The organism is Thermodesulforhabdus norvegica, assembly GCF_900114975.1.
In the GTDB taxonomy this organism is placed as follows: domain Bacteria; phylum Desulfobacterota; class Syntrophobacteria; order Syntrophobacterales; family Thermodesulforhabdaceae; genus Thermodesulforhabdus; species Thermodesulforhabdus norvegica.
Window position 1 is genome coordinate 115343 of sequence record NZ_FOUU01000006.1, and the last position, 52693, is coordinate 168035.

Sequence of the window (52693 nt, forward strand, 5' to 3'; positions counted from 1 at the left end):
ACCACCTATGCACTGACACTAAACATCCCGCTGGTTATAAACAACAGCCTTTTCGGAACTTTTTTAATAAAAAACGTCCCGAAGGTTCACTTCGTTTCACACCGTTTTGTCATGTGGTACGTGCAAAAAATTGCAGATTACCTGACTTCTTCTTTATGGAGGATTTACACGGAAAGGGAAAAGAGCCTTATTCGCCGGAAAGCAGTTTCGAGAGAAGAATCGGCTGTTCCCAGAAGGCTTGTATACGTTCTCATTCAGGGCAGGTAAAAGAGTTTTTTATCCCGGCTTAATTGACTCCAGGATTTGATGAATAAAATCGACTATCTCTCGTGCAGGTGACGGAATGGGGCACATCTCTGTTCTTTCTGTTTGTTGCAAACGATCCCTTACCCATAGAAACAGGTCTTCGGCGTCGGGGGTCAGAGAGCCGATAGATCTGTCATGAAGCTCCTCGGTTATTTCCTTAAAATTAAAAATGTGGGGTCCCCAGCAAACGGGAATTCCGTAAACGGCCGGCTCCAGCACATTATGTCCCCCGAAGGGTACAAATGATCCCCCGACATACGCACATCTTCCGAGTGCATAAAACCCCATGAGCTCTCCGTAGGTGTCAACCACGTAAACAGAAAGTCCGCTGACTTTATCAGACCCTGACCGGAATCCGCAGGGCAATCCAAGGGAATAACACTTGTTAGCTACTTTTTCTTTAAGTTCCAGTTTTCTCGGAGCCAAAATGAGCAATGCGTCGGGTATTACACGCCTAATTTTACGGTGAACCTCCAGAATAATGCTTTCCTCCCCGGGGTGAACACTCCCCGCAACCCATACCGGGCGACCGGGATCGAGGCCTATTTGCCGCCTCAGTTGTTCTATTCGGTTTTCACTCCACCTTGACAGTAATGCGGCATCCCACTTTATGTTACCCACATACCTAACCTTCTCCGGTCGGGAAACCGTTTCAGCCATTTGCAGGGCATCGTACCGGGAAGCGGCAAAGATGACGTCGAAAAAATCCAGCAATCTGAACCCCAGTTTTGAAGCAATCCTGTGATATCTGTACGAAGACGGGCGCATCCTGGCATTGACCAGGACGAGGGGAATTTTCAGCTTCTTACAGAAGGCCAACATGTTTGGCCAGATATCCGTTTCGGTAAAGACTGCCGCAACCGGCTGAAAAACCTTCAGGTTCTTTATAAAATCCTTTGCAGACCACGGTGCATCCACGGGCATCGGTAGAACCGGGTTGGCGATTTTGCTTCCACCTTCCTTTACAGGCCGGGTAGCCGCCGTGAAACCCGATTTTGTACCGGTAGAGTAAACGATTCTGTAGCCCCTGCGTTGAAATTCCAGGGCCAGTGGTATTGATGAGTTCACTTCGCCCAGAGACATCGCGTGAATCCATATGAAATGTCCGGATCTGTTCGGCCATTGACGGAAAGCCTCCGGGATCATACGGAGGGGCCGGGAAAAGGCACCTTCCTGGATGGCTTTAAGTAGCCGAATATAAGGCCATGCGAATACCCAGGTGATGTTGTAAAAAAGCCACCACAGACTATTCATTTCCGGCAAAATTAACACAGATCACTGGGTTGCCGATGAGCTTTTACTGAAGTCTGATAAGCCTGAAAATTGAAGCCTGTATAGCCGTGCATAAAGCCCGCCCCGTTCGATGAGATCTGTATGGCTTCCCTCTTCCACAATGCGCCCCTCTGACACAACAAATATCCTGTCCGCCCGAAGTACTGTGGATAGCCGATGAGCGATGATGAAGGTAGTACGGCCTCGCATCAGGTTATCCAGAGCCTTCTGCACCTCCAGTTCTGCCTGACTGTCCAGAGAAGACGTAGCTTCGTCAAGAATCAATATGGGAGCATCCTTCAGTATGGCCCGGGCTATACAGATCCTTTGCTGTTGTCCTCCCGAGAGGCGCACACCCTGCTCCCCTACTACGGTATCAAGGCCTTCCGGCAGACACTCTATAAACTCGTCTGCATAAGCCAGCCTTACTGCCGTCAATATGGCCTCTTCGTCCGGGGGAGTATCCGGATGAGGCCATCCGTAAGCTATGTTATTTCTGATAGTGTCGTTAAAGAGAAAGCTCTGCTGGGTTACAAGGGCAACCTGACGTCTGAGATATTCCAGATCCATGTCCCGAACGTCTACACCATCGACCAGAACCGATCCTTCCCAAACGTCGTAAAACCTGGGAATGAGGTTGACGAGAGATGTTTTGCCTGCACCGCTTGGCCCGACCAGGGCTACAATTTCTCCCGGAGATACTCTGAAGGAAAGATCCTTCAAAACTGGCTCTTCTCCATATCCAAAGGTCACATTGCGAAATTCAACGAAACCATCGACCCGCTTCTTGATGGGTTTCAACCTCGACCTTCCCGTATTTTCTACTCCATCACTTCCCTCCAGTACTGCATATACCCTTTCGAGCGAGGCAATCCCCCGCTGTATGAAGGAATTCACCTTGCTGAGGCTCTTCACCGGCTTGTAAAGCATCAGAAGAGCCCCCGTAAAAGAAAAGAAACTCCCGGGAGTAGCACGACCCATTATGACCTCATATCCTCCGTAGGCCATTATGGAGGCAATGCCGATCGATCCTATGAATTCCATCAAAGGAGATGAAAGAGCGTCAAACCACGCCGACTTTCTGGCGTAGCGGACATAATTGTCGTTCCGACTGTCAAAACGTTTTTTTTCATGATCTTCCCGACAGAAAGCCTTGACGATACGAATACCTCGAAATGCTTCATGTACCACCGTGGTAAGTTGAGCCATGGCCTGTTGACCTTTCATAGCAAGCCTTCTCAGTATTCGTCCGAATACGAACAACGGCAAAAAAGCCACGGGAAGAACTGCAACGGCGACCAGCGCAAGCCTCCAGTTCTGATAGAAAATTACGAAAACCAGGCCTAATACCATAAACACATCGCGTACAATCCCCGTCACGGCCTTACTAACGGCATTCTGTATTTCCTGAACGTCATTGGTAATCCTGCTTATGAGCACGCCACCGGACTCACGGTCAAAGAATGAGAGCGGCATGTGAAGGATATGGTGAAAAAGGCGCCTGCGAAGCGATGCAACGGCAGACAACCCCACATGCTGAAGCAGATAATCGCTGGCCCACTGGCACAGGCCTTTCAGAAAAAACACGGCCAGCACCACGAAGGGCATAACCTTTAACATGCGGATATCTTTTCTTACAAATATATCATCCATTGCCGGTTTTATGAGATAGGCCATAAGGGCCGTAAAGGCGGAAACCCCGATCATGCATAATCCGGCAAGCATTAGGCGGAGCAGGTAGGGCTTCAATAAATCCAGAAAACGGGACAACCAGCCCGGCCGATTACATACGGTGGATCTCAATGCATAAAAGTAAGGCTTTCCGGCCATTCTCAATACTTCCCGATACTGGTGCTTAAATGTTGTGCAATTCTTTGCCAAACCCCCGCCTGCCCCAGGCTCTTCCTGATAATATCAAAACCTCTTTTTTGCAACAGCTTCAGCTCGGAAGAAGAGATCAGCAGTCTTGCAAATCGGAAAATTACCTCCGTGGTTGCACTATCCTGTAGCAGTTCGGGAACGAGATATCTTTTGATGATCAGATTTGGAAGTGAAGCAAAAGGTGCTTTTATAAAGAGCCTTCCCACCATGGCACTTAGAGGATCCACCCGGTAGAACACTACCATAGGAATACCCAGAAGCGCCATTTCCAGAGTGGCAGTTCCCGATGCCACAATTCCGACCTCGCACCCTCTTAATGCATCGTATCTACCGTTTCTGACAACCCGAACCTTTTCAAAAACCTGTGGATGACGCCTGAAGCCCTTTTCAAGAAACCCTTCAAGTACCGGAGCCGTTCCTGGAGGTAGCGGCAGTATGAACCACGCACCTGGAAACTCACTCAATATCCGTGCCATTACTCCAGCCACAACGTCGAAGTGATGTCTCCATTCTGAAGGTCTGCTCCCAGGCAGGATTGCAATTTTCAGGCTTTCAGACTCAGGACCCGGTGTTTCAAGACTACCCGTACTGGACAAAAGGTCGATTAAAGGATGACCCAGAAAGTAAGCATTTATCCCCTTACGGCGGTAATAACTTTCTTCAAAGGGGAGAAATACTATGGCTTCATCCACGTAGCGCCTGAGGGTTTTAATCCTCCATTCACGCCAGGCCCAAACCTGAGGAGGCGCCAGATAGAACACTCTGCTACCCTGTCTTTTGGCGTATTCGGCAAGGCGGAGGTTAAACTCCGGATAGTCAATCAGAATAACCGCCTCCGGTTTTTCTTTCTCGACGAATTTCTTAACGCGTGAGAGGGTATTCAAAAATTCGGGAAGAACCCTGAAGGCCTCGGAAAGACCGATAACACCCGAAGAATTCCTGCAGGTCGGGCCGGTAATTATCCCCTTTACCGTCGGGTTTTCAAACTGGCCATCAAAAAGACCGAAGTATTCTCCATCAACATAGCGGCCGAGATACCTTATTAATTCGTTACCGTACAACTCACCGGAAGGCTCACCTGCAGAAATCACTATCTTCATAATGCTAATTGGACAGGCCGAAGTTGGGTTTTTCGCAATGCAGGAGACCTCTTCCACACAGGGAAAAGCGGTTAAGCCCCTCCCGGATCCGTTCCGATATCATATCGGCAAGTTCAAGAACACGTTTTCCCGTAGCTCCGTCAACAAGAGGCTTCGACCCGGTACGGACGCAGGAGATGAAAGAGCGTAGCTCTTCTTCAAGAGCGTCACCGTCCACGACATCGAGCTCAGTGTAAGTAACGCCGTCGCCACAACCGGCAGGACGACTTATCATATATGCCCGCCTGTCCTTGAAGTCGGCGGCTATGTACCCATTTTCCTGGAAGATGCGAACTTTTCTCAAGGACTTCATGGAAACACGGCTGGCCGTTAAGTTGGCAACCAGCCCGTTCTCGAACTCCAACCTCACCGTTGCAATGTCCGGTTTCGACGTCAGCACAGGGGCTCCGGAGGCCCGAATCTCAGCAATGGGAGAGTCAACGAAGGAAAGCAAAATATCAAGATCATGTATCATGATATCCAGGATAACATCTACGTCCGTTGATCTTTCCGTATAGGGGCTGAGCCTGTGAGCTTCGATAAACAATGGAGAGGACACCAGGGGGTAAATCGCTTTGTAAGCGGGATTAAACCTCTCCAGATGACCCACCTGGATGATACAGCCCTTCCTGTCAGCAAGTTCTATCAGCCTTTCGGCCTCGGCCGGCGTCCTGGTAAAAGGTTTTTCCACGAAAACATGAATGCCCGCTTCCAGAAAATCTTTAGCTATCGAAAAATGTTCTACCGTAGGCGTGACAACACTTACGGCATCTATTTTTCCCGACAGATCCTTCAGCAATTCTCTATGATCTGTATAAAAACTCGTTGAAAGCTCTTCTGCCGCCCGTTTGGCTCTCTCTTCCACTATGTCCACTACGGCCACAAGCTGAGCTTCTGGTATCGCAGCATACTTCCTTGCATGAAAAGTACCCAGATATCCAACACCAACCACTGCAACCCTTACGGCTTCAGTGTCCGGGCAATGCCTGTTGCGCCGCATGACGCTCATTTCAACAGGTACTGCGGATACGCTTTCATCCCTAACGTCTTCCTCAGAATTCATCGATATGATGCAGATACCCGCCCGTTCCGCTTCCTCTATCATGAGGTCTCTGTCGAACATGAGAGTCTTGCCCGATTCTATTACCAGAACTCGAGCATTTACCTCTTTCATGACCCTTATGGTCTGGAGACCCACGGCAGGAACGTCAAATCTCAAATCCTGACCCGGCTTGCTGACTTTAATAACCACAGCTCCGTTACCGCAGAGCATTCCTCCACGGCGTATGGTTGCATCGGTTCCGTCTATTCCCTCCAGGGCAACCACCGCCTGATCCTTGACGACCACACACTGACCAACGTCGAGTTTTCCGTACTCCTTGGCCACACGCCATCCGAACTCTATGTCTTTGCGCTCCCTCCAGCTGGGGCGGTTTCGTGTGAGAATTCCTTCAGGTGCAAGCAACTCCGGCAGGAATTCGGTAGAGGGCTCAATCTTTATACCTTCACTTTCGAGTTCGTCGGCAAAGGCCCTAAGGAGAAAATCATCGCTTTTTCTCTTGAGCTTCAGTGCAAAGCGTACTGCACGCCAATCGGGCTTTATTTTGGAGTAAAGCCGTCTCTTGTTTATTGCTCCTGCCATGGCGGCCCGTCTTACCCGGTGACGATGAAAGCACTCGATCAGACGCCCGAGCTGCCCCAGCTTCAACATGTAGAATACGTCCACCTCATCTTTCAGAGCCGGATCTGTTTCGCCCTCAAACCCAACGGCCACAACAGACCTTCCGGCCTTCTTTGCCGCCCGTGCAAATAGAACAGGAAACTGTCCACTACCCGCAATCAAACCGATCTTTTCCACGGAATTCATAAAATCCCCTGAGATGCCTACCTGGTGATCCCCCTCTGACTTCCCGACTCAACGAAATCCACAAGCCTGGTGACTTCAGGCACTCCGCCCAGTTCCTCTTTAACCTTTTCTATAGCTTCCTTTCTGGTTAGCCCCGACCTGAAGAGAATTTTATACGCCTTTTTAAGGGCCTTTAGAGCCTCGGTAGAAAAGCCTTTTCTCTTCAGTCCGACTTTATTGGGTCCGAAAACCCTCGTCTCCCTCTCGGAAGAAACCAGCATGAAGGGCGGCACATCCATGCTAATGGCAGATTTGCCCCCTATGAAGGCGTACTCTCCAATGCGAACGAACTGATGAACCGCCACCAGTCCCCCAACAACGGCATGGTCACCAATCGTTACATGGCCGGCCAGTGTAGCACCGTTTGCCATGATGACGTGGTTTCCGATTACACAGTCGTGAGCGACATGGCACCAGGCCATAAGGTAGTTGTGATCTCCTATTTCGGTTCGCCCTCTACCCCTCACGGTGCCTCTGTGTATGGTAACCCCCTCCCGTATAACGTTGTGATTTCCTATCACCACCTCTGTCGGTTCATCACTATAACTCAAATCCTGAGGGGGATAGCCTATGGAGACGAAGGGGTATATACGATTGCAATCTCCGATGTGTGTTCTTCCCGTGATAACCACATGAGGGCCTATGCGGTTTTCTCGACCGATTACTACCTCAGGCCCGATTACCGTATAGGCTTCGACAACGGTTCCATCTCCTATCCTGGCTGAAGGACTGATAATTGCCGTTGGATGAACTGTTACCATCTGGATTCCTATTCATTAAGAGTTTCTTTCACAATGATCAGCAGTTCGGCCTCACAAACAACATGCCCATCAACAGAAGCCGTGCCTTCAAACCTGTAAACCGAACCTTTCTTTTTCTGCAACCTGACCTGGAGTTTGATTTGATCTCCGGGATAGACCGGTTTTCTAAATCTTACCTTGTCCATACCCATAAAATAGCCCCGCCCTGAGTCGGCCTTCTGGTAACGGAAGGCAAAAATTCCTCCCAATTGCGCCAGTGCTTCAACAATTAGCACCCCCGGCATAATGGGCTCGTCGGGAAAATGACCCTGAAAGAAAGGTTCGTTAATGCTCACATTTTTGATGGCGACCGCTTCATCGTCCGACACGGAAAGTACCCGATCTATCATCAAAAAGGGGTAACGATGAGGCAAAACATTGAGAATCTCCTGAATTTTCTGTTCATCCGTCATTTTTTCGATCTCCGCCGCCTTTACTTGAACCCTGCCGACTTACAAAATCTTTTACGAACTCCTTCAGCCTTTCAATGTCTTTCTTGAGCCGTTCTATGCGTTTAATGTTGGCATAGAGCCGGAATAAATCGTCCTTCTGGATGGCCGGAATACCAACAACATCAGTTCTGGGCGGCACATTGGCGGCAACACCGCTTTTTGCGCCAATTCTGACTCCATCTCCGATGGTGACATGATCGGCAATCCCAACCTGACCGGCCATAATAACATGATTGCCTATGCGGGAACTGCCGGCAATTCCAACCTGACCGGCAAGAATGCAGTGTTGACCTATTACCACGTTGTGAGCGATATGGACCAGATTGTCGATTTTGGTGCCCTTCCCTATGCGGGTTGCACCAAAAGTTGCGCGATCCACGGTACAATTTGCTCCTATCTCGACGTCGTCCTCAATTACCACACTGCCAACCTGAGGGATTTTCACATGTTGTCCTTTCTCGTCCGCCACATAACCAAATCCATCACTTCCTATCACGGTTCCGGCGTGTATTACGACGTTGTTGCCTATGACGCATCCATCGAGTATCACCACCCGGGGAAAGATAACGCATCCGCTCCCTATTGTTACATTCCTTCCCACATAAACCCCTGTCATAAGTACACTTCTTTCGCCGATTTCGGCTTCCTCCGACACATGAACGAAGGGTCCCAGATGCGCCGAAGGAGACACCCGTGCCGAGGGTGCCACAATTGCAGAGTGGTGAATTCCCGGTTCAGGCATGGGGAATTCAAAAAAAAGATTTGCAACTCTTGCAAAAGTAAGCTGCGGACTGTCCGAAACCAGAAGAGAAAAATTGCCCAGCTTCATAACCAGCGGTTCAAGCTCGGCACTGGTAATCACGGCACTTGCGCGGCAGTCCGAAAAAGCTTTAAGAAGTTTCTTTTGAGCAACAAAGGTTATATCGCCCGGCCTGGCCGAATCGAAGGCGGCAACCCCGGTGATGGTAACCGTGGGATCCCCTACTATTCTGGATCCGGTAAATTCTGCTATATCCCGTAATGAAAAAGATTTGCCCTTCATTTCGCTGCTGGCCTGGCTTTGTCGACCATTTCTATTATTTTCTTCGTGAGGTCATACTTGTCCTCACCGTAAACAAGCCCACTTCTGCGGGCTTCAAAGACAAAATCCAGCTTTTCCTTCTTCGCCAGCTCCTTCACAACCTCGAAGACTTTTTCCACCAGCGGTTTCATCAATTCCTCGCCAAGGTTTTGCATCTTCTGCTGGCTTTCCATGATAAAACGCTGGCCTTCTTCCTGTTTCTGCCTGAGTTCGTCAATCTTTTTCTTTCTGGCTTCCTCTCCCATAATAGACCGTTTTTTCTGAAAGTCTTCCCGGAGTTTGCGGAATTCTTCCTGTTTTGCCGTAATCTGTGCTTTGAGCTTTTCTTCCTCGGCTTTCAGTTTTGCCTGAACATCCTGACCCCATTTGGATTCTCTCAAAACCCTGTCCAGATCGAAAAAGCCGATCTTTACATCCGCCCGGACCTGACCGACCATCAGGCAAACGAAAAAGGCCGACAAAAAGAATCTGATCATAACAGAGCACCATCTCTCAACCATGGTATAACCCCTTTCTCCTTTAGAAAAACGCTCCCATTGAAAACTGCCATGTGCTGCGAGAATCTCCCTCGTCGGGATCGGGATTGAAGGCCCATTCAATCCGCAAAGGCCCAAAGGGCGACATCCAGCGCACACCACCTCCAATTCCCATCTTAAACTTCGACACATCAAAGGTTTCGTCCTCGTCGAAGGCGTTGCCCGCATCAAAAAAGATAACTCCCTTTAGATTTATCTCCTCAAATATCGGAAATATAACTTCCGCATTGAACAATCCGTATTTTGTCCCCCCGATGCGGTCTCCGGTTTCGGGATCTCGTGGCCCCAACTCTCCCCATTCGTAAGACCTGACGGAATTTATACCCCCCAGGAAAAAGCGATCGAATAAGGGTATGGGTTCATCGCCGATCTTGTTGATCCAGCCCACTTCACCTTTTACAAAGCCCGTAAGCTTCCAGAAGAGCGGTATGTACCACCCCGAGGCTACCTCGTACTTGGCAAAACTGCTGTCACTTCCCAGGTAACTGCTTGCAAACTCGACGCTTACCCGGTTTATCGAGCCTTTCGTCGGAAGGAAAGGATGGTCTGTAGAATCGCGTTCAACTCCGAAGGCAACAGAGCTTTTGATCTGCCTTCCCTGCTGTTCTTTGATAATGGATGCCGCATCTTCGTCTACGTCCTCAATTTCGGCGTTTTCAAAGGTATATTCCACGGAAAAACTGCTCCAGTTTCCGAAAGACCTTCCAGACCTTATTCTGAAGCCCTGAGCGTCTTTGGTGAAGTCCGAGTACTCCCTGACCCAGTTATAGGCATCTACTCCAAGAAAATAATACGAGTCAAACAAGCTGGGTTCGAGGAAACCGAGAGAGTATCGCTGGGTATCCTGACCCAGATGGGCTCTCAGGGCCAGATACTGCCCACGCCCCATGAGGTTTCTCTGCAATATTTCTCCCCCCACGAAAAGGCCCTCATCGGAAGAGTAGCCTCCTCCTGCGCTGATCGACCCCGTGAGTTTTTCCTTTACCTTAACATGGAGATCCATCACCTCAGGCGAATCGGTCTCTCTGGGCTCGATCTGAATTTCTTCGAAATAATCCAGGCGTTTTAGCTTGGTTTCCGAATTTTGAATCTTGGTGGCACTGAAGGTATCGCCTTCAGCAATCTGGAACTGCCGTCTTATGACCTTGTCTCTCGTCTTGGTGTTACCCGAAATTTCAATGCGCCCGATCTTCACCTTCGGTCCCTTGCTGACCACAAGATTTATGAAGGCTTCCACGTTATCTCTTTTCTTCGTCACCTTCGGTCTGACTTCCACATGGGCATACCCGAGATCCATACAATGCCGCGTAAGCATCTCCACGTCTTTTCTCAGTCTGTCCCGGCTGAAATAATCGCCTTCTTTTATATGCCACTCATCCTTCAACTTCTCCAGGTCCTCAACCTCATCTCCCGTAATCTCGAAGCTTTTAACCTTATACCGCTGTCCCTCCTCAATGGGAATTTCAATATAGAAACCGTCTTCCCGTTTCTCGATTCGCGGGGTTCCCACACGGGCATCCATAAAACCGTGATCGTGATAGAAAGCCGTCAGTCTGTCAACATCCGTGTCAAGCACATCATTTTTCAAAACACCCCGCTCTCGATCCCAGAAAAACAGGATACTTTTCTCTTTTGTTTGCATAACGGATCTGAGTTTGCGCTCCGTGAAAGATTTATTGCCTTCAAAGGTAATCTTCTTAATGTAAAATTTTTTCCCCTCTTTTATCCTGAAGGTAACCCTTGCCTGTCTCGGGTCTCTGGGAAAATCGACCTCATAAGTTACCTCTGCATCAAAAAAGGCTTTCTGGTGATAGAGGTCAAGTATGCTCTGCACGTCATCTGCAAGCTGTTTCCGCTTCAGCACCGAGAACTGCTTCGTCGAAACAACGGCCATAATATCTTTGTCATCTATTTCTTTGTTACCTTTAATGACAATGTCTTTAACAATAGGATTTTCTTTGACGTAGAATATCAGAACTTTGCCCCCTGGTTTGTCTTTCACATCCACCCTTATGTCTTCGAAATAGCCCATTTTGTAAACGGATCTGATGTCTTCGGCAATCTGTTTTGGGTTGAGGATATCTCCCGGTGATGTTTTTATTTCCGCAAGGATTGCATCGTCTCCAATTCGCTCGTTTCCTTCAATCCTGACTTCGGCAATTATGTTTTCTCTATGAAGGTAGGCGAATACCTTTCTGGCAATTTCACCCGTGGCTACGGCAAGTTTTTCTTTATTTTCGGCTTCGGCATAAAAGACTCCGGGTTCTTCATCGACTTTCCGAACCGGTGTTATTCTGGCATCTATACTCAACCTGCGACCAATACCCGTTACACTTCCCCAAACCACGTAATCCCACATTGCTTTCCTTCCAAGGGACCTGGCTTCCGAGTGAGACGAGATAACTCTGGTGCCCACAGCCCTAAGAACTTCCTCATAGGGCACCGTATCAAGGCCTTCATCAAGAAAGGTCTCTCTCATAACCTCCAGAAAAACCCTGGAAAAATCCGATTCCGGAATTCCCACCACGGTGAAAGGAACGAGGGCCACTCTGGGTTTTGTATCTTCCGCCTTGGCAGGCCCCGAAAGATTCACAAATAAAAGCGCAACACAAACCATGGCAATCTTAAAAGGCCTTCCCATTAAAAGACTTCCTCTTTTCACATATGACCCGATAGGGCTTCATCCCTTCGAAGATCCGACAGGCCTGCACCGATCTTTTCCACCGGCTTGAGGCTACCGTCGCTGAGCTTAAGGCATCTGTGCATCATCGAGGCGAGCTCTTCGTTGTGAGTGACCACAACCAGTGTCACACCCGTGTCTTCGTTAAGTTTAATCAGCATCTGATGGATCATCCTGCTCGTTGCACTATCGAGATTACCGGTGGGTTCGTCGGCAAAGACTATTTCGGGCTCCATAATAAGGGCCCTGGCAAGCGCCACTCTCTGCTGTTCACCCCCGGACAGCTCCCCCACCCTGTGATACATCCTCTCCGAAAGACCCACCCGCTCCAGCCATTCCGATGCTCTCCTTCTCAACATCCCCGAAGGTAACCCCGCCACTATTCCCGGCATCATCACGTTCTCCAGAGCATTAAAATCCGGTAACAGGTAATGAAACTGGAACACAAACCCGATATGTTTGTTTCGAAAACGTGCCCTTTCTTCATCTCCCAGAAGATATACATCCGTTCCCCGGAAAAATACCTTACCGGAAGTGGGGCGATCCAGTGTTGCGAGGACGTGGAGAAGCGTGGATTTGCCCACACCGGAGGCCCCCACAATACCAAGGCGTTCACCCTGACAAACCACTATGTCAAGATCCCGAAAGACTTCAACACGCCTCCATCCCTCACCGAAAACCTTCGTGAGCTTAACACCGTGTATCAGAGGCATTGCGTCTCTTTCCTTACTCATAGCGAAGCACTTCCACCGGATCCATCCTTGCCGCTCTGGATGAGGGGTATATCGTTGCAAGAAAGCTTATCAGAAGCGCCGCAAGGCATACCGAGGTCACATCCACAAACTCAACTTTAACGGGTAGAGTAGATATGTAGTAGATATCCTTCGGTAGCTCTATAAAATGATACTTCTTGAGAATTGCACACAGCGTAAGGCCGCTCAGAAGCCCAATAACGGTCCCTGAAAGCCCGATCAGTAAGCCCGTCAGCATAAAGGTGCGCTTAACCCTTCTGGAAGTGACACCCATGGCCTTTAGAATTGCAATATCCCTGTTCTTGTTCATAACCAGCATTATAAGAGACGTTACGATGTTGAAGGCTGCGACGAATACAATTAGCGTAAGAATAATAAACATGGCAATTTTCTCAAGCCTTAGAGCCGAAAAAAGGTTTCTGTTCAACTCCATCCAGTCTCTTATCACAAATCGGTTTCCCAGAATATCCCTGACCTTTTCCGCCACCCTGGCGGCATGTTCGGGATTGGAAAGTCGCAACTCTATGCCCATGACACCTTTTGTAATGCCTGAAAGCTTTTGAGCCTGCTCGAGAGCCACGTAGGCAAGGCTCTGGTCATACTGGTACATGCCAGATTGGAACAAACCCACCACCCTGAATGTCTGAGTCTGTGGAATCTGACCGAAAGGGGTCAAGCGCCCCTTCGCAACCAGAACGCTCACATGATCGTAGAGTCCGACACCAATCTGCCTGGCCATTTCAGATCCAAGGATTATCCCGGGTTCTCCGGACCTCAAACCTTCTAAAGATCCCAGAACAACATACCGCCTCATGTAATCGGACACGCCTTCTCCCCTAACCGGAATACCCCGGATTAAAGCCCCCGTAGCACTGCGGCCCGAAGTGATCATAGACTGAACATATATGTACGGTAATACCTCCGCTACTCCTTCCACAGATGATATTTTCCGGCACAGATCATCATAGTCCTCGATAATGCCTCCAATGCTTTGAACCATAACGTGGGCGGTAACCCCCAATATTCGGGATCTCAAATCTTTCTGGAATCCGTTCATTACGGCAAGAACCACAATAAGGGCCATAACCCCAACGGCAACCCCGGAAATTGAGATAACCGTTATCAGGGAGAGAAATCCCTGCCGCCGTCTCGGCCTGAAGTAACGGAGGGCGATAAACCATTCCAGGGGCAGCGAAGAGGGCTTCATCTATTATTTCTCCGGTTTCAGCAGCGGGAATAATATCACATCTCTTATTGAAGGCATGTCGGTAAACAACATCACAAGCCTGTCTATCCCGATACCCTCTCCAGCAGCAGGAGGCATGCCGTATTCTAGAGCTCTTATGTAATCCTCGTCCATTTCGTGGGCTTCCTCATCACCTGCCCGCTTTGCCTCCAGTTGCCTAAGGAATCGCTCCTTCTGGTCTCTTGGATCGTTCAGTTCGGAAAAAGCATTGGCCATTTCTCTGCCGGCAATGAATAGCTCAAAGCGATCAACCAGATCGGGCTCCTTATCGTTTCGTCGCGAAAGTGGAGAAACTTCCAGAGGGTAGTGAGTTATGAAAGTGGGCTGTATGAGTTTGGGTTCCACAAGGACATCGAAGAGCTTGGTGAGAAGCTTTCCATGGCCTTCGTACTTCTCAGGCTTGATCCCCAGATTCCGTGAAAAGGATACGGCGGCTTCAAAAGATTTAATCACCTCCTCCGGCACACCGCCGATTTCAATCAGGCTGTCGTAAAATCTGTATCTCCTCCACGGGGGCGTTAGATCTATCTCCTCGCCCTGATAGGTTATCCTGAGAACCCCACCGTTGAGTTCCCGGCACAGGAATTCGAAAAGTTCTTCCGTAAGCTTCATGAAGTCCTCATAAGTCGCATAGGCTTCGTAAAACTCCAGCATTGTAAATTCAGGATTGTGCTGCGTTGAGATTCCCTCGTTTCTAAAGTTTCTGTTGAGCTCAAAAACCTTTTCAAAGCCTCCCACAAGAAGCCTTTTGAGGTAAAGCTCCGGAGCGATGCGGAGATATAGCTCCATCCCCAGGGCGTTGTGATACGTTTTAAAGGGTCTTGCCGTAGCACCACCCGCTATAAGCTGCATCATAGGAGTTTCGACTTCCAGAAATCCACGCTCGCTGAAAAAACTTCTCACGGCCTGTATGATACGCGTTCGCTTCTTAAAGACTTCCCTAACATGAGGATTTACCATCAGATCCAGATAGCGCTGTCTATAGCGGGTTTCCACATCCCTGAGGCCGTGGTATTTTTCCGGCAACGGGCGAAGATTTTTGGTCAGCAGGGCTACATCGTTCACGAGTAAGGTGAGTTCACCCGTTTTCGTACGGAACGCCGTACCCTGAACCCAGATGATGTCTCCGATGTCAAACTTTTTCACCAGACTGAACTTTTCCGGATCCAGATTGTTCTTCTGGAAATAGAGCTGTATCTTCCCGTACTCGTCCTGAATGTGCATGAAAATGGATTTGCCAAAAGACCGTATAGCCATTATGCGGCCCGCAAGGGTGAAAGAAAGATTCTTTTCCTGTAACTGCTCGTCGGTCAGACCTTCCGCCTGCTGAAAAACATGATGGCTTCTATGGAGAACCCTGTAATTGTTTGGGTAAAGAGGAATACCGGACTTCTCGAGACTTTCCGCTTTTCGAAGGCGATCGGCCATCACCACATTAAGGTCTTCCATCCTGCTTGCCACTATCCCCCTCTCCTTTCACGGACAAACTGTTATCTTTCTCATCTTCCCTGAAAAAACCCGAAACGGTAAAAGCCAGAATCAGAAAGCCGATTATGGCAAGAGTCCATTCGTTATTCTTTATCACCCGCATTACGCCGGACACAAAGACAACCAGCCCTCCTATAAGGCACAATACTCTGGTCCCTTTGCTCATCTCTTTCTCCCTTCCCCGGCTTTGAAACAACGGGATTGACTTTAGAAGAATAGCCTTCATCAGTAAAGACCAAAGGTATGTGAAAACTCTTTGCACTTTTACCGGGTATTGCTTTATTTAGCTAAAGGTATTAACCGGCACCGAAAGGAGAAACGCAATGCCTCTTAAGATCACGTGTCTTGGTGGAGTTGGACAGGTAACCGGATCCTGCTACCTCATCGAAAAGTCCGGGAAGAAGTATCTTGTCGATTGCGGTCTTTTCCAGGGCGGCAAAAAGGTGGAAATGCTTAACACCGAGCCCTGGCCTTTCAGTCCCCCGGAAATTGAGGCACTTTTTCTAACACACGCTCACATAGACCACAGTGGAAGAATACCGAAGCTCGTAAAAGACGGCTTCAGGGGCAGAATATACGCGAGCCACCCTACCGTAGCCCTGTGCCGCATTCTCTTCCTCGATGCAGCACACATTCAGGAGATGCAGGCAGAGTGGAAAAGCCGCAAAAATGCCAGGAAGGGTCTTCCTCCCGTCGAGCCTCTTTATACGCAAAAAGATGCCGAAGAGGCCTTCAATTTGCTCGTTCCGATAGATCGCGACGAAGAAATCCGGATCTCCGAGAACATTACCGTGACCTTTAGAAACGCAGGTCACATTCTCGGGTCCTCTTTTCTTGAGCTGAAAACTAAGTCGGCTCAACATACTGACGGGGAAATGGTTATCCTGTTTTCAGGCGACATAGGAAGGCCCGGTCAGTTAATCGTAAAAGACCCTGCGACGCCTCACAAAGCCGATGTGCTCTTCATTGAGTCCACCTACGGAAACAGAGATCACAAGTCCCTTGAAGAAAGCCGCCAGGAGTTAATCGATGCCATAAGGTACAGCTATCAACACGGAGAGAAGGTTCTCATCCCGGCTTTTGCCGTGGAACGCACACAGGAAGTGCTGTACCTTCTGGGCGAATTCTTCAGAAACGGGGAAATTCCGGACATGCCGGTCTATCTGGATAGCCCCCTTGCCATCGAGGCCACAAAGATATTTCGGGAGATGAAATCTTCCTACGACGAAAAAACTATGGAGATCGTGAAGGCCGGCCATGATCCCTTTGATTTTCCCCAACTTCGCCTCACTCCGGCTGTTGACGACTCGAGGGCAATAAACATGAGTTCCGGGCCGGCCGTTGTAATAGCCGGAAACGGCATGTGTACGGCAGGTAGAATCCTCCACCACATAAAACACAACATATGGAGACCCGGATGTTCCATAGTGTTCGTGGGCTATCAGGCCGAGGGCAGTATTGGCCGCCGAATAATCGAAGGAGCCAGGAACATACGGGTTCTCGGAGAAGAGGTCGCCGTAAGGGCAAGGGTCTTTACCATTGGCGGTCTTTCCTCTCACGCAGGACAGAGCGACCTTCTGGAATGGGTTTCTGCCTTTTACAAACCCCAAATGAGGGTTTTCGTGGTGCACGGGGAGAAAACCTCGTCGACGGCTTTTGCCGAACTCCTGAGATCAAAGCTGGGTCTAAATCCCGTGGTACCTCAAAGAGGAGATGTTTTCATCCTTGAGCCAGAAACGCTTGGAGAAGCTGCGTCACTCACCTGCGAGACCTATATGCACCAGTTAAGTCGTAGATTTCTGGACATTCAGTTTGACCTTTTTAAAAGAATACCTTCCATGACCGACGACGAAAAAATACTTTTGAAAACAAAGCTGGAGAAGTTAGAAAAAACCCTGGAAGAACTGGCTGCGGCAGTTTAGAGTGGACTTCAAAATCTTTTCCCGAAAGATCGTTGTCTGCCGTTGGAGGAATAACTCACAGAAGGGTGTGTGTTTTGTGCTTGCATTTTAAGGCAACTTGATTTAGAAAAGGGATTGCGAAGTATTTCTCATGTTGCTTCCTTAACTGTAAACCGTAGAATTCCTACTCTTACGGTAGCTCCTGCTTCGATTGCTCCAACTTTCTCAATCAGAGTAACCCTTCGGGTGCTGAAACCAGAGGATAAAGCAGTCACCGTCAGTCGGGGATATACCCTATGTACATACGTGATTGGATGAGCCGGAATGTGATCTGGATTGAAAGCAATGCTTCGATCCAGAAAGCGCTTGGGCTTATGAAAAGCCACGGAATACGCCATCTTCCCGTAAGAGATAAGGAAGGCAGGTTTGTCGGATGGATTACCGATTCCGACGTTAGAGGCGTGCTGATAGCTTCTATGCTGGAGGATCTGACGGTTGCCGACGTTATGATCCACAATCCTTACACCGTATCTCCCGACGAGCATCTGGAAGACGCCGCCCGTCTCATGATATTAAAAAAAATAGGTGGCGTACCCGTGGTGGAGTATCGTGACGGAGAACCGGTGGTCGTCGGCGTTCTTACGGTGGTCGATGTTTTAAGAGCTTTCATGGAAATGTTCGGCGGACTGGCGAGAACGGAACGAATAGACGTATCGGGGACCCCGGAACTCCTCAAGAACCTGACGCCCCTTGTTGAGGCAGTACAAAAGGCCGGCGGCTCTATTCAAAGCGTCTGCGCCTTTGTTCCCGAAGCTCCTAACGAGGACCCGGTTATTTCAATTCACGTAAGGAAAGGTGCCGTGAGTAACATTCTGGAAGAGCTCGGACGACTGGGTATTAAAGTCAAAGAGTAGCGTCACGGCTTTCAACACGTAAGCAGTGTGTATCAAAAAGGGGGTGAGATCTAAGGAACGCCATCTGTTCTGGGTAATCTGAAGTTAACCAACTGAAATCATTAACGGTTAAACTTTTTCGAGGAGGGAACAAGAGATGGCAAAGATTCCTGAGAATTATCTTCCGCCTCGGGAACTGTGGCCCGAATACACGACTCCTGAAGAATTTAAAGACATGCCCGAGCGTCTTAACATAGCTCAGGAGTTTCTTGACAAGCATGTTGCCGAAGGCCGAGGAGATAACCTTGCAATATGCTTTATGGATCAGCGCATCACTTACGGCGAACTGCAGAAGATGGTAAACCGCTTCGCCAATGCTTTAAGAGAAATGGGGATTGAGCCTCAGGATCGAGTTGGTCTCAGAGTGGTAAACTCTCCCCCTGCCCTTGTGGCAATTTACGGAATCTTCAAAGTGGGCGCCATACCCGTCCCGACATCTCCGTTGTGGTCCAAGGAAGAGGTTGCCTTCGTTGTTAACAACGCCGAAATGAAAGCCTTCATAGTGAACGAGCCTCTGATGGGAGAAGTTGAAAAAGCAAAGGATGGTTTTGCTCAGGACACCAAAATAATTGTGGTGGGCGGAAATCCTGCGGATGTGGAAGCCAAAGGCTACCTCTCCTACGAGAAGATGATCGAAAAACAGTCCGACAGCTGTGAACCCGAAATGGTCAATAAAGATGACATCGGGGTTATACTTTACACATCGGGTACCACCGGGCCTCCCAAAGGATGTGTGCACTTTGTGAGAGAGATATTTATTGAGTCCCACATCGTGGGAGACTACGTGTGGAAACTTCAGCCCGGTGATGTGCTCGGCGGAGCGGCGCCTGTATCTTTTGCGGCCGGCTTCGGTACCTTTGGGCTTATCCCCTTTGCCAAGGGAGCTGCCATAAGTCTTATTCCCAAATTTTCACCTCAGGACATGCTGGAACTAATAGAAAAACACGGTATAACGGTTCTTACGGGGCTACCCACGGCATACCGAGCCCTTATGAAATTCCCGGATTTCAAAAAATACGACCTCAGCAAGGTCAGAATGTGCACCTCCGGGGGAGACGCCCTGGGAGTTGAAACCTTCAACCAGTGGCTTGAACTGACCGGAAAGCCCATCTGGGAAGGACTGGGCGGCACGGAAATGCTGCACCTGGTAACGTCCAATACAATGGGCGACAAGCCTGTCCCGGGATCCATAGGAAAGCCCCTGCCCGGCTTTGAAGTCGAGGTGATCACGCCTGAAGGCAACCCGGCAAAGCCCGGTGAAGTCGGGAGCTTCTGCGTAAAGGGCCCCACGGGAACGGTTTACTGGAAACCCTATGCCGATGACGAAAGGTTGCTCAAATCTCAGAAGAAAGGAGTCAAGGACGGCTGGAATCTCCTCGGCGATGCCGTTTACCGGAACGAAGATGGCTATCTTTTCTTCGTGGCACGGGAAGACGATATGATAAAGAGTTCGGGATACCGGATCAGCCCCGCCGAAGTTGAAGAAGTCATAGCCAAGTACGAAGCCGTTGCCGACGTGGGTGTCGTGGGCATCCCCGATCCGGAGAAAGGGCAGATAACCAAAGCCTGCATTGTGCTCAAGCCGGGCTATGAGCCCTCCGAAGAGATGAAGGAAAAGATTCTGAACTTCTGCCGTGAACACATAGCAATATATAAGCTCCCCAGGGTCATAGAATTTATGGACTCGCTACCTCGCACTCCAACAGGAAAACTTCTGAGAAGGAAACTCAGGGGTTAAGCCGTTTATAAAGTGATGACTCCACGGCGCAGGCAGGTTATCTTTAAAAGCGTCGTGGAGTCGTCCTGCTTTTATGGACTTTACGGAGAGGTTTTGTTATGTGGCGGATTACGGTAGTGTGCGAAAATTCCGTGTCGAGACCGGGGTTTCTCGGCGAACACGGCTTTGCCGCTTACGTGAAAACGCCCGACGACACAATACTGTTCGATACGGGGCAGGGATTTACTCTGGTACCGAATTCTTTGAGACTTCAGATCGATCTGCGCAGGGTAGATAAAGTCGCCCTGAGCCACGGTCATTTCGACCACACCGGGGGGCTTCTTGCTTTTCTGGGATTAAAAGGACCCTGCACCATCATTGCCCACAGTGATGTGTTGAGCGAGAGATTTCGCATGATGCCCGTGGCAGGTGAAGAGAAGCCCATGTCAATAGGCATTCCCTGGTACGAGTCCTATCTTACCAGCCGAGGCGCAAGGTTTCAGTGGGTTTCGGAGTGGTCGGAAATCAGCCCGGGGGTTTTTATAACCGGAGAGGTGCCCAGAAAGACGTCTTTCGAAACGGGCGATCCCAAATTCCTGGTCAGAGACGACGATGGATTCGTACCGGACCCCTTCCGTGATGATTATTCTCTGGTACTGGATACGCCGAAGGGTCTTGTTGTAATCCTTGGTTGTGCTCACTCCGGCATCATAAATATTCTGAACCACGTAAGGGACAAAACGGGTAAAAGAGAAATTTACGCCGTTCTGGGCGGAACCCATCTCGACTTTACTTCGCCGGAACAGTTGAATTCCACCGTTGAGGCACTGGGAGATTTTTCGATAGAGAAAATTGCCGTCAGTCATTGCACGGGCCAGAAAGCCGCCGCCAGGCTTTACGCGGAATTCGGCGATAGGTTCGATTTTGCTCCTGTGGGATACACTATTGAAGTGTCCTAGCGCTCCACATTGAGGTCAACCATGAAGCTTTTGAAACAGGTATTCCTGACGGGTTTGTTCACCCTGTTAACAGTCGGGATCTGCTTTTCCCAGGTGTACAGGATAGGTTCCATAAATCCTCTGACGGGAAAGCTTTCAACCCACGGCATCGAAATAGACCAGGGTATCCAGGTCGCCGTTGAAGAATTCAACAGAGATGAAAAGGTGAATTCGTTGGGCCTGCGTGTTGAGCTTTTCAGGCGTGACGACCGAAGTAATCCGGATGTTGCCATTAATCAGGCAGAACAGCTCATTTCCGTTGAAAAGGTCGTAGCCCTTGTCGGTGGATATGTGGACAGTCTTGTGGGGCCCATAAGCACTGTGGCTTCAAAAAGAGGGATACCCTATGTTGCCTCTGCAAGCCTTCAGAGCAATGTGGTCGAGGGTCGAGGTATATTCTTTTCCCGGATTTCCTGCATGGATGGTCTGATTATTCCCGTGAGAGACTTTCTGATTTCCGAAATAAAGCCCTCCAGGGTGGCAATAATCTACGCTGCCACACCCGGAGCTACGGAATTTTCGGAAAAACTGAAAAAGGAGCTTGAAAAAGCCGGAATATCTGTTCCAATCTTCGAAAAGGTTCGTCCGGGAAGCCCGGACTTTTCCCCCGTTATCCTGAAATGCCGGCAAAAGAAGGTTGATTTTATAGTTGCTGCAGTTTTTTTTGCCGATCACCTGGTTTTTGTAAGGCAACTGCAGAACTTTAGCGGTCCGGTAAAGGGTTATCTCGGTCCCTGGGGAGTGGCCTATCCGTCCTTCATAAAGGAAATGGGTTCGTCATCAAACGGCCTTTTTGGGTTAAGCGCATGGGCGCCTGATTTTACATACCCGGGTACCGAAGAAATGTCCGATCGTTTCGTTCGACTTTACACGGAGATGTTCAAAACCACCCCCACGACGACGGCCATGCACGGTTATGCCTCCGCAAAGGTTGTCCTGACGGCACTGGAAAAGCTTGTTAGCTCAGGAGAAAAGGTAACCGGTGAAACCCTTGCCCGGGCAATCAGAGGTATCGATATCACCCTTCCCATCGGTCCCGTAGCCTTCGACGAAAAGGGCAATCCGCTACGGTATCGCCAGATGGTGGTGCAGATCCAGAACGAAAAGATGATCGTGGTATATCCTCATGATAGGGCAACCGGCAAGATCATCTATCCTGTGGCATATTGAACTTCGCAAAAGGTAGATGGGAATTGGTTATGGAAATCCTTCTTCAGCTCCTCGTCCAGGCTTTAAGTCTTGGAAGTTTTTACACCCTGCTATCCCTGGGTTTTGCACTCATTTTCGGTGTAACCCATGTGTTTAATCTGGCTCACGGCGAGTTTATAATAATTTCCGGCTACTGCGCCTATTACCTGATCCGTCAGATGGGATTAAGCCTTCCGCAGGTCCTTCCGGCAACCATCTTTATATCCGTCCTGCTGGCCTTTTGCCTCAACGGCCTGGTAAGGCAGGAAAGAAAATCAGAAGAGCTCCAAAGCCTCATCGTCACTTTCGGTCTTTCCCTCGTTATCCAGCACCTGCTCATGGGAATTTTTTCTGCCGACTATCGTATAATTTTTCACAAGCCCCGCCTGTACACCCTTCCCCTTCTCTCGGTTACAGTCACTTCTCTTCAGCTCTATCTTATCGTTCTGTCCGTAGCAACCGTTACGGCGCTGTACCTGCTCTTCCGAAAAACCTTCCTTGGAAAAGCTCTAAGGGCCACGATTCAGGATCGTTACACTGCACAACTTGCCGGCATATCAATAAGGCAAATGAGATGGCTTGCGTTGCTTCTTGGGGGAGTGGCTATCGGGATAGCGGGCCCCCTTTTTGCCCATGTCTTCTATCTTCACCCCTCCGGAGGGATGGAGCCGACCGTTATTGCTATGATCATTACAATTTTTGCGGGTACGGGTAGAATTAGAGGGCTCATTGTGGGGGGATGGATCCTCGGTTTTCTGGAAACCACAACGGCCTTTTTATGGGGCCCCGAATGGTGCGAACTTGCGCTGGCGTGCGTTTTACTGATACTTCTTATATGGAAGCCTCATGGAGTTCTCACGCCAATCAGAATTTCCAGGTAGATTTTACGGAAGTGAGGAGGAACGGAATGCCTTCAATTGTCTTCAACGCCTTTGGGTTCCTGCAGGATGAATGCAGAAAAAGAAACATCCCCTATCAGGAAGCTCGGATTGAGGTACCTGACGGTGAAACCGTGTCAGGTTTGCTTGCAAGGCTTGGAATACCTGAGGACATCGTGGAAGGCGTTTTTATCAACGGCAGAATTATGCCTTTTTCCACGGTTCTGAAGGACAACGATCGTGTTGCACTGGTACCTCCGGGAACCCCGGGACCGCATCGTTTTCTTCTGGGCATAAGCACATGCAAGCAAAGGTCTTGAAATACCTGGGCGTTACCGCCGCTATACCGGTTCTGGCCCTGTTACTGGCACATGCCCCTCTCAGGCCCGACATACGCACCGTTGCCGGAATGGCGTTTTTTTACGGCGCCCTTGCCTCATTGTGGAACCTCCATGCCCTTTCGGGGATGGTATCGCTTGGACATGCTGCTTTTTTCGGCATTGGAGCCTACGGCTCCGTGTTGACATGTTACTACACCGGCCTGAGCCCCTGGATCACCCTCTGGATTGGCGGTATCTTTGCGGGGCTGTACGCCCTTACCTGGCACATATGTTTCGGACACTTGAGACACGGCCCTTACACACTCGCAACTTTTGCGGCCGCCATCATTCCAAGGGTTATATCGAGTAACTGGGATTCCTTCACCTTCGGATCAATGGGGATAATGAACGTCAGACCCCTTTTTGCCCACGCCTCCGAAGCAATGTACCTGCCAGTGCTTCTGATCTTCGGATTCTTCGCCGTGCTCATCCACGAGCTCGCCATTTCCTCAAGGGCAGGCTGGGCGCTTAGAACCGTCAGAGAAGATGAAGTGGCCGCGGCATCTATCGGGGTTCCTGTTGATTTCGTAAGGCTCTCAGCGCTTGTCGTAAGTGGAACCCTTACGGGTGTTGCCGGAGGGATTTATGCACACATGATCGGGATTCTGGAACCGTCAACGGTGTTCGGGCTGCATATATCGGCGGTACCGCTGGTTTTCAGCTTTTTCGGTGGAAGGTTTACCTCCTTCGGCCCGATGTTCGGCGCCCTGACACTTTATTCTCTGGATCAACTTCTCATCGCTCCCTTCTTCCCCGATTCCCATCAGGCAATGTACGGTCTTATCATTATCATAACTCTGTGGTTTTTTCCCGAAGGAGTCTGTTCATGGTTTCGGGCAAAAACGGGCAATGCCTGATAGTTCGTGACCTATCGGCCCGTAGAAACGGAAGAACCGTATTAAGTAATGTTACCTTTTCCATAAGGTACGGTGAGATCGTCAGTATCATTGGACCCAACGGCGCAGGCAAAAGCACTCTTTTTGACCTCATTACCGGTTTCCTGAAGCCTTACGGCGGTTCCGTCTTATTCGAAGGTGTGGATCTTACCTCCATGAACCCGCACAAAATATGCCATATCGGGATTGCACGGACTTTTCAGATACCTCGACCCTTCTCCGGCATGACCGCCCTTGAAAACGTCATGGCAGCCGCCATGTTCGGTAAAAGGGGAGACCTTTCTCCGGCTGAATACCGCAATAGGGCCGAGAGCATTCTTGATCTCGTGGGAATTGCCCATAAAGCAAGTACAAGAGCCTGTTCTCTGACCCTGTCGGAACAACGCAGGCTGGAGGTGGCCAGAGCTCTTGCAACACAGCCCCGGCTCCTTCTGCTGGACGAATTCGCCGCGGGCCTGAGCCCTCAGGCCATAAACAGTGCACTGGAGCTTATAGAAAATCTCCGAAACAGAGGACTTACCCTAATAATCATCGACCATTTTCTGAACGTTACGGTCCGGGTTTCCGACAGGCTGATTGCCCTGGACAGGGGACGTGTGGTAGCCGAAGGAGACGTGGAATACGTGCTTAATAACCCGGCGGTAGCGTCGGCCTACCTTGGAGTAAGCTGATGGACCTGTCATGCCCGCTTCTCTGTGTAAGGAAACTGAGCATTTGCTACGGCCGCCGCCCCGTAGTAACGGACGTCACCTTCGGAGTTACGGAGCGGCAGATAGTTGCCGTAGTTGGTCCGAACGGTGCGGGCAAAACAACCATACTCAAAGCCATAGCGGGCCTTATCAGACCGATTCACGGCGAGATAATTTTCAAGGGAGAACACACAGAAAGCCTTTCCGTTCAGGACATGGTACGCCGTGGTGTTGTTTATGTGCCCGAGGGAATGAACGTATTCCCGCATATGTCGGTTGAGGAAAATCTCGAGGTCGGGGCCTATCTCCACCGCCGTGGCCTGAGAGAAAGGCTAAAGACGGTCTACGAGATTTTCCCCGAGTTGTACTCAAAAAGGAACAGGCCGGCCGGAGCTCTGAGCGGTGGCGAGCAGCGTATGCTGACGGTAGGCCGGGGCCTGATGGCTCGTGTCACCCTTCTGCTACTGGACGATCCCTTCCTGGGCCTCAGCCCCAGGATTACACATAGATTGTGTGATGCCCTCCACGAGATGAAACGGCAGGGTATTACCTTGCTCATCGCAGGACAGCACATCAAACGATTGCTCACGGCCGCAGACTGGGGTTTCCTCATAGAAGACGGCCACATTACCCTTTCCGGCTCCGGGTCGGACCTGCTGCAGAACGACCACTTAAGACAGGTCCTCTTTGGAAGAGTTCCTTTAGAAACCATTGGTATAGCGGGCGTGTATGATTAATTGCCCCTCCCGGTCGTCTGTGACCAACAGAGCGATTGAACAGCCGGCAAAATCCGGGTAAAGAATAGTTCCAACCCCGTGTTGCTGTAATGGCTCTTCTCTTACCTTCAGCGGAGGGGAACGATGTCTTCGGATATGGAGTTAAAGGAAGGCAAAAACGACAGGACAGCGGAGGCGCCTGAGAAACGCAGAGTAATTGCCTGGTTGCTCCTTGCCACCATACTTGTGGCCTCGATAGGTTCATTCATCTGGTGGTATCTTCACCGCCATCTCGAAACCACCGACAATGCTTACGTTATGGCCGACAGCGCTACCGTAAGCAGTCGTGTTCCGGGCAGAATCGCAAAGATATATGTCGAAAACGATGACTATGCAGAGCAGGGAACGGTGGTCGTGGAACTCGAATCCGAGGATTATCGGCTGAGGCTTGAGCAGGCGGAAGCGGCTCTGAAAACTCTTAAAGCCGAATACAATCTGCGTTTGAAGGAATTGGAATACATAGATAAGAAAACTCAGGCTTCGGTGATGGAGGCTCGGGCAGCCCTTGAGGTTGCCAGGAACAGAAAGCAGCAGGCAATGGACAGAGTGAATCGACTTCTTGACGAAAAGCGAATTGCCCAGGCCGACTTCAATCACGCCAGGAGGGATTACGAGAGATTTGAGCCTCTGTATCGGAGCAAGGCAATAGCAGAACGTGACTTTGACAGGATCAGAACGGCTTATAAGAAAGCCCGGGCAAAACTCGATGGCGTAGAAGCCGAAATATCTGCGGCACAAAAAGAGGTTAACGTGGCAACGGATGAAATCGAAAGGTCAAAGGCAAAGCTGGAAAGCGCACTTGCCGAAAGGCTTCAGGTGGATGTTCAGCGGCGAAGGCTGGAAGCTCTTAAGGCAAAGATCAAAGAAGCCGAAGCCGTCAGAGACCTCGCGGCTCTAAATCTTTCTTACTGCAAAATATATGCGCCCATATCAGGCTATATCGCCCAGAAGCGCATTCAGGTCGGCGACTGGGTACAGCCCGGACAGGCACTGTTTGCAATTGTGCCCTTAAAGGACGTTTATATCGAGGCCAACTTCAAAGAAACCCAGCTTACAAACATGCGCATAGGCCAGCCGGCCGTAATCGAGGCCGACACCTATCCCGGATATGAATTTCACGGCAGGATTGTCGGCATAAGAGCCGGTACGGGAGCGGCTTTTTCTCTGCTTCCGCCGGAAAATGCCACGGGGAACTGGATCAAAATCGTCCAGCGTGTTCCCGTAAAAATCAGGCTCGATGAACCTCCGCCTGAAGACCGCCCCCTGAGAGTGGGATTATCGCTGAAGGTCACCGTGGATACCTCGGTCAAGTCCGGTCCTTTCCTGAAAACTGCCCGTACGGGGAAACCCTTTTGAAAATTAAACCATGAGCTTCGGAAAGCAGCCCCAACAGACCAACAAGTGGATCGTAGCCTTTACGGTCATCCTGCCCACCTTTATTGAGGTAATGGATACCAGCGTTGTTAACGTTTCCCTACCTCACATTCGGGGAAGCCTCAGCGCGGGAGTTGATGAAGTAACCTGGGTTCTCACATCGTACCTGGTGTCGAACGCAATCATAATCCCGATTACGGGATGGCTTGCGGGAATCTTCGGCAGAAAAAACTACCTTATCTTCTCTCTCGCCCTCTTTACCGGAAGTTCACTTCTCTGTGGTGCTGCCCCTTCCCTTGAGATCCTTATAATAGCCCGCATACTTCAGGGGCTCGGAGGCGGGGGGCTCCAGCCTCTATCCCAGGCCATTCTTCTTGAAACCTTCCCTCCCAGAGAACACGGGATTGCCATGGCCGTTTTCGGTATGGGTGTCGTCTTCGCCCCGATTCTGGGACCTGTCGTAGGCGGCTGGATTACCGATAACTGGTCTTGGCGCTGGGTTTTCTATATCAACCTTCCCGTGGGAATCATATCGGTACTGCTGACCCTTGCTTTCATATTTGATCCCCCTTACATCCGATCGAAAAAAATCCGAATCGATTACTGGGGATTGGGCCTGCTTGCCGTGGGGTTAGGGTGCCTTCAGGTAGTTCTGGACAAGGGAGAAAGGGAAGACTGGTTCGAATCCAACTTCATCACGACACTGTCAATAATTTCGGCTCTTTGCCTTATAGTCTTCGTAATAGTTGAACTGCGTTCCAGAAACCCGGTTGTGGATTTGCGTATTCTGAAGGATCGCTCCTTTGCCTTCGGAAATATCATCATGTTCACCGGTTTCTTCTGTATGTTCGGAAGCATCGTTCTGTTGCCTCTTTATCTGCAAAACCTCATGGGTTACACGGCCTTATGGGCGGGATTGGTTCTGGGCCCCGGGGGAATAGCGAGCTTTCTTATCATGCCCGTTGCGGGCAACCTCATGAAACGGGGCGTAAAGCCCCATTATCTTCTAGCCCTTGGCCTGTTTCTGGCCGCCTACTCTTTCTGGATGATGTCACGATTTAACCTTGAAGCCGACTTCCTGTCGGTTGCCGTACCCAGAATCGTTCTCGGCTTTGGAATGGGGCTTTTCTTTGTGCCGCTGGGAGCCGCATCCTACGTGAACATTCCCAAAGAAAAAATGGGAACAGCTTCCGGTATCTTTAACCTTCTTAGAAACCTCGGAGGGAGCTTTGGCACCGCCGTGGGAACAACGGTGCTGTCCCAGAGATCACAATTCCATCAGAACTTCCTGGTAGAACACATTACTCCCTTTCACCCATCGCTTCAACATAAGCTTCAGGAGATAATGCAGCTTCTGGGTATAACTCAGCTTTCGAATGCCGATTACAAACGGGTTCTGGCCGTGGTATACCAGGAAGTACTCAGACAGGCCTCGATGATGGGCTTTAACGATACTTTCTGGCTATTCTGCATCATGACTTCTTTTCTGGTACCTCTGGCCCTGCTGATGAAAGGAGCAAAGGGAAAGAAAGTGGAGATCTCGGTTCACTGAAGAACTGCCGATCTGGCCACCCTATCGGCAACGGCAAAAAGACGGTTAAGAGTGTGAGTCAGTTCCGCCGTGTCCCTGTTTTTATTTACTTTCCCGAGGTTAATCAGTGGGCCAATCGTAATCACCACTCTGGAAAAAGGAAGGGGCAACAACATTCTGTCCCAGGTGGGAAGGGTTAGCTTTGGATAAATTCCCACGCCCACAGGAACTATGGGAACCCCGGAAATCGAAGAGATAAAAAGAACGCCCTTTTGGGCAACTCTTGCAGGACCTCTACTCCCATCGGCTATCAGTCCTCCGTAATACCCCAGGGACAGATATTGAAGCATCCTTCTGGTTGCACTGCGTCCCTGTCTACCCGAGGATCCACGGACGGTCGCATAACCCCACCTTTCGACTATAGAGCTTATCCAGTCGCCGTCCCTGCTTGAACTCACCATGACCACGGTACGACGATGACGGAAAAAGTAGAGCACCGGCAAAAGACCGCAGTGCCAGGTGGTAACGAGAACGGGTATCCCGGCATCTTCGATAACTTCGGCGATTTCTTTTCCCAAAACGGTAAAATTGCAACTCCTCAACCACAGAGAAGCAACCTTTTCCGCCATGAGGGCACCGCCGTTAAGTATTTTCTCATCACGGAAGAATTTCTTAATTGGTCTGGGGGTGGGCATTACCGGATCCCTCTTTGCTCATTCAAACACATACATAGGAAGATCGGTTCTAACGAGAGATGCAAACCTCTGCGCATCCTCCCCTTTCAAAAAAAACCAGAAGGCCTCTTCCGGAGTAAGAACCCTTATATCGAAGTCCCCTCTTAAACGCCATTCCTTTTCGTGTTTCCAGTCGCTTTGAGGCGGTTCATGCTTTTGAAAGCGATACCGTTCCGATCTGGGAAGACGCTCGTAAAGTGCGGACGGGATATAACATGCAGGCATTGCTCCTGCACGCTTCAGGACACTTTTCTTCACGGCAATGCCGCACAAGCCCAGAGTCCAGCGTAGAGATGCCGGATTCCACTTTCTGATCCTCCTGACCTCCCCGGGCGGCAAAGAGGTCCAGCTCACAACGGGCGTACCATCTCTGATCATGGCCCCGTGAGCCCTTATAAGACCTTCCTGAGCTATGCGAACGAGGATGTCAACGGAACTGTTTGATGCCAGCGGGTCCCCTTTGAGAAGCCTCCTCAGGTATTCTTCGCGACTTTCCTGAGCGGCAGGACCATAAGTGCTTCTGGTGTAATGATAGAGGTATTCACCAAAAGGAAATGACCCGTCCGGCCGGGAAATGAGATTTCCAGCCTCCACCACTTTGTCGGCCTTTAGAGTGCCGTGCTTTGAAATCACTTCAGAAACTTCCCACGAAATCAGGCTATCACCACTCAACGGGAGGGAACTTAAAGAGGGTCTCCAGACAAGGACATGCTTCTTCCTCATGAGTGCATCTCTGATGTTTTCAACCATTGTACTTCTGGGACGTAAGTGAACTACGATGATTATATCGCTGAGACCTGCTATAAGAGCGTCACGACATTTCATCATGGTCCTGCGATCACACCTTAAGGGGCTGATACAGCAGGAAAAAGAACTGCTTTTTTTGTTAAGCCCATCGGCTCTGTATGAATACGGCAGGATTATAACGTTTTCCTTTTCGTTATCTTCAGCCCAGATCCTGAAAAGATCATAACCAATGGTTCCAACGCTGACCAGAGCCATGAAGTCCAGCCCTTCCAGGGCCAAAAGAGCATAACGGAAGGAATCAAGCCAGGGCTCGTCGGGTTTTATACTTCGAGGAACCCGAGAGTTGAGCATGCTGATCTTTGGAAATCCCTGGAGGTCACATTTCGATAAGCCGAATAGAAAGCGGCATGGGAAGTCTGTTTCGAGGACATGAAGGGATTCACCGGATAACATCACCTCGGCCTTTTTGAGGCAGTCGTTCCAAATCCTTGCAGAAAGCCTGAAGCCAAGGCTTTCCTCAAGTAAAATTTTAACAGAAGGCCTGTCAAAACCGTATGTTGCTGCAGCTGACAGCAAATTCTGAACTTTTCTGCCGTCCTTCTGACCACGGCGTCTCATAAAATCGACTATTGCAAGCACACAGACGGCTTCATCTCTATCGAGCTTTCTGACCTGCGAAGATAAATCCGCAGGACGAGACAACCTTTCTTCTATAAGGATCCTCAAGGAAAACGGTCCCATAAACCCTCCCCTTCTATATGGGCGAATAATACATGAGAGCTTCTGCCACCTCAATAATTGTTGGGAAAACGCACTGATGTGCAGAAAAGAGCTTGCCACATGCGGGCGGTATATGCTAAATACACGATGCAATTGAAGGGTTGGGCCGTTAGCTCAATATGGTAGAGCAGCTGACTCTTAATCAGTTGGTTCGGGGTTCGAGTCCCTGACGGCCCACCAGAAAAAGGGTTGGGGGATCGTCTAACGGCAGGACGGCGGACTCTGGATCCGCTAGTCTAGGTTCGAATCCTAGTCCCCCAGCCATATTTTTTCGAGGTGGTCCCATCGTCTAGCGGCCTAGGATATCGGCCTCTCACGCCGAAGACACGGGTTCGAGTCCCGTTGGGACCACCATTTGTTTGTTTTACAAGAATTCGTAAGCATTCTCCCTGTGGTGGGGGGAAAGCTTCCCCTTTCTCAAGATGCGCCCGTAGCTCAGCTGGACAGAGCGTCGGACTTCGAATCCGCAGGCCGCAGGTTCGAATCCTGCCGGGCGCACCAGTGATTTCAATAACTTACTCGAGATTCACAAGAGGCTGAAATTAGCAGTGCGCCTTCAGTGCGCCCCACAATGAAAGACCTCCCTCTTACGACGGGGATCACGAGGGGAACGAAGTCACGGGTCATGCAGCGGCATGGCTTTTCGCCGTCGCCCAGGTTCCTGCGGTAGCGGGGTTCGTCCTGCGTCAGGCCATCCGAAGAACAAAAGCACCACCACTTCGGGAACGTATCGGGAGACTCTATAGGGCCAATCGGACGCGACTCATGCCGATGCACTATTCAGACAACCTGACGGCGGTAACTTTTGCCGGCGTCAACCTTTCGCTTTCCCGCCGTCGATCGACGAGTGCGCCCGAGTGGGCCTTGCCCTGGTTCGTGCTCCTGGCATCGCTTGGTTTGATCGCTCGACTGCGTTTTGGGCTCTCTTCGCTCATCCGGACGGTCAGGAAAGTCCATGGACATCCTTTGTTTGCTGGAGTCCTTTTCGGGCTTCTTGCTGTGGGCCATCAGCTCCTGGATTGATTCGTGACCGCAGACCCAACCACACCCCAAGCTCACCCAGGGCCGTCGTGGACAAACCGGAATGGCCCTTGTGACGAGACCCCACATTTATCGAAGCGCCTCCCGGACTCCTCGCTCTGAAGGAGGCTGCCGGAGGAGATTCGTGACCACGAAACACAGGGTCTCAAAGCTCACTCGGCCTTTTGTGGAGTTGGGCTTGTTCGCCGAGGAGGTTCCGGCGATTGAGATACCCGGGCGAAATGTCCCGGATTCTCATGGTCTCTCGCCAATCCTGCGTCACGAGGGCCAGACCTGGGGCGTTCTTTCAAACTGCCGCGGATCGTACCCTCTTTGTTGCAGCAGGGCATGGAGTTCTCGAAAGATCTTGCGATCGAGATGTGGTTCCCGGCTCAGTATCCAGCCGTATTTTCGACCTGGTACCCCTACGACCGCCCAGCTATAGTCATCGGCAAGTCCGATGATCCAATAATCGCCCCAGAAAAGCTGAAAACCCAGGAGCCGAACAAAGCTGACCTTGAGCTTTGCGTTCGTTGTCGCGTCCACCACCCGCGCAACGCCTCGGGCTTCAATCCATCGTCCCGAATCCGTCATACATCGATTGATGACGGCTATCTTGCCGTCAGCACGGACCCGGTACTCTGCCGTCGTGTTCCTCGCGCATTTCCTCTGAAACCTGTTCGGGAGCCTGGCTATTTCGTACCACGTACCGGCATATTTCACGAGATCAACGAACGTCACAGTATCAAGACTCATCGGCACTTTTTTCTCCTTTTCGTAAAGGGCCTTCCCCCGCCATTGGAGCTCCATAAGAAAGGAAGCTTCTTATGATTACCAGGATACGTTAAACCCGTGCTTGGGCGATCCGTGAAAAACCTCGAACCATGAGACCGTCCTCCCGATCCTGGAAATACATTTCGTTCAAGGCCTCGGGGCCGACATCGACGATGCTTTTGAAGCCCATATTCGCCAGTTGCCGGGCAAGCTCTTCCGGTTCGAAGAACGTCCGCCATGGCTCTCCCGCCGCTTCTACTCTGTACGCAAGAGCATCGAAAGTTCGACGCTGCACCCCATGCAGCAACGACGGTGGCAGGAGATAATCAAACACCACGGTGGTTCCGACAGGTCCAGAGGCGATGAAAGCAAGGGTGCTCAGAACGACATCGACGGTCAAGTACTCGGTCACACCAAGCCATGAAAAGAAACCCGGCCTCTCCGGATCATACCCGACATCTCGCAGAGCCTCCTCAAGCTGACCCACTTCCAGATCGATCGAAACAAAGACGACGTTCTCCGGAATTGGGATTCCGGCAGCCCTGAGTCGTTGCCGCTTCAGGTTCTGCGAATCGGGATGGTCCACTTCGTAGATTCTGAGCCGGTCTTTTCCGTACCGTTGCCTGAAGGCAAAGGTATCGAGACCTGCACCCAGGATGACGCACTGGCCCACGCCTCTTGCCACGGCCTCAGCCAGGGCATCTTCGGCGTATCGACTCCGCGCGACCAGGAAGGCCCTCAGGTAAGGTGACCATGGGTTTTGTTCAGGCCCCGAGGGGTCCTGGAGAATCTCTCGGGCCCTTTCAGCCCCAATGATCCTGAGCGCCAGCGGATCATCGAACACCCTGGGACGGTCGATCACCTGGTGGAGCGCCCGAAGAACGGCTGCCCTTTCCGAGGTCCGACTGCCTTTTCCATCATGCATTGAATTCCTCCATCCTTTGGGCAAAATTGGTTGCATGGGTTCTTCGGCATTCGAGACACTCACGGACCATCCCACGGTACCTGCTTTCAGACCGCAGGGCCGAAGGATCAAAAACGCACCTGCTCCTCAGTCCTTGGCATCGTGCACCAACGGGCCGGAGCATCCGGCTGTTGGCGCACCGAGGATCACCGTGACTGCAACCCGCCCGTCGAGCCTCCGACCAGTTTCTCGAGTTCCTCCCGCATGCGGGCGATCGAAAAGGGTCGGCCATGCCCTGGATAGACATGGTTCGCTCCCGCTTCTATGATGCGCCGCCAGCTCATGGTCAATGTGCTCATATCACATGCAAAGGGCGGAAAAACGGAGCAACACCCCGGAAATGGCACGTTCGCCGCACCGTCGCCGATAAAACACGCACCGTTATCAAGCAACACAGAGAGAGAGCCTGCTGTGTGGCCGGGCGTCGGAAGCACGCGACCGGGAAAGCCGAAGGATTGGAGCTCCATTGCGTCGGAGAGAACGATGTCTGGTTCAATGGCGGCATACCGAAAGAAGGCCTTGAAGGGTCGTGCCAGCTTTGACGCCGCCGTGCCCAATGGATTCGTTCCCGGCGGAAGGCATGTTTCTCCTGAAAGCAAAAAGGGCTTTTCCGCGACATGAGCACAAATGAGAGCCCGATAGACATTACGGAGCCGACTCAGGCCTCCCGCGTGGTCAAAATGGGCATGCGTAACGACGATGAGCTTCAAGGCATCTTGCCCGACCCCGTATCGCCGGAGTGCTCCCAGGAGTATCCTCTCAGAACCTGGTGGTCCGGCATCGACCAGAAGGGCCTTACCTCGATGCATCACCAGATAGGCGCTGGCAAACAAGAGGTGAAGCCTGATGATGCGGACTCCCCCTTCTTCCGTGAGTCCTTCGCCACCGCGCGGGACTCGCCGTTCCGCAGGGACCTGTGGGTCTTTCTGGCTTCCCCGTCGATCCGTTCGCGCATGACACAAAGGCGGAATCTCCTTTTTCATGACCTCCAGGACACAAAACATGACTGAACGGATGGCAACCTGCCTGGCCCCATACTCTCTTCCGCGAGGGCCTGGCAAATGGCCTGTTCCATTGGAGTAAGCGAAATGGGAACGAGGTCGCGGATACGATTGTCCCTGCAGACGGCCTCGTTCTTGAGCCCTTCTACCAGAGGAAACACGATGCCCGCAGGCACAGGCGTCACGAGGTTGATCCAATAGGCCGAGAGCCGAGGTGTAAGGAACGGCACGGGAATGAGCAGTCTCTTTAGTTTTCGCACACGGCAGTATATGCGGACAAGGTCGGCATAAGAAAGGATCTCAGGCCCGCCGATATCGAGTCTCAACCCGGCCGTGGCTTCGTTTTCCAGACATCCAATCAGGTAGGCGATAACGTCCTGCACGGCAATAGGCTGCGATCGAGTCTGAATCCATTTCGGACAGATCATGACAGGGAGGCGTTCGGCCAGATACCGGATAATCTCAAAGGAGGCACCTCCTGCACCAATAATAACAGCCGCTCTCAGGACCGTCGTCTGCACCCGACCCGACTGGAGAATATCGGCCACTTCGTTCCGACTTGCCAGATGTTTGGAGAGCTCATCGCTCCTTTCACCCAGGCCCCCAAGGTAGATAATGCGCCGTACGCCGGCCGCCTCTGCGGCGCTGAGAAAATGTAAGGCAGCCTTCCGGTCCCGTTCGGCGAAGGCCTTTGTTTCCCGTATCGTCCTTCCGCCCATGGAGTGGACAAGGTAGTACGCGGTGGTGATGCCCTCGAGTGCCGCCGAGAGCGTTTCTGGTCGCAGGAGATCGCCATAGACGACTTCGGGATCACGGCGAAGAGGCTCGCCGCGTATCGTTAATTTCTCCGACAACCTCACAAGACACCGGACACGATAGCCCTTCTCGTCAAGCGCCCGAAGGAGCCGCCCACCGATAAAACCGGTTGGCCCTGTCAGGAGCACTCTTTCATCATTTTTCACCATGACCGATCCCTCCTCGTCGGCCTTCGTGTTACGGATGTATTGGGTTCCCACTCCCTCAAGTCCCAGTTCGCAGGTCCAGGGGGTTCAGGCATGGTTCCGGAGCTTCAGCTCCAGCGGGTGAGGGTTGAGATAGACCTGCCGTGCCAGATAGGGTTCGTTGTATTTCCGAACGTAATGCTTCATGAGTGTAACGGGTACGATCAAGGGCACGTAGCCTTTGCGGTAGTCTTCGATAACTTCGAGAAGCTCTCGCTTTTCGTCCCCGGTGAGGACCTTTTTGAAGTAGCCCATCATGTGCTGGAGCACATTGGTGTGCTTTCGGACCGTAGCCTTCAACTTGAGCGCCCGCATGAGGAGGTCCTCGTATTGTTCCAGGGCGCTGCTCAGGTTGAGGTCATGAACGCGGGCGACGAGTTTTCCCATATCCAGGCATATTTTTTCGCTATGGGCCATGATGAGCAGCTTGTGCTCGGTGTGGAACTGCACGAGCCTGTGGGGTGTCGGATTGTCTTCGAGAACCTTACGCCATCTTGCGAGCGTGAAGACGCGTTCGATAAAGTTTTCACGGAGCTCGGGATCATGGAGTCGCCCATCTTCTTCAACAGGTATGCGGGGAAAATGGAGCATAAACGTTCGCGCAAAGAGTCCCACACCCTTCTTTACGGGCATGCCCTTGGCTGAATAGACCTTGACCCGTTCCATGCCGCTGCTCGGGGAGTTGGCTTTGAAGATGAAGCCACAGAGGTTTTCCCGCTCCAGCTCCCGCACACGCCGTCTGGCCCAGGCCAACAAACGATCGGTCATGTCCTTTCCGGTGTTTACGGTCACGAGCCTTGGATTTTCGGGATCGCCCACAAGGCGCATAGCCTCTCGCGGGACGCCGAACCCTGCTTCTGTTTCGGGACACACAGGCACAAAGTCGAAGTACTTCCCGAGCGTATCCGTGATGTACCTGTCGTGGGCATGGCCCCCGTTGTACCGGACTTCCCGTCCGAGAAGACAGGCGCTGACACCGATCTTGATCTGCTCCATGGCACCTCCCGTTGGTCGGCAAGCAGTTCCTTGCTAGGATATCATTATTGGGCCACCCATCGTAAGCAAAAAGAAGGTTATTCTTTATTCCTGATGCTTTCTGTACCATGAGCAATTGGGTGTTGATCACGGGAAGTTTTCTTATGGGGCTAACAGAGGTTTTGATTGGCAGGGATTTGATAGCAATGGGCAGGCGCAGGGTTTTCGAGAAGATATGAGATGCCCGCACTGTGGCAGCAACGGGTGCATAAAGAACGAGAGGGCAAAGGTGAAGCAGAGTCACCTTTGCAGGCATTTTGGAACGGCAGGTCGATGTGGACATGCCTGGGTGACGGTAAATTTCTTTTTGAAGCATGTTCGAAAACTGAAAGAACCTTTCTTCGGTTTTATGACAAAATTCTCGAAGCAGAATTTAATTACACAGATGACTTCAAGCTCTGTGATCGGTTGCCCTTTAACGGCCACGTGAAGGGAATCATGGGTAAGGCAAAGAGCAAAAGGAATGAGGGTAGGTATTCGATTTTGAGAGATAAACTTGCCGGATTGAGAAGAAAGACCAGAGCTTACGGCAAAAGCGTCTTTATCCTCTGTGGTTCAATTGCTCTCCTTGCCGTCAAAAACAATCGGATATAAATCATCATGAGCAAAGAACACCCGATATTGAAATAACTTTTAGCCTAATCTTTATCATGCTATAAAAATCCAACCCGTCATTTAACTGTAACCATACAAGGAGGTGTGCTTATGAAAAAGTACTCAATTATTCTGCTGCTGGCTTTTACATTACTTCTTTACGCCGTAATGCCCTGCGCGGCGCAGAATCAGCCTACGAACCAACAAACTGCATCCGAGCAGGTTTCGGCCAAAATAAACATCAACACTGCCGATAAGGCCGACCTGGAAAAGTTGCCGGGCATTGGTCCTGCTCTGGCCGAGCGAATTATTCAGTACAGGCAGGAGCATGGGCCGTTCAAAACGATCGATGAGCTAAAAAACGTCAAGGGTATCGGTGACAAGAAGTTTGAAGCTATAAAAGATCTTATTACCGTTGAGTAATAAAAAGGCTTAATTTTCCCCTGTCCGGTTGTCCGGGCAGGGGAAGGCAAAAGAACCAGGGTGTGAAAAACGGATGGCCCCATCCGGTAAGAACTTCTCGGAATGCACTTGATTTTATAAAGCCCTTTGACGAAACATGGCAAGGACGCACACAAAGGCATGAACTCCCATCTTTGAATCGGTCCAGTGGTATGCGGGATAGCAGGATACAGGATAAACGATCTTTGAGATGCCGGGATGCATTCTCTATTACATGAGCCGAAAGGTTGCATAATCCGTATCTAGCTTCTCATTGGGCTCATAGCCCCTTTTGATTTTTCCTTCCTTTATTCCCAGTTCACTTATTATCCCGTCAAAGATCCTCCAGAAAGCCCTGCCGGAAAATTCTTTCGCCTTGATAATCTATCCAGGGAAACCGTCTTATACCATCCCGGCTCCTGCCTTGCTGTGATGATTTCCAACGCAGTGTATGGCGGCTATGAGCACAAAATCCCCCGCCGAGATCCCACAGACCTTCCCGGGAACCGATCTGTTTATAATATGCCTCAACCCAATTCTTTCCGCCACCTCAAAAAGTGCCGTGAGAAGGCGAAATTGCCTGGAGCTTACCTTTCCGGGCTTCTGATGCCTTCGGGTTTCTTCAATCAGCCTCAACACATCTTCTGCAGTGCCCGGGTGAGCCTGCCGGGTCACAACCTCGCTTTTTCCCGATCCCCCGTCTTTCCGGTAGTAGCATTGGGATAGATCTTTATACGGCAGGACCGGGAGCAGTAACATTTCGTGTTACTCCGTTTTCTTGCTATTATCGTTTCGGTTCCTTTTGTTTCCATAGCAGTTACATTTACAGATCACTTCTGTACATGTGAAAAAAAGAGGTTGAACTATGTAGTTACACTGTGTGGAACAATAAGCCTTTAAAAACCCCAGAACTTTCGGCAGGCGCTCCCAAAAAATGGAAAACCTGAGTAGGAGTACTTACGGTCAAAGCAAGGTAATATTTTGAAAAAACGGCAAAGCGGGAAGACAAAAGATAGTTGCATAATGCACTGGAGCATATCTTTACATGAGGTTTTCGGAGAAAAGCGGTCAAAATCGGGCTCTCGCCTTTTCGGCACAGTGATACTCCATGCACCCTGTTCAATAAGAAAGCCGGATCCACAGGGGATCCGGCTTCAATTCCGGCTATCTGAGGCTAAAGAGTTCTTACAGAAGTATCGGTGCTATAACCAGTGAAATCACCGACATGAGCTTGATGAGGATGTTCATGCTGGGTCCGGAAGTGTCCTTGAAGGGATCGCCCACCGTGTCGCCAACAACGGCCGCCTTATGATTGTCCGAACCCTTACCGCCAAAGTGCCCGGCTTCAATGTACTTTTTGGCATTGTCCCATGCACCACCAGCATTAGCCATGTACAGAGCCAGCATAACCCCCGAAAGAGTTGCACCGAGGAGCATTCCACCCAGAGCCTGACGGCCGATTATAAAGCCCACAAGAACCGGGGTTGTTACGCCGACAAGACCGGGCAAAAGCATTCTTCTGAGAGCCCCGCGAGTTGCTATGGCAACGCAACGAGCCGGATCGGGTTTCGCCTTACCTTCAAGAAGTCCCGGAATCTCTCTGAACTGACGGCGAATTTCTTCAACCATGTCGAAGGCAGCGTCGCCCACTGCCGTCATGGTCATTGCCGCAACAAGGAAAGGAACAATGGCGCCGATGAAGGCACCTATTATCACGTAAGGATCGGTAATGTTAACCACCTCAAGCTGAGCCGCCTGAGTATAGGCCACAAACAGAGCAACGGCCGTCAGTGCTGCAGCACCAATAGCAAACCCCTTACCTATGGCCGCCGTCGTATTTCCGAGAGCATCGAGGCTGTCCGTAATCGCTCTCGTTTCAGGACCCAGCTCTGCCATCTCGGAAATACCACCGGCATTGTCAGCAATAGGACCATAAGCGTCCACGGTCATCGTGGCACCAACGGTGGCCAGCATTCCAACCGCGGAGATACCAATTCCGTAGATTCCACCGGTGATATAGGCAACGTAGGTGGCAACGCAGATGCCGAGCACGGGGAGAGCAACACTTTCCATTCCTACTGCAAGACCGGCGATAATAACCGTGGCAGGCCCCGTTTCGGACTGAGCGGCAATCTTCCTGATGGGGCTCATCGATGTGTAGTACTCGGCAAGCAACCCTATGGCTATACCGCACAAAAGACCCGACACAACCGACCAGAATACACCAAACCGTACACCCGTTTGTTTTACGAGCCAGTATTCAAGACCTACGAAAATAAAGGCCGCAACAAAGGTTGTGTATCTCAGCGCTTTCTGGGGATCCATGTTTGCCATGGCCCGAATGCTGAAAACACCCACAAAAGAAGCCAGCAGTCCGGCCATTACGGTAAGAACAGGAAGAGCCATGTATGCAAGGCGGTCTCCTTCACCGAGCACTTCCTGAGACATCGTAGCGGCGATAGCGATGGTAGCAATGATGGACCCTACATAGGACTCGAAGATGTCGGCACCCATACCGGCGATGTCACCCACATTGTCACCGACGTTGTCGGCGATAACTCCTGGATTACGGGGGTCGTCTTCAGGGATTCCGGCTTCCACCTTACCAACAAGGTCTGCCCCGACATCGGCAGCCTTTGTGTAAATTCCACCACCCATACGGGCGAAGAGGGCTATGGAGCTTGCTCCCATGGCAAAGCCGTTAATGTAATTTGCCGTGGACGGATCCTTACCCCACAGGTAGAAGAAGATTCCAACTCCAAGAAGTCCCAAACTGGCAACGGCTAGCCCCATGCAGGCACCGCCAAAGTAAGAAACAATAAGAGCCTTCGCCTGCCCCCACTGATTGGCCGCCCAGGAAGTACGGGAGTTAGCCCGGGTAGCTGCACTCATACCGGTAAAACCGGCCAGGATCGAGCAGAGAGCACCCGAAACATAAGCAATGGCAGTCTGCTTGTTAATGAAGAAGAAGAGAAGAGCACACACGATGGCGATAAATCCCGCCAGGATCGTGTATTCGGTCTTCAGAAAAGCCATTGCTCCTTCATGGATCATTTCTTCCAGTTCTTTCATCCTGTCCGTTCCATTCGGCTGTTTCTTAATCCAGGCAAAAATCATGACTGCGAGCAGCAAACCTGCCGCCCCGAAAATTGCAGCAAGATCCACATACTTTAAAACCATGTGCCACACCTCCCTCTCATACTTGTGCAAAAATTAACGTGCCTGCACAAAAAATTTACTCCTTACCTACCACACCCTGCCGTTAAACCTGTTCATGGCCTCATCAAAACCTCTGGATACTATAACCTCTAACGCTTCCACCCCCTTTTCGATCATTTCGCAAAATTTCTTTTCTTCCTCCCCATAAGGGGGACTTAAAACATATTCGTAAACGCTTTCTCCGTACAGAGGGCGTCCGATGCCTATCTTCACCCTTCCGAATTCATTCGTTCCCAGACTGTCTATAACGGATTGCACGCCTCTGTGCCCCCCAGAACTACCCTTCCTGACCACCTTTAAACGCCCCAAAGGAAGATCAAGGTCATCGTGAACTACCACAAGTTCATCCAGCGGATTCACATCCAGCAATCGAAGGGCTTCTTTAACGGCAATACCACTTCTGTTCATATATGTGACGGGTTTTACAATAGCTATTTCTCCACATTTGCACAAGCATTTTTTCACAATCCCCCAGGGCATCTTAAACTCTTGCCTCAGGGTCAGACGATCCACCAGTAGATCGACCACCAGAAATCCGACATTATGCCTCGTGAAACTATACTCGGGGCCCGGATTCCCGAGCCCAACGATAAGCCACATGAGTCCTTCCCGAGGGCTGATATATTACTCGCCGGAAGCCTCACCACCCTCTTCTTCAGATTCTCCCTCCGCCGGAGCCTCCTCTCCCTCAGGTGGGGTTACGGCAACAATGGGAGCATCCATGGCACTAAGGATCTTAAAAGAAAACCTATCCTTTATATCTTCTACGTGAATTACGTCTCCAATATCCAGCTCGCTGACATCGACTTCTATTTTTTCGGGTATGTCTTTGGGCAAGCATCTGATCAACAGACTGTGGAGAACGACGTTAAGAACACCGCCTTTTTTAACCCCTTTGGCTTCTCCCACAATTTCTACGGGAACATCCACATCAACGTCCTGATCGGCGGCAAGGGCATAAAAGTCGGCATGCAAAAGCATACGCCTGTAAGGATGGACCTGAATATCCTTGATTATTACCTGCTCACGCCTTTCTCCTCCGTCAACCTGCTTAATGACCAGGTCAACAACCTTGGTCTCTTCTCCAAATTCATAAATAAGCTTTTTCAGTTTGTTTCCCGGTACGATAACCGGAAGAGGCTTATCCACTGCAGGTCCGTAAACAACACCGGGAATTTTGTCCATTCTTCTCAATTTTCTTGCGGCTCCTTTTCCGGAAACCCTTCGTTCTTCAGCAACAAGTTCCCATGCCATCTTTTGATCTTCCTCCTTCTCGTGTTAAATAAAACACAGCTCGGCTTCGAGAGTTTCCCCACAGTGAAGTGCTCTAATGGCCTTTGCAAGTACCCCTGCTACACTTACATATTCTATCGGGACTCCCAGCGTATCCGGGTTTGTGTAGGGCACCACACTGTCGGTCACCACAAGACACTTTAAAGCAGATCTTCTCAACCGTTCCTCGCATCCAGCGGAGAAGATGCCATGGACGCTGTAAGCCATAACCGACAGCGCACCGGCCCGATGAGCGGCTTCGGAAACTCGTTCTATCGTGCGGCCCGTATCCACGATATCGTCGAAAAGCACGACATACTTATCCCGCACATCTCCGACTATGCGGGGCTCCCAGGGTGCCCCCATATCCCTTTCGTCCATTATGGCCATTTCCAGGTTAAGCGCCGTGGCAAAAGATCTGGCACGCCTTACTCCGGCGGCATCGGGGGCGACAACTATACTTCCTTCGGGAAGATTCTTCCTTGCGTGCTCAACGAAAACATTCAAAGCCGTAACGTGATCAACGGGAACCTTAAAAAAACCCATGGTCTGGCCGGAGTGAAAATCCAGGGCCACCACATGATCAACCCCGGCCTCTTCCAGAAGGTTTGCCAGCATCCGCCCCGTTATGGGCACTCTGGGTTTGTCCTTCTTGTCCCTGCGTCCGTATGCATAATAGGGGATTACGGCGGTAACACGATCGGCCGAAGCCCTCTTCAAAGCATCAATCATCAGAAGAAGCTCTATTACATAGGAATTAACAGGGCAACAAAGAGACTGAACGACATAGACATCTCGTCCCCTCACATTCTCCTCAATTTCAACTCGAATCTCCCCATCGGCAAAAGTCGTCACCAGAGCCCTGCCCAGCTCAACCCCCAGCTCACCACAGACCGCTTCGGCCAGTGCCGGATTTGCGTTACCCGAGAAAATCCTGAACTCTCCCTCCCTCATTGCCCCCTCAAACAAAAATAATGGCTGGGGTGGGAGGATTCGAACCTCCGAATGCGGGTTCCAAAGACCCGTGCCTTACCGCTTGGCGACACCCCAACCGAGCAATGGGTTATCAGGTTTTATATGCTTCACTTATAATAGAAGCCGCCCGGATCCAGTAATTCTTTCCCCACACCTGACCTGCTTCCCCGGCAACTCGAAGAGCTTCCTCATGATTCCGGAAAAGCCCGAATACCGTCGGCCCACTCCCGCTCATCAAAGACCCCTCTGCACCCTTCTTCTTCAGCCATTCCTTTATTTCAGCAAGAACCGGATACCTCACCAGCGTTACGCGCTCCAGATCGTTAACCAGTGCTTCAGGTACATTCAGGCCTTTTTCTTTAACCTTTTTTTTCATAAAGAAATCGTCCGTCTCTGTCAATTCCAAACTTCCGTAAGCCCAGGCGGTAGAAACGGTAAAAGGCGGCTTAATTAAAACCAGTGAATAGGGTTCGATTTTTGATAAAGGCGTCAGACGATCTCCAATGCCTTCGGCTATGCAGGGTTGCCCCTGAAGAAAAAAAGGTACATCGGCGCCAACGGATGCTGCCGTTGACCTGAGCAGTTCATCTCCCAGAGGTCGAGGGTTTAGCCTGTCAAGCAACAGAATCACAGCGGCCGCATTGGCACTTCCTCCTCCAAGACCGGCCCCAACCGGTATTTCTTTCTCCAGCTTTATTCTCACTCCCTTATTTTCATCGGGCCATTTGGCAGCATTCTTATAGGCTTTGAAAGCCTTTACGGCAAGATTATTCTCTCCCGGGGGAACACCCTCAAGGTTGCACTCAACGGAGACGCCGCTGGTACCGTCATCAAGGATCAAACGAACTTCATCGAAAACCGATATGGGTACCATAATACTCCAGATATCATGGTACCCATCGGAACGCTTTCCGATGACCTTAAGGGCAAGGTTAACCTTGGCAGGAATTCGGGTTACCACCTCAAGCATCGGCACCTCGGATTTACGAACACTTCTGCACGAACTTGATTCTGAGATCGTAAAGAAGGGTTTTTAAAAGCTGTTCCTCATCACGATCCAGATTGCCCTTTGTTTTTTCTTCAATCATTGCAAGCGTATCAATAATGTGCCTGGCCATGGATATGTTAACTTCCTTTTTCTTGGAAACCGGATCGGGAACTTCTCCCAGATGCACAAGAGCAGAAGAGGCCAGCGAAAATATGAAAGTCGAGAAGGTCACCTTGGGAAGTTGCGTTTCTTCCGAAGCCCGTTGCTGTTTTGATGCATCGTCGTATTCCTTCCTGGCCCTGGCTTCTTCTTCCTTTGAGAGCTCCTCGACTTTTTCTCCGCCACCACTTTCGGAATTCAACTCGTCAAGACGAATCTTTCTGCGATCCCGAAAAACAAAGCCTTTTTCCTCTTTTTCGCCCATTACGTCCCTCCCGATCTGACACTTAAAGATAAAGTCGCTGAACATATTCGACATTTTTCAGGCTCAACAACTCCTTTATAACATGATCGGGCACAGGCGTATCGGTTCTCAAAAGGATGATGTTCTGGCCTTTTTCAAGAACCTGACCCACGTCCATCATTGATATGTTGATGTTATGATTACCCAGGCAGGTTCCTATTGCTCCGATGGTGCCGGGGGTGTCTATGTTGTAGATGAGCAGAAGATTTCCTTCCATTTCCGCCTCAAGGCGGAAGTCGTTGATACGCACAAGGCGCGCATCACGTTTGCCGAAAATCGTTCCGGCCACAATGTTTTCATCTTCCGAAGTTTTGAGCCTTACTATTACAAGGTTGGTAAAATCTTCCGCCTCTCCGCGTGTCGTCTCCCTTATGCTAATGTTTCTTTCCCTTGCAAGAGCCACGGCGTTAACGAAGTTGACCTCGTCACCCATATAGGTACTGAGAAGCCCTTTTACAATAGAAATTGTAAGAGGTTGCCTGTCCAGGTCCGTTACGTCACCGACGTACTCGATCCCGATTTCCACGGGGGCTCCACGGGTAATCTGAGACACCAGACACCCCAGCTTTTCAGATAAAGTGAGATAAGGTCTGAGATTGGCGAGCACCTCTCCGTCTATGGTCGGCGCATTAATTGCATTCCTTATGGTTCCCTTCAAAAGGTAGTCGATAACCTGATCCGCTACCGCAATGGCAACATTCTCCTGAGCCTCATCGGTGGAGGCCCCCAGGTGAGGCGTTAGAACGACCTTTTCAAGATTGAGCAAAGGATGGTCAGGAGGCGGAGGTTCCACGGTGAAAACGTCAATGGCAGCACCGGCTACAATACCTTCCTTTATTGCCTCTGCAAGATCCTCCTCGTTCACTATTCCTCCACGGGCGCAATTTATTATGAAGACGCCTTTTTTCATTTTCTTGAATGCATCTTTGTTCAGTAAATTTCGGGTTTCCTGAGTAAGGGGCGTATGGACGGTGATATAATCCGACCTCGCAAGGAGCTCGTCCAGGCTTACGGCTTCAATACCGAGTCTTTCCACAACATCCGAACTGATGTAAGGGTCGTAGGCTATTACCTGCATCTTAAGGCCCTTGGCACGGTCGGCTACTACACGACCAATTCGACCCACTCCGATGATACCAAGAACCTTGTTGAAGACCTCCTTTCCCCTGAACTTTTTCTTTTCCCATTTACCCGCTTTGAGAGAAGCATCGGCCTGAGGTATATTCCGGCTAACCGCAAGAAGAAGAGCTATAGTGTGTTCGGCAGTGGTGATAACGTTGCCCTCGGGCGTGTTCATAACGACTATACCCTTACGGGTTGCCGCATCTATATCCACATTATCAAGGCCTATTCCGGCTCTAGCTATAACCTTAAGCCTGTCCCCTGCCTCTATCACATCTCTGGTGACCTTCGTACTGCTCCTTATAACAAGGGCGTCACATTCCTTGACGACTTCGCGGAGTTCTTCATGGGTCAGGCTGGTGTTGACTTCGACCTCAAATTCCGGAACAGACATCAACTTCTCTATCCCCGCCTCGGCGAGGGGATCGCTTACAAGAATCTTATACATGGTTCAGTCCTCCAACCATATTTTTCTTTTATTTCCCGAAACTTATAACTGGTTCGGCTTATTTAGCATCATTACTTTCAAAATACAAGACACAATAAGGTGATTGTCACGGGCTTGCAGGGAGCTGCAAATCGGCCGTGTGGGAGCTGTGGAAACTTTATCTTGACCTAAGGGAAGGATCATTTTAGTTAATGACGGTCACGGTTAGGAATCCCTAAATTTGAGGAGGATCGAATGATCATTCCCATGAGGCAGATGAAAGAACACCAGAAGGGTGTGATACGACGGATCAGGGCCACAGGGGAGCTGGGAAGGCGGATACGGGACATGGGACTTACTCCAGGAACGGTTATTGAGATTCAAGGGCGGGCTCCTCTCAGAGATCCCGTAGCAATTAAAGTCAGAAACTTCACGCTCACCCTCAGAAACAACGAAGCCGACTACATCGACGTGGAGGTTGATTAGCTTGCCGACGGGGGTGCTGACATGAAAAACAGGGAGTTTCTTATTGCTCTGGCGGGTAATCCCAATTGCGGAAAATCCACACTTTTCAACGAACTTACCGGGTCAAGACAGCACGTGAGCAATTATCCAGGGGTTACCGTGGAAAAGAAAGAAGGCATTACGGAATACGACGGCATCAGACTTCGCATCGTCGACCTCCCTGGAATTTACTCGCTCACGGCCTACTCCCTGGAGGAGATTGTGGCAAGAAACTTTCTGGTGGACGAAAAGCCGCACTGCGTCGTCAATATCGTCGACGCCGTTAACCTCGAAAGGCATCTCTACCTGACGGTTCAACTCCTGGAACTGGGCATGCCCGTTGTCCTCGCCTTGAACATGATGGATCTTGCAGAAAAGCACGGTATTCAGATCGACGTGGATAAGCTGTCTCAGAGGCTCGGCATTCCGGTAGTCCCCATGGTGGCCCGGACAGGAAGGGGAAAAGAAGATCTTCTTAAGACGATAACCCACTTTTGCAATACTCAATCCGGGAGATGCCTCTCGGGCGACCTGCTCTCCTACGGCCCTGATATAGATCCCACACTCGACAAAATGGAAAAAATCATCATGGAGAAGGGCTTTCTCACCGGCCTCTACCCTCCCAGATGGGTTGCCCTGAAGTATCTGGAAGAAGACGAGCAGATAATCAAAAAAGGTGATCTATATGACAAAACCGTTTCTGAAGAGCTAAAGAAAATTGCCGGAGACCTGACAGATCACCTTATGAAGACACTGGACACCTATCCTGAAGCGATCATTGCCGACCATAGATACGGCTACATAAGCGCCCTTTTGAAGAAAGATGTTGTTCGCTACCCAGTATCAACGGACGTTCGGGAGTTAACGGACAAAATCGACCGTGTGGTGACGAACCGTTTTTTCGGCCCCCTTATCATGATCGGGGTTCTTTATGCTACCTATACAATAACCTTCACTTATAGTGAAAAACCGGTCATCTGGCTCGAAGCCGCTTTTGAGCTTTTTGCCGCTTTTCTCGAAAAGCACCTGCCCCCGGGACCCCTGCAGTCCCTAATCGTGGACGGGGTCGTTGGAGGAGTGGGCGCCGTGTTGGGCTTCATCCCCATAATCTTACTGATGTTTCTCTGTATTGCCTTTCTTGAAGACACGGGTTACCTGGCCCGGGTTGCCTACATGTTAGACAGAATATTCCGCACCTTCGGTCTTCACGGCAACTCTGTTATGGCCTTCATCGTCGGAGGAGGCATAGCGGGAGGATGCGCCGTACCCGGTGTTATGGCCACAAGAACGTTGAGAAGTTCAAGAGAAAGAATGGCCACAATCCTAACAACCCCTTTTATGAACTGCGGGGCTAAATTGCCTGTTTATGCCGTCATAATAGCGGCCTTCTTTCCCGGCCATCATGCACAGGTCATGCTCTTCCTGACCCTCCTGGCCTGGTTGATTGCCCTCGTGATGGCATGGGTGCTAAGATCCACAATTCTCAAAGGTCCACCCACTCCTTTTCTTCTCGAACTGCCGACCTACCGATTGCCGACCTTCAAGGGCCTGATGATACACACATGGGAAAGAACCTGGCAGTACATCAGAAAAGCCGGTACCATTATTTTAGCCATATCCATACTGCTGTGGGCTCTCATGACCTTCCCGGGCCTCCCCGATGAAGAAAAGGCTGCAATTAACGAGAGACGGGCAACTCTCCTGCAAAAGCTTCCGGAAGACCTTCGAACCGAGCTCAACAGGGGCAATCTGGAAAGAAAGAACGTTCCGGAGGAATACAAATCCACGGTAGATGAGCTTATAGAGTTGAAAGAAGAGGAAAATCGAGCAATATTCTACAACTCCTTTGCAAGCCGTATAGGTCGTTCGCTGACATCGATCACCAAACTCTGTGGATTCGATTGGAAGACCAATATTGCACTTCTGGGAGGCTTTGCTGCCAAAGAAGTCATAGTATCGACAATGGGAACGGCTTATTCGATCACGGATTCGGAAAACGGCGGAGGCCTTAGCACAAGGCTCCGGAACGATCCGTCATGGACAATGGTCAAAGCATGGGCCTTTCTCCTCTTCGTAATGCTGTACTCGCCCTGTCTTGCAACCGTTGCATGCATTGCGAAAGAAACGGGAAGTATAAAGTGGGCGATTTTCTCTGTCCTTTTCAATACGGCTGTGGCATTTATTGTTGCAACTTTAATCTACCAGGGAGGCTGTTTGTTTTTAGCACATTAGCGGAGGTGGCTATGGGAGCGGCGGCAAAGATGCTAAAGTTTATGGAGCAAAGTAGCTGGATAAGGAAGATGTTTGAAGAAGGTGCCAGGCTCAGGGCAATTTACGGAAGCGATAGAGTCTGCGACTTCAGTTTGGGGAACCCGAACGTATATCCGCCAGAAGTCGTCCATCAGGAACTGGTAAACCTCGCAAAGTCAAGCACGGGCGCATCCCACGGCTACATGCCCAATGCGGGTCTGCCCGAAGTACGGGAGGCCATTGCCGAATACATATCCCCGGTGCACGGCGTCTCTTTTACCGCAGAAGACATAGTAATGACCTGTGGAGCGGCAGGGGCAATGAACGTGATACTGAAGGCTCTGCTTGACCCCGGAGACGAGGTACTCGTTCCTGCACCTTACTTCGTAGAATACGGGTTTTACGCCGACAACCACGGTGGGATTCTTAAACCGATTCCCACGACTGACGATTTTCTTCCGGATCTGGATGCCCTGGAGAATGCCATTTCACCCAAGACCAAGGTTCTTATACTGAATTCTCCGAACAATCCAACCGGTCAGGTATACGGTGAGGCCCTTTTGAGAGACATTTCCGAAATCCTTTCGAAAAGATCCACAGACCTGAACCGCCCCATCTATATAGTTTCCGACGAGCCTTATCGTAACATAGCCTTTGACGGAATCGAGGTTCCTTCCGTGCTTAAATTCTACTCCCGAAGCATTATCGCCACATCATACTCCAAGGATCTATGTCTGGCAGGCGAAAGAATCGGCTACCTGGCTGTGCATCCCGAAATGGAGAAAAAGGACAGTCTGCTGGGGGCGCTTGTGCTCGCCAACCGTATTCTCGGCTTTGTAAATGCCCCGGCTTTTATGCAGAGGCTCGTTGCAAGACTGCAGGGTATAACCGTGGATCCGATGACTTATCAGAAAAAGAGGGACATGCTCGTTGCCGCCATGAAAGAAATAGGATATGAATTCATTGTCCCGAAGGGAGCTTTTTATCTTTTTCCGAAATCTCCTGTTCCAGACGATGTGGAGTTTGTAAGGATGTTGCAGGAGGAACTCATTCTCGTTGTTCCCGGTTCGGGCTTTGGAAAACCCGGCTACTTTCGCATAGCTTTTTGCGTTGACGATGAAGTTATATCCAGATCTTTTAATGGATTTGAGAAGGCGTATAAAAAAGCTTTAAGCAACAGTTAAGAAAGCGTTGCAGGATTATCGGATGACCAGAAAAATTTACATAAGAAGAAGGTCGGAAAATCGTACAGGCGAACATAAAGGGCTTTTCTGGATAATTGCCGCAATGATGTTGATACTCCTGATGATTCCCATACTCTGGACGCAGTATCCCTTCAGAAGTCACAAGCAGGATAGGCAATCGGAAAACGGCAGAGTACTGACAACGGGAAAAATCCCCAGGCTTCAGGGGATTGTTAAGCAGGTACCGAGAGCAATCGAGGAATCGGGCGAGGAGGCTCAAGAAGCACCCACAAAGGAGGCAATTTCTATCAAGCCCCTGGAAACACAGCCGGAAGTTGGCGGAAAGATCCCTCAGCAGTATCAGGGACAACCATCGGCGCAGGTCAACCCTTATGAAATGGCGGCCAGAGCAGAGCAGCAGAGAGAAGCCCGTGAAGAAGAAGCGAAAAAAGCCGTTTCTGAAGAAGGGCTTAAGGATATGGGCGTCCTGGCAAAGATACAATCACCGGAACTGAGTAATACCCAATCCGGGGACACTCACGATCTTTATCAAATGCTTAAGGAAAGAGAAAGCGGATATCGTGCCAGCGGAGAAAAATCTGCTAACGCCCGGCCTGAGCCTAAGGCAACGAGCTCATCTTCTGAGAATGAGACCTCCCCAAAATCCGATAAAAAACCGGTAATCTCCAACCCTGACTACTTTATACAGGTCGGAGCTTTTAGCCAGGAAGCCAACGCTTCGGCTCTCAAGTCCCGGCTTCAGAAGATGGGATACCCGGTGGTAATTCACAAGGTTCATCATACTCGTTTGGGACAGCTATATCTGGTAAGAATTCCCTTTGAGGGATCCTATGCTGAAGTTCAAAAAGAAGAACAAAAACTGGAAAAAATCGTGGGAGACAAACCCATTATTGTACGGCCTCGCTGATACGCTTCAGCTTAAGGGCAAAATTGCCTCAATTCTATTCTCTTAGTAAGAAGCATTTGAACGCCTGAACTCAGGCGTAAATAGAAACTCAAAAAGGGGTAGCCTCGCATAAAGATTTCAGATTCGAGCTCTATCCGAAGAAAGAACGGGCAAAAGCTCCGGATAAAAAGTGGAACAACGGCAAAAAGAGATAACGGGCAAAAAAGTAAAAAGCGAAACCATTATTGACCAAGTACGACAAAAATCACAACGCAACGCTGAATCCACTCAAAGAAAACTTTCCTGTTAAAAAGGCGGCAGGAGGAGTACTCCGAGCTTATGCCCCATAAGAAGCGTGAAAGCTTCTAATTCATTTACGCGAAGAAGCCACCTTTTTTCTACATTGTTCCCATATTATGCAGTAAGTACGATGCCTGCAGTAAAGCTTTGGATCCGTACAGGCATTGCAATTTTGGAGGCATTCGGAGCAATAACCGTATTTAAACTTCTCGCAAACGACATAAGCCGGTCTATCGGGATGAAACCGACATTTTCCGTCCATGAGCAACCTCAAAGGTGGTTTCCCAATCCTGTTTTTTCAACATTTCATAGGTTTGATAGTGGGTCAGGTCGTAGTGAATAGGCGTGATGGTAATATACCCCTCGGCAAGAGCTCGAGAATCCGAGTTGGGATCCCCGTCATGCTCAATGGTCTGGCTACACAGCCAGTAATACACCCGGTTTCTCGGATCAACCCTTCGATCGTAGCGCTCCTTATAGCGAAGATGTCCCTGACGGGTTATCCTGATTCCCCTAACTTCTGATGCAGGAAGGTGGGGAATGTTTACGTTCAGTGAAATTCCTGGGGGCAAGGGCCGGGTTTTGAGTTTTTCCACAATCAGGGGCAGATACTGCCTGGCGGCACTGTAGTCCGTTGCCGGATAAGCATCAATTGAAACGGCCATAGAAGGAAACCCCAGCATGGCAGCTTCCGTGGCAGCCGAGACTGTGCCCGAATATATCACATTTTCTCCCACATTTGCTCCCATATTTATGCCCGATATAACCATATCCGGTGGCTCTGCCATGAGCTCTCTTACAGCAAGCTTCACGCAGTCTGCCGGCGTCCCATTTACGGCGTACCCGAAAAAAACGCCGTTCCTTTTGATGGGACGGACTCTCAGGGGATCGAGAAAGGTAATTGCATGTCCCACGGCACTCTGTTCGGTTTCCGGAGCAACCACGTGAACCTCGTGATCTTCTTTGAGAATCTCACATAACACCTCTATACCTTTTGCATATATGCCGTCATCATTGGTAACAAGAATTTTCATTTTTCGTTACCCTCTCCATGAAGGTAGCCTTTCGCAAGATGGATACCCAGTTCAAGGGCCTTGCGGTTAAGTTCTTCCGTTCCGGGAGGGACGCGGTTCAAAAGGGCGGCTTCCAGGCTTTTGAGCGACACCGCACC

General features: G+C 50.4%; 48 protein-coding genes, 5 tRNA genes and 1 pseudogene (1 of these 54 only partly in view). 24 read left to right on the top strand and 30 right to left on the bottom strand.

Annotation, left to right across the window (positions count from 1 at the left end; genetic code table 11):
* A protein-coding gene (locus BM091_RS09560; RefSeq protein WP_093395324.1) for a glycosyltransferase family 4 protein crosses the window boundary here: on the top strand, positions 1 to 267 show its final stretch. It extends 1341 nt beyond the left edge of the window; 267 of the gene's 1608 nt are visible here — the last part of the coding sequence; its start codon lies beyond the left edge, outside the window; its stop codon occupies positions 265 to 267.
* A 9-nt stretch (positions 268 to 276) separates the two neighbouring features.
* On the opposite strand, the gene BM091_RS09565 is transcribed toward BM091_RS09560, so the two are convergent.
* Genes BM091_RS09565 through BM091_RS09630 form a run of 13 tightly spaced genes read right to left on the bottom strand, consistent with a single transcriptional unit; the run spans position 277 to position 15705 of the window.
* Positions 277 to 1560 carry a glycosyltransferase N-terminal domain-containing protein gene (locus BM091_RS09565; RefSeq protein ID WP_143083129.1) on the bottom strand — a complete coding sequence of 428 codons (1284 nt, stop codon included), beginning with the start codon at positions 1558 to 1560 and terminating at the stop codon, positions 277 to 279.
* A gap of 21 nt (positions 1561 to 1581) precedes the next feature.
* Positions 1582 to 3408, bottom strand: a complete 1827-nt coding sequence (msbA, locus tag BM091_RS09570; RefSeq protein ID WP_093395327.1) for a lipid A export permease/ATP-binding protein MsbA — start codon at positions 3406 to 3408, stop codon at positions 1582 to 1584.
* A gap of 2 nt (positions 3409 to 3410) precedes the next feature.
* Complete coding sequence (lpxB, locus tag BM091_RS09575; protein ID WP_143083130.1) at positions 3411 to 4559, bottom strand: lipid-A-disaccharide synthase; 1149 nt, start codon at positions 4557 to 4559, stop codon at positions 3411 to 3413.
* Positions 4560 to 4563: 4 nt separating this feature from the next.
* A complete protein-coding gene (lpxI, locus tag BM091_RS14120) occupies positions 4564 to 6465 on the bottom strand; it encodes a UDP-2,3-diacylglucosamine diphosphatase LpxI domain-containing protein (RefSeq protein WP_218148867.1) in 1902 nt (633 codons plus the stop codon).
* A gap of 17 nt (positions 6466 to 6482) precedes the next feature.
* Positions 6483 to 7265, bottom strand: a complete 783-nt coding sequence (gene lpxA / locus BM091_RS09590; RefSeq protein ID WP_093395331.1) for an acyl-ACP--UDP-N-acetylglucosamine O-acyltransferase — start codon at positions 7263 to 7265, stop codon at positions 6483 to 6485.
* 8 nt (positions 7266 to 7273) lie between these two features.
* Positions 7274 to 7717, bottom strand: a complete 444-nt coding sequence (fabZ, locus tag BM091_RS09595) for a 3-hydroxyacyl-ACP dehydratase FabZ (RefSeq protein WP_093395332.1) — start codon at positions 7715 to 7717, stop codon at positions 7274 to 7276.
* Positions 7707 to 8798, bottom strand: a complete 1092-nt coding sequence (lpxD, locus tag BM091_RS09600; protein ID WP_093395334.1) for a UDP-3-O-(3-hydroxymyristoyl)glucosamine N-acyltransferase — start codon at positions 8796 to 8798, stop codon at positions 7707 to 7709. Before lpxD ends, fabZ begins: the two co-directional genes overlap by 11 nt.
* The gene (locus BM091_RS09605; RefSeq protein ID WP_093395335.1) at positions 8795 to 9337 is read right to left on the bottom strand and encodes an OmpH/Skp family outer membrane protein; all 543 of its coding nucleotides are present in this window, start codon (positions 9335 to 9337) and stop codon (positions 8795 to 8797) included. The genes lpxD and BM091_RS09605 overlap by 4 nt, the downstream gene beginning before the upstream one ends.
* 19 nt (positions 9338 to 9356) lie before the next feature.
* On the bottom strand, positions 9357 to 12014 hold the full coding sequence (gene bamA / locus BM091_RS09610) for an outer membrane protein assembly factor BamA (protein WP_093395337.1): 2658 nt from the start codon (positions 12012 to 12014) through the stop codon (positions 9357 to 9359).
* 17 nt (positions 12015 to 12031) lie between these two features.
* Complete coding sequence (locus BM091_RS09615) at positions 12032 to 12787, bottom strand: ABC transporter ATP-binding protein (protein ID WP_093395338.1); 756 nt, start codon at positions 12785 to 12787, stop codon at positions 12032 to 12034.
* Positions 12780 to 14012: a lipoprotein-releasing ABC transporter permease subunit gene (locus tag BM091_RS09620; protein WP_245735342.1), complete on the bottom strand. Its 1233-nt coding sequence runs from the start codon at positions 14010 to 14012 to the stop codon at positions 12780 to 12782. Before BM091_RS09620 ends, BM091_RS09615 begins: the two co-directional genes overlap by 8 nt.
* Positions 14013 to 14015: 3 nt before the next feature.
* A complete protein-coding gene (lysS, locus tag BM091_RS09625; protein ID WP_093395340.1) occupies positions 14016 to 15500 on the bottom strand; it encodes a lysine--tRNA ligase in 1485 nt (494 codons plus the stop codon).
* Positions 15487 to 15705, bottom strand: coding sequence for a hypothetical protein (locus BM091_RS09630; RefSeq protein ID WP_093395341.1), 219 nt, complete (start codon positions 15703 to 15705; stop codon positions 15487 to 15489). The genes lysS and BM091_RS09630 overlap by 14 nt, the downstream gene beginning before the upstream one ends.
* Before the next feature lie 157 nt (positions 15706 to 15862).
* On the opposite strand from BM091_RS09630, the gene BM091_RS09635 reads away from it, so the two are divergent.
* The 12 genes from BM091_RS09635 (at position 15863) to BM091_RS09690 (ending at position 28841) form a co-directional block, all read left to right on the top strand.
* The gene (locus BM091_RS09635) at positions 15863 to 17461 is read left to right on the top strand and encodes an MBL fold metallo-hydrolase RNA specificity domain-containing protein (protein ID WP_093395343.1); all 1599 of its coding nucleotides are present in this window, start codon (positions 15863 to 15865) and stop codon (positions 17459 to 17461) included.
* 275 nt (positions 17462 to 17736) lie between these two features.
* Positions 17737 to 18354 carry a CBS domain-containing protein gene (locus BM091_RS09640; protein WP_093395344.1) on the top strand — a complete coding sequence of 206 codons (618 nt, stop codon included), beginning with the start codon at positions 17737 to 17739 and terminating at the stop codon, positions 18352 to 18354.
* A gap of 136 nt (positions 18355 to 18490) precedes the next feature.
* Complete coding sequence (locus BM091_RS09645; protein ID WP_093395346.1) at positions 18491 to 20131, top strand: acetate--CoA ligase; 1641 nt, start codon at positions 18491 to 18493, stop codon at positions 20129 to 20131.
* Positions 20132 to 20229: 98 nt separating this feature from the next.
* Positions 20230 to 21069, top strand: coding sequence for an MBL fold metallo-hydrolase (locus BM091_RS09650; RefSeq protein WP_093395347.1), 840 nt, complete (start codon positions 20230 to 20232; stop codon positions 21067 to 21069).
* Between the two features lie 21 nt (positions 21070 to 21090).
* Positions 21091 to 22278 (top strand): ABC transporter substrate-binding protein, encoded by a 1188-nt coding sequence (locus BM091_RS09655; RefSeq protein WP_093395349.1) that lies wholly within the window; start codon positions 21091 to 21093, stop codon positions 22276 to 22278.
* Between the two features lie 29 nt (positions 22279 to 22307).
* Positions 22308 to 23177, top strand: coding sequence for a branched-chain amino acid ABC transporter permease (locus tag BM091_RS09660; protein ID WP_093395350.1), 870 nt, complete (start codon positions 22308 to 22310; stop codon positions 23175 to 23177).
* A gap of 26 nt (positions 23178 to 23203) precedes the next feature.
* Positions 23204 to 23494 carry a MoaD/ThiS family protein gene (locus BM091_RS09665; RefSeq protein ID WP_093395352.1) on the top strand — a complete coding sequence of 97 codons (291 nt, stop codon included), beginning with the start codon at positions 23204 to 23206 and terminating at the stop codon, positions 23492 to 23494.
* Entirely contained in the window at positions 23476 to 24411 is a 936-nt protein-coding gene (locus tag BM091_RS09670) for a branched-chain amino acid ABC transporter permease (RefSeq protein WP_093395353.1), read from the top strand. The genes BM091_RS09665 and BM091_RS09670 overlap by 19 nt, the downstream gene beginning before the upstream one ends.
* Positions 24381 to 25121, top strand: coding sequence for an ABC transporter ATP-binding protein (locus BM091_RS09675; protein ID WP_093395355.1), 741 nt, complete (start codon positions 24381 to 24383; stop codon positions 25119 to 25121). Before BM091_RS09670 ends, BM091_RS09675 begins: the two co-directional genes overlap by 31 nt.
* Positions 25121 to 25876 (top strand): ABC transporter ATP-binding protein, encoded by a 756-nt coding sequence (locus tag BM091_RS09680; RefSeq protein WP_093395356.1) that lies wholly within the window; start codon positions 25121 to 25123, stop codon positions 25874 to 25876. Before BM091_RS09675 ends, BM091_RS09680 begins: the two co-directional genes overlap by 1 nt.
* 123 nt (positions 25877 to 25999) lie before the next feature.
* Positions 26000 to 27271 (top strand): HlyD family secretion protein, encoded by a 1272-nt coding sequence (locus tag BM091_RS09685; protein WP_093395358.1) that lies wholly within the window; start codon positions 26000 to 26002, stop codon positions 27269 to 27271.
* Between the two features lie 10 nt (positions 27272 to 27281).
* On the top strand, positions 27282 to 28841 hold the full coding sequence (locus BM091_RS09690) for a DHA2 family efflux MFS transporter permease subunit (RefSeq protein WP_093395359.1): 1560 nt from the start codon (positions 27282 to 27284) through the stop codon (positions 28839 to 28841).
* On the opposite strand, the gene BM091_RS09695 is transcribed toward BM091_RS09690, so the two are convergent.
* On the bottom strand, positions 28835 to 29515 hold the full coding sequence (locus tag BM091_RS09695; RefSeq protein ID WP_093395361.1) for a lysophospholipid acyltransferase family protein: 681 nt from the start codon (positions 29513 to 29515) through the stop codon (positions 28835 to 28837). The genes BM091_RS09690 and BM091_RS09695 overlap by 7 nt on opposite strands.
* Before the next feature lie 18 nt (positions 29516 to 29533).
* Positions 29534 to 31042 (bottom strand): hypothetical protein, encoded by a 1509-nt coding sequence (locus BM091_RS09700; RefSeq protein ID WP_093395362.1) that lies wholly within the window; start codon positions 31040 to 31042, stop codon positions 29534 to 29536.
* 142 nt (positions 31043 to 31184) lie between these two features.
* Here BM091_RS09700 and BM091_RS09705 point away from each other — a divergent pair.
* The 5 genes from BM091_RS09705 (at position 31185) to BM091_RS13745 (ending at position 32104) form a co-directional block, all read left to right on the top strand.
* Positions 31185 to 31261: transfer RNA gene (locus BM091_RS09705), tRNA-Lys, on the top strand.
* 10 nt (positions 31262 to 31271) lie between these two features.
* Positions 31272 to 31345: transfer RNA gene (locus BM091_RS09710), tRNA-Gln, on the top strand.
* A gap of 14 nt (positions 31346 to 31359) precedes the next feature.
* Positions 31360 to 31435, top strand: a tRNA-Glu gene (locus tag BM091_RS09715).
* Between the two features lie 70 nt (positions 31436 to 31505).
* A tRNA-Arg gene (locus BM091_RS09720) sits at positions 31506 to 31582 on the top strand.
* A 264-nt stretch (positions 31583 to 31846) separates the two neighbouring features.
* Entirely contained in the window at positions 31847 to 32104 is a 258-nt protein-coding gene (locus BM091_RS13745) for a hypothetical protein (protein WP_143083131.1), read from the top strand.
* Positions 32105 to 32380: 276 nt separating this feature from the next.
* Here the strand turns inward: BM091_RS13745 and BM091_RS09730 are convergent, their stop codons facing one another.
* The 5 genes from BM091_RS09730 to BM091_RS09750 all read right to left on the bottom strand — a co-directional run bounded on the left by BM091_RS09730 (position 32381) and on the right by BM091_RS09750 (position 36837).
* Entirely contained in the window at positions 32381 to 32857 is a 477-nt protein-coding gene (locus BM091_RS09730; protein WP_218148868.1) for a lipocalin family protein, read from the bottom strand.
* 88 nt (positions 32858 to 32945) lie between these two features.
* Positions 32946 to 33800, bottom strand: coding sequence for a class I SAM-dependent methyltransferase (locus BM091_RS09735; protein ID WP_093395367.1), 855 nt, complete (start codon positions 33798 to 33800; stop codon positions 32946 to 32948).
* A gap of 185 nt (positions 33801 to 33985) precedes the next feature.
* Complete coding sequence (locus tag BM091_RS09740; protein ID WP_177193601.1) at positions 33986 to 34822, bottom strand: MBL fold metallo-hydrolase; 837 nt, start codon at positions 34820 to 34822, stop codon at positions 33986 to 33988.
* On the bottom strand, positions 34819 to 35805 hold the full coding sequence (locus BM091_RS09745; protein WP_093395369.1) for an NAD(P)H-binding protein: 987 nt from the start codon (positions 35803 to 35805) through the stop codon (positions 34819 to 34821). Before BM091_RS09745 ends, BM091_RS09740 begins: the two co-directional genes overlap by 4 nt.
* An 84-nt stretch (positions 35806 to 35889) precedes the next feature.
* Complete coding sequence (locus tag BM091_RS09750; protein ID WP_093395371.1) at positions 35890 to 36837, bottom strand: YbgA family protein; 948 nt, start codon at positions 36835 to 36837, stop codon at positions 35890 to 35892.
* A 219-nt stretch (positions 36838 to 37056) separates the two neighbouring features.
* On the opposite strand from BM091_RS09750, the gene BM091_RS09755 reads away from it, so the two are divergent.
* Positions 37057 to 37470: a hypothetical protein gene (locus BM091_RS09755; protein WP_093395372.1), complete on the top strand. Its 414-nt coding sequence runs from the start codon at positions 37057 to 37059 to the stop codon at positions 37468 to 37470.
* 207 nt (positions 37471 to 37677) lie between these two features.
* Positions 37678 to 37893: pseudogene (locus BM091_RS09760) on the top strand (ComEA family DNA-binding protein); the annotation flags it as partial.
* Positions 37894 to 38313: 420 nt separating this feature from the next.
* Here BM091_RS09760 and BM091_RS09765 read toward each other — a convergent pair.
* From BM091_RS09765 to serA, 9 genes are all read right to left on the bottom strand, one after another.
* The gene (locus BM091_RS09765) at positions 38314 to 38670 is read right to left on the bottom strand and encodes a hypothetical protein (RefSeq protein WP_093395375.1); all 357 of its coding nucleotides are present in this window, start codon (positions 38668 to 38670) and stop codon (positions 38314 to 38316) included.
* A 426-nt stretch (positions 38671 to 39096) separates the two neighbouring features.
* The gene (locus tag BM091_RS09770; RefSeq protein ID WP_093395377.1) at positions 39097 to 41091 is read right to left on the bottom strand and encodes a sodium-translocating pyrophosphatase; all 1995 of its coding nucleotides are present in this window, start codon (positions 41089 to 41091) and stop codon (positions 39097 to 39099) included.
* Between the two features lie 66 nt (positions 41092 to 41157).
* A complete protein-coding gene (gene pth, locus BM091_RS09775) occupies positions 41158 to 41730 on the bottom strand; it encodes an aminoacyl-tRNA hydrolase (protein ID WP_093395378.1) in 573 nt (190 codons plus the stop codon).
* A gap of 24 nt (positions 41731 to 41754) precedes the next feature.
* A complete protein-coding gene (locus BM091_RS09780; RefSeq protein ID WP_093395380.1) occupies positions 41755 to 42384 on the bottom strand; it encodes a 50S ribosomal protein L25/general stress protein Ctc in 630 nt (209 codons plus the stop codon).
* 24 nt (positions 42385 to 42408) lie between these two features.
* Complete coding sequence (locus BM091_RS09785) at positions 42409 to 43356, bottom strand: ribose-phosphate diphosphokinase (RefSeq protein WP_093395382.1); 948 nt, start codon at positions 43354 to 43356, stop codon at positions 42409 to 42411.
* A 21-nt stretch (positions 43357 to 43377) separates the two neighbouring features.
* A tRNA-Gln gene (locus BM091_RS09790) sits at positions 43378 to 43452 on the bottom strand.
* 16 nt (positions 43453 to 43468) lie between these two features.
* Positions 43469 to 44347: a 4-(cytidine 5'-diphospho)-2-C-methyl-D-erythritol kinase gene (gene ispE, locus BM091_RS09795; protein ID WP_093395383.1), complete on the bottom strand. Its 879-nt coding sequence runs from the start codon at positions 44345 to 44347 to the stop codon at positions 43469 to 43471.
* A gap of 13 nt (positions 44348 to 44360) precedes the next feature.
* The gene (locus BM091_RS09800; RefSeq protein ID WP_093395385.1) at positions 44361 to 44789 is read right to left on the bottom strand and encodes a DUF1844 domain-containing protein; all 429 of its coding nucleotides are present in this window, start codon (positions 44787 to 44789) and stop codon (positions 44361 to 44363) included.
* Positions 44790 to 44811: 22 nt separating this feature from the next.
* Positions 44812 to 46398: a phosphoglycerate dehydrogenase gene (serA, locus tag BM091_RS09805; protein ID WP_093395386.1), complete on the bottom strand. Its 1587-nt coding sequence runs from the start codon at positions 46396 to 46398 to the stop codon at positions 44812 to 44814.
* Positions 46399 to 46632: 234 nt separating this feature from the next.
* Here serA and BM091_RS09810 point away from each other — a divergent pair, with 234 nt between their 5' ends.
* Genes BM091_RS09810 through BM091_RS09825 form a run of 4 tightly spaced genes read left to right on the top strand, consistent with a single transcriptional unit; the run spans position 46633 to position 51243 of the window.
* Positions 46633 to 46863 (top strand): FeoA family protein, encoded by a 231-nt coding sequence (locus BM091_RS09810; RefSeq protein ID WP_093395388.1) that lies wholly within the window; start codon positions 46633 to 46635, stop codon positions 46861 to 46863.
* A 21-nt stretch (positions 46864 to 46884) separates the two neighbouring features.
* Positions 46885 to 49113: a ferrous iron transport protein B gene (gene feoB / locus BM091_RS09815; RefSeq protein ID WP_093395389.1), complete on the top strand. Its 2229-nt coding sequence runs from the start codon at positions 46885 to 46887 to the stop codon at positions 49111 to 49113.
* Between the two features lie 11 nt (positions 49114 to 49124).
* Complete coding sequence (locus BM091_RS09820; protein WP_093395391.1) at positions 49125 to 50315, top strand: pyridoxal phosphate-dependent aminotransferase; 1191 nt, start codon at positions 49125 to 49127, stop codon at positions 50313 to 50315.
* Positions 50316 to 50337: 22 nt separating this feature from the next.
* Complete coding sequence (locus BM091_RS09825; RefSeq protein ID WP_093395392.1) at positions 50338 to 51243, top strand: SPOR domain-containing protein; 906 nt, start codon at positions 50338 to 50340, stop codon at positions 51241 to 51243.
* Between the two features lie 509 nt (positions 51244 to 51752).
* On the opposite strand, the gene surE is transcribed toward BM091_RS09825, so the two are convergent.
* Entirely contained in the window at positions 51753 to 52556 is an 804-nt protein-coding gene (gene surE / locus BM091_RS09835) for a 5'/3'-nucleotidase SurE (RefSeq protein WP_093395395.1), read from the bottom strand.
* Between the last annotated feature and the right edge of the window lie 137 nt (positions 52557 to 52693).

What these genes read in the sequence shown, in the direction of transcription:
- bamA (WP_093395337.1), bottom strand. Translation starts at nt 12,014, where the DNA reads ATGGGAAGGCCTTTTAAGATTGCCATGGTTTGTGTTGCGCTTTTATTT.
- BM091_RS09780 (WP_093395380.1), bottom strand. Translation starts at nt 42,384, where the DNA reads ATGGCATGGGAACTTGTTGCTGAAGAACGAAGGGTTTCCGGAAAAGGA.
- BM091_RS09785 (WP_093395382.1), bottom strand. Translation starts at nt 43,356, where the DNA reads ATGAGGGAGGGAGAGTTCAGGATTTTCTCGGGTAACGCAAATCCGGCA.
- BM091_RS09810 (WP_093395388.1), top strand. Translation starts at nt 46,633, where the DNA reads ATGATCATTCCCATGAGGCAGATGAAAGAACACCAGAAGGGTGTGATA.
- BM091_RS09700 (WP_093395362.1), bottom strand. Translation starts at nt 31,042, where the DNA reads ATGGGACCGTTTTCCTTGAGGATCCTTATAGAAGAAAGGTTGTCTCGT.
- BM091_RS09765 (WP_093395375.1), bottom strand. Translation starts at nt 38,670, where the DNA reads ATGTTACTGCTCCCGGTCCTGCCGTATAAAGATCTATCCCAATGCTAC.
- BM091_RS09670 (WP_093395353.1), top strand. Translation starts at nt 23,476, where the DNA reads ATGCAAGCAAAGGTCTTGAAATACCTGGGCGTTACCGCCGCTATACCG.
- lpxA (WP_093395331.1), bottom strand. Translation starts at nt 7,265, where the DNA reads ATGGTAACAGTTCATCCAACGGCAATTATCAGTCCTTCAGCCAGGATA.
- BM091_RS09820 (WP_093395391.1), top strand. Translation starts at nt 49,125, where the DNA reads ATGGGAGCGGCGGCAAAGATGCTAAAGTTTATGGAGCAAAGTAGCTGG.
- BM091_RS09565 (WP_143083129.1), bottom strand. Translation starts at nt 1,560, where the DNA reads ATGAATAGTCTGTGGTGGCTTTTTTACAACATCACCTGGGTATTCGCA.
- ispE (WP_093395383.1), bottom strand. Translation starts at nt 44,347, where the DNA reads ATGCTTGAGGTGGTAACCCGAATTCCTGCCAAGGTTAACCTTGCCCTT.
- lpxD (WP_093395334.1), bottom strand. Translation starts at nt 8,798, where the DNA reads ATGAAGGGCAAATCTTTTTCATTACGGGATATAGCAGAATTTACCGGA.
- BM091_RS09750 (WP_093395371.1), bottom strand. Translation starts at nt 36,837, where the DNA reads ATGGAGCAGATCAAGATCGGTGTCAGCGCCTGTCTTCTCGGACGGGAA.
- BM091_RS09755 (WP_093395372.1), top strand. Translation starts at nt 37,057, where the DNA reads ATGCCCGCACTGTGGCAGCAACGGGTGCATAAAGAACGAGAGGGCAAA.
- BM091_RS09620 (WP_245735342.1), bottom strand. Translation starts at nt 14,012, where the DNA reads ATGAAGCCCTCTTCGCTGCCCCTGGAATGGTTTATCGCCCTCCGTTAC.
- BM091_RS09735 (WP_093395367.1), bottom strand. Translation starts at nt 33,800, where the DNA reads ATGCATGATGGAAAAGGCAGTCGGACCTCGGAAAGGGCAGCCGTTCTT.
- lysS (WP_093395340.1), bottom strand. Translation starts at nt 15,500, where the DNA reads ATGGAAGACCTTAATGTGGTGATGGCCGATCGCCTTCGAAAAGCGGAA.
- BM091_RS09740 (WP_177193601.1), bottom strand. Translation starts at nt 34,822, where the DNA reads ATGAAAAAGGAGATTCCGCCTTTGTGTCATGCGCGAACGGATCGACGG.
- lpxB (WP_143083130.1), bottom strand. Translation starts at nt 4,559, where the DNA reads ATGAAGATAGTGATTTCTGCAGGTGAGCCTTCCGGTGAGTTGTACGGT.
- BM091_RS09650 (WP_093395347.1), top strand. Translation starts at nt 20,230, where the DNA reads ATGTGGCGGATTACGGTAGTGTGCGAAAATTCCGTGTCGAGACCGGGG.
- pth (WP_093395378.1), bottom strand. Translation starts at nt 41,730, where the DNA reads ATGTGGCTTATCGTTGGGCTCGGGAATCCGGGCCCCGAGTATAGTTTC.
- surE (WP_093395395.1), bottom strand. Translation starts at nt 52,556, where the DNA reads ATGAAAATTCTTGTTACCAATGATGACGGCATATATGCAAAAGGTATA.
- BM091_RS09695 (WP_093395361.1), bottom strand. Translation starts at nt 29,515, where the DNA reads ATGCCCACCCCCAGACCAATTAAGAAATTCTTCCGTGATGAGAAAATA.
- lpxI (WP_218148867.1), bottom strand. Translation starts at nt 6,465, where the DNA reads ATGAATTCCGTGGAAAAGATCGGTTTGATTGCGGGTAGTGGACAGTTT.
- BM091_RS09640 (WP_093395344.1), top strand. Translation starts at nt 17,737, where the DNA reads ATGTACATACGTGATTGGATGAGCCGGAATGTGATCTGGATTGAAAGC.
- serA (WP_093395386.1), bottom strand. Translation starts at nt 46,398, where the DNA reads ATGTATAAGATTCTTGTAAGCGATCCCCTCGCCGAGGCGGGGATAGAG.
- BM091_RS09675 (WP_093395355.1), top strand. Translation starts at nt 24,381, where the DNA reads ATGGTTTCGGGCAAAAACGGGCAATGCCTGATAGTTCGTGACCTATCG.
- fabZ (WP_093395332.1), bottom strand. Translation starts at nt 7,717, where the DNA reads ATGACGGATGAACAGAAAATTCAGGAGATTCTCAATGTTTTGCCTCAT.
- BM091_RS09685 (WP_093395358.1), top strand. Translation starts at nt 26,000, where the DNA reads ATGTCTTCGGATATGGAGTTAAAGGAAGGCAAAAACGACAGGACAGCG.
- BM091_RS09630 (WP_093395341.1), bottom strand. Translation starts at nt 15,705, where the DNA reads ATGAGCAAAGGGACCAGAGTATTGTGCCTTATAGGAGGGCTGGTTGTC.
- BM091_RS09615 (WP_093395338.1), bottom strand. Translation starts at nt 12,787, where the DNA reads ATGAGTAAGGAAAGAGACGCAATGCCTCTGATACACGGTGTTAAGCTC.
- BM091_RS09680 (WP_093395356.1), top strand. Translation starts at nt 25,121, where the DNA reads ATGGACCTGTCATGCCCGCTTCTCTGTGTAAGGAAACTGAGCATTTGC.
- BM091_RS09660 (WP_093395350.1), top strand. Translation starts at nt 22,308, where the DNA reads ATGGAAATCCTTCTTCAGCTCCTCGTCCAGGCTTTAAGTCTTGGAAGT.
- BM091_RS09665 (WP_093395352.1), top strand. Translation starts at nt 23,204, where the DNA reads ATGCCTTCAATTGTCTTCAACGCCTTTGGGTTCCTGCAGGATGAATGC.
- feoB (WP_093395389.1), top strand. Translation starts at nt 46,885, where the DNA reads ATGAAAAACAGGGAGTTTCTTATTGCTCTGGCGGGTAATCCCAATTGC.
- BM091_RS09800 (WP_093395385.1), bottom strand. Translation starts at nt 44,789, where the DNA reads ATGGGCGAAAAAGAGGAAAAAGGCTTTGTTTTTCGGGATCGCAGAAAG.
- BM091_RS09825 (WP_093395392.1), top strand. Translation starts at nt 50,338, where the DNA reads ATGACCAGAAAAATTTACATAAGAAGAAGGTCGGAAAATCGTACAGGC.
- BM091_RS09770 (WP_093395377.1), bottom strand. Translation starts at nt 41,091, where the DNA reads ATGGTTTTAAAGTATGTGGATCTTGCTGCAATTTTCGGGGCGGCAGGT.
- BM091_RS09635 (WP_093395343.1), top strand. Translation starts at nt 15,863, where the DNA reads ATGCCTCTTAAGATCACGTGTCTTGGTGGAGTTGGACAGGTAACCGGA.
- BM091_RS09655 (WP_093395349.1), top strand. Translation starts at nt 21,091, where the DNA reads ATGAAGCTTTTGAAACAGGTATTCCTGACGGGTTTGTTCACCCTGTTA.
- BM091_RS09730 (WP_218148868.1), bottom strand. Translation starts at nt 32,857, where the DNA reads ATGAGTCTTGATACTGTGACGTTCGTTGATCTCGTGAAATATGCCGGT.
- BM091_RS09745 (WP_093395369.1), bottom strand. Translation starts at nt 35,805, where the DNA reads ATGGTGAAAAATGATGAAAGAGTGCTCCTGACAGGGCCAACCGGTTTT.
- BM091_RS09605 (WP_093395335.1), bottom strand. Translation starts at nt 9,337, where the DNA reads ATGGTTGAGAGATGGTGCTCTGTTATGATCAGATTCTTTTTGTCGGCC.
- BM091_RS09690 (WP_093395359.1), top strand. Translation starts at nt 27,282, where the DNA reads ATGAGCTTCGGAAAGCAGCCCCAACAGACCAACAAGTGGATCGTAGCC.
- BM091_RS09645 (WP_093395346.1), top strand. Translation starts at nt 18,491, where the DNA reads ATGGCAAAGATTCCTGAGAATTATCTTCCGCCTCGGGAACTGTGGCCC.
- msbA (WP_093395327.1), bottom strand. Translation starts at nt 3,408, where the DNA reads ATGGCCGGAAAGCCTTACTTTTATGCATTGAGATCCACCGTATGTAAT.
- BM091_RS13745 (WP_143083131.1), top strand. Translation starts at nt 31,847, where the DNA reads ATGCCGATGCACTATTCAGACAACCTGACGGCGGTAACTTTTGCCGGC.